Origin of the sequence: Pyxidicoccus fallax, assembly GCF_012933655.1 — a bacterium.
GTDB lineage: Bacteria > Myxococcota > Myxococcia > Myxococcales > Myxococcaceae > Myxococcus > Myxococcus fallax.
Genome location: NZ_JABBJJ010000070.1, coordinates 1 through 43,172, shown reverse-complemented (window position 1 = coordinate 43,172; position 43,172 = coordinate 1). Strand labels below are relative to the sequence as shown.

General features: G+C 70.4%; 33 protein-coding genes. 13 read left to right on the top strand and 20 right to left on the bottom strand.

Annotation, left to right across the window (positions count from 1 at the left end; translation table 11 throughout):
- Nucleotides 1-152: MYXO-CTERM sorting domain-containing protein (locus HG543_RS57015; protein ID WP_369334964.1), on the top strand; the 152-nt coding region annotated here is incomplete at its 5' end.
- A gap of 59 nt (nt 153-211) precedes the next feature.
- Here the strand turns inward: HG543_RS57015 and HG543_RS17025 are convergent.
- Nucleotides 212-1,381: a type 2 periplasmic-binding domain-containing protein gene (locus tag HG543_RS17025; RefSeq protein ID WP_169345839.1), complete on the bottom strand. Its 1,170-nt coding sequence runs from the start codon at nt 1,379-1,381 to the stop codon at nt 212-214.
- Nucleotides 1,382-1,482: 101 nt separating this feature from the next.
- A complete protein-coding gene (locus HG543_RS17020; protein ID WP_169345838.1) occupies nt 1,483-2,829 on the bottom strand; it encodes a di-heme oxidoreductase family protein in 1,347 nt (448 codons plus the stop codon).
- Nucleotides 2,830-3,023: 194 nt separating this feature from the next.
- Between HG543_RS17020 and HG543_RS17015 the strand changes: the two genes are divergently transcribed.
- The gene (locus HG543_RS17015; RefSeq protein WP_169345837.1) at nt 3,024-3,539 is read left to right on the top strand and encodes a hypothetical protein; all 516 of its coding nucleotides are present in this window, start codon (nt 3,024-3,026) and stop codon (nt 3,537-3,539) included.
- Between the two features lie 3 nt (nt 3,540-3,542).
- Here HG543_RS17015 and HG543_RS17010 read toward each other — a convergent pair whose 3' ends face one another.
- The 3 genes from HG543_RS17010 to HG543_RS17000 are packed head-to-tail and all read right to left on the bottom strand — an operon-like array spanning nt 3,543 to nt 7,679.
- Complete coding sequence (locus tag HG543_RS17010) at nt 3,543-4,316, bottom strand: NTP transferase domain-containing protein (RefSeq protein WP_169345836.1); 774 nt, start codon at nt 4,314-4,316, stop codon at nt 3,543-3,545.
- Entirely contained in the window at nt 4,313-4,939 is a 627-nt protein-coding gene (locus HG543_RS17005; RefSeq protein WP_169345835.1) for a gamma-glutamyl-gamma-aminobutyrate hydrolase family protein, read from the bottom strand. Before HG543_RS17005 ends, HG543_RS17010 begins: the two co-directional genes overlap by 4 nt.
- Nucleotides 4,932-7,679, bottom strand: coding sequence for a PEP-utilizing enzyme (locus HG543_RS17000; protein WP_169345834.1), 2,748 nt, complete (start codon nt 7,677-7,679; stop codon nt 4,932-4,934). The genes HG543_RS17005 and HG543_RS17000 overlap by 8 nt, the downstream gene beginning before the upstream one ends.
- A gap of 86 nt (nt 7,680-7,765) precedes the next feature.
- On the opposite strand from HG543_RS17000, the gene HG543_RS16995 reads away from it, so the two are divergent.
- Nucleotides 7,766-8,554, top strand: coding sequence for a hypothetical protein (locus HG543_RS16995; protein WP_169345833.1), 789 nt, complete (start codon nt 7,766-7,768; stop codon nt 8,552-8,554).
- A 5-nt stretch (nt 8,555-8,559) separates the two neighbouring features.
- On the opposite strand, the gene HG543_RS16990 is transcribed toward HG543_RS16995, so the two are convergent.
- From HG543_RS16990 to HG543_RS16960, 7 genes are all read right to left on the bottom strand, one after another.
- Entirely contained in the window at nt 8,560-9,549 is a 990-nt protein-coding gene (locus HG543_RS16990) for a nucleoside-diphosphate kinase (protein ID WP_169345832.1), read from the bottom strand.
- A complete protein-coding gene (locus HG543_RS16985; RefSeq protein WP_169345831.1) occupies nt 9,546-11,117 on the bottom strand; it encodes an alpha-amylase family glycosyl hydrolase in 1,572 nt (523 codons plus the stop codon). The genes HG543_RS16990 and HG543_RS16985 overlap by 4 nt, the downstream gene beginning before the upstream one ends.
- Before the next feature lie 119 nt (nt 11,118-11,236).
- Nucleotides 11,237-12,148: a nucleotidyltransferase domain-containing protein gene (locus HG543_RS16980; protein ID WP_169345830.1), complete on the bottom strand. Its 912-nt coding sequence runs from the start codon at nt 12,146-12,148 to the stop codon at nt 11,237-11,239.
- Nucleotides 12,145-13,395 (bottom strand): aminotransferase class I/II-fold pyridoxal phosphate-dependent enzyme, encoded by a 1,251-nt coding sequence (locus HG543_RS16975; RefSeq protein ID WP_169345829.1) that lies wholly within the window; start codon nt 13,393-13,395, stop codon nt 12,145-12,147. Before HG543_RS16975 ends, HG543_RS16980 begins: the two co-directional genes overlap by 4 nt.
- A complete protein-coding gene (locus HG543_RS16970; RefSeq protein ID WP_169345828.1) occupies nt 13,382-14,191 on the bottom strand; it encodes an ABC transporter permease in 810 nt (269 codons plus the stop codon). The genes HG543_RS16975 and HG543_RS16970 overlap by 14 nt, the downstream gene beginning before the upstream one ends.
- Nucleotides 14,188-15,045 (bottom strand): ATP-binding cassette domain-containing protein, encoded by an 858-nt coding sequence (locus HG543_RS16965; RefSeq protein WP_169345827.1) that lies wholly within the window; start codon nt 15,043-15,045, stop codon nt 14,188-14,190. Before HG543_RS16965 ends, HG543_RS16970 begins: the two co-directional genes overlap by 4 nt.
- A gap of 354 nt (nt 15,046-15,399) precedes the next feature.
- Complete coding sequence (locus tag HG543_RS16960) at nt 15,400-17,316, bottom strand: tetratricopeptide repeat protein (RefSeq protein ID WP_169345826.1); 1,917 nt, start codon at nt 17,314-17,316, stop codon at nt 15,400-15,402.
- Nucleotides 17,317-17,479: 163 nt separating this feature from the next.
- Between HG543_RS16960 and HG543_RS57010 the strand changes: the two genes are divergently transcribed.
- Together HG543_RS57010 and HG543_RS16950 are read left to right on the top strand one after the other, a co-directional pair.
- On the top strand, nt 17,480-17,971 hold the full coding sequence (locus HG543_RS57010; protein WP_369334963.1) for a GFA family protein: 492 nt from the start codon (nt 17,480-17,482) through the stop codon (nt 17,969-17,971).
- A gap of 500 nt (nt 17,972-18,471) precedes the next feature.
- The gene (locus tag HG543_RS16950) at nt 18,472-18,723 is read left to right on the top strand and encodes a hypothetical protein (protein ID WP_169345824.1); all 252 of its coding nucleotides are present in this window, start codon (nt 18,472-18,474) and stop codon (nt 18,721-18,723) included.
- 55 nt (nt 18,724-18,778) lie between these two features.
- Here HG543_RS16950 and HG543_RS16945 read toward each other — a convergent pair whose 3' ends face one another.
- Nucleotides 18,779-19,954, bottom strand: coding sequence for an acyltransferase family protein (locus HG543_RS16945; protein WP_169345823.1), 1,176 nt, complete (start codon nt 19,952-19,954; stop codon nt 18,779-18,781).
- Nucleotides 19,955-20,144: 190 nt separating this feature from the next.
- Here HG543_RS16945 and HG543_RS16940 point away from each other — a divergent pair, with 190 nt between their 5' ends.
- Entirely contained in the window at nt 20,145-21,080 is a 936-nt protein-coding gene (locus HG543_RS16940; protein WP_169345822.1) for a hypothetical protein, read from the top strand.
- Nucleotides 21,081-21,094: 14 nt separating this feature from the next.
- Here the strand turns inward: HG543_RS16940 and HG543_RS16935 are convergent, their stop codons facing one another.
- Nucleotides 21,095-22,246, bottom strand: coding sequence for a tetratricopeptide repeat protein (locus tag HG543_RS16935; RefSeq protein ID WP_169345821.1), 1,152 nt, complete (start codon nt 22,244-22,246; stop codon nt 21,095-21,097).
- A 348-nt stretch (nt 22,247-22,594) separates the two neighbouring features.
- On the opposite strand from HG543_RS16935, the gene HG543_RS16930 reads away from it, so the two are divergent.
- The 5 genes from HG543_RS16930 to qhpG are packed head-to-tail and all read left to right on the top strand — an operon-like array spanning nt 22,595 to nt 29,204.
- The gene (locus tag HG543_RS16930; RefSeq protein ID WP_169345820.1) at nt 22,595-24,049 is read left to right on the top strand and encodes a ferritin-like domain-containing protein; all 1,455 of its coding nucleotides are present in this window, start codon (nt 22,595-22,597) and stop codon (nt 24,047-24,049) included.
- 34 nt (nt 24,050-24,083) lie between these two features.
- The gene (locus HG543_RS16925) at nt 24,084-25,487 is read left to right on the top strand and encodes a hypothetical protein (protein WP_169345819.1); all 1,404 of its coding nucleotides are present in this window, start codon (nt 24,084-24,086) and stop codon (nt 25,485-25,487) included.
- Nucleotides 25,484-26,350 (top strand): hypothetical protein, encoded by an 867-nt coding sequence (locus HG543_RS16920; protein ID WP_169345818.1) that lies wholly within the window; start codon nt 25,484-25,486, stop codon nt 26,348-26,350. Before HG543_RS16925 ends, HG543_RS16920 begins: the two co-directional genes overlap by 4 nt.
- Nucleotides 26,347-27,705 carry a radical SAM/SPASM domain-containing protein gene (locus HG543_RS16915; RefSeq protein ID WP_211193980.1) on the top strand — a complete coding sequence of 453 codons (1,359 nt, stop codon included), beginning with the start codon at nt 26,347-26,349 and terminating at the stop codon, nt 27,703-27,705. The genes HG543_RS16920 and HG543_RS16915 overlap by 4 nt, the downstream gene beginning before the upstream one ends.
- The gene (qhpG, locus tag HG543_RS16910; protein ID WP_169345817.1) at nt 27,702-29,204 is read left to right on the top strand and encodes a flavin-dependent monooxygenase QhpG; all 1,503 of its coding nucleotides are present in this window, start codon (nt 27,702-27,704) and stop codon (nt 29,202-29,204) included. The genes HG543_RS16915 and qhpG overlap by 4 nt, the downstream gene beginning before the upstream one ends.
- A 13-nt stretch (nt 29,205-29,217) precedes the next feature.
- On the opposite strand, the gene HG543_RS16905 is transcribed toward qhpG, so the two are convergent.
- Nucleotides 29,218-29,805: a cyclic nucleotide-binding domain-containing protein gene (locus HG543_RS16905; protein ID WP_169345816.1), complete on the bottom strand. Its 588-nt coding sequence runs from the start codon at nt 29,803-29,805 to the stop codon at nt 29,218-29,220.
- A gap of 66 nt (nt 29,806-29,871) precedes the next feature.
- Here HG543_RS16905 and HG543_RS16900 point away from each other — a divergent pair, with 66 nt between their 5' ends.
- Nucleotides 29,872-31,188 (top strand): sterol desaturase family protein, encoded by a 1,317-nt coding sequence (locus HG543_RS16900; protein ID WP_246357088.1) that lies wholly within the window; start codon nt 29,872-29,874, stop codon nt 31,186-31,188.
- On the opposite strand, the gene HG543_RS16895 is transcribed toward HG543_RS16900, so the two are convergent.
- Genes HG543_RS16895 through HG543_RS16880 form a run of 4 tightly spaced genes read right to left on the bottom strand, consistent with a single transcriptional unit; the run spans nt 31,083 to nt 40,958 of the window.
- On the bottom strand, nt 31,083-32,612 hold the full coding sequence (locus tag HG543_RS16895) for a cytochrome c/ABC transporter substrate-binding protein (protein WP_169345815.1): 1,530 nt from the start codon (nt 32,610-32,612) through the stop codon (nt 31,083-31,085). The two genes, HG543_RS16900 and HG543_RS16895, sit on opposite strands and share 106 nt — an antisense overlap.
- Nucleotides 32,609-33,766 (bottom strand): SCO family protein, encoded by a 1,158-nt coding sequence (locus tag HG543_RS16890; RefSeq protein ID WP_169345814.1) that lies wholly within the window; start codon nt 33,764-33,766, stop codon nt 32,609-32,611. The genes HG543_RS16895 and HG543_RS16890 overlap by 4 nt, the downstream gene beginning before the upstream one ends.
- A complete protein-coding gene (locus tag HG543_RS16885) occupies nt 33,763-35,706 on the bottom strand; it encodes a YncE family protein (RefSeq protein ID WP_169345813.1) in 1,944 nt (647 codons plus the stop codon). Before HG543_RS16885 ends, HG543_RS16890 begins: the two co-directional genes overlap by 4 nt.
- On the bottom strand, nt 35,703-40,958 hold the full coding sequence (locus HG543_RS16880; RefSeq protein WP_169345812.1) for a cupredoxin domain-containing protein: 5,256 nt from the start codon (nt 40,956-40,958) through the stop codon (nt 35,703-35,705). The genes HG543_RS16885 and HG543_RS16880 overlap by 4 nt, the downstream gene beginning before the upstream one ends.
- A 292-nt stretch (nt 40,959-41,250) precedes the next feature.
- Here HG543_RS16880 and HG543_RS16875 point away from each other — a divergent pair, with 292 nt between their 5' ends.
- A complete protein-coding gene (locus HG543_RS16875; RefSeq protein ID WP_169345811.1) occupies nt 41,251-41,886 on the top strand; it encodes an HD domain-containing protein in 636 nt (211 codons plus the stop codon).
- Here HG543_RS16875 and HG543_RS16870 read toward each other — a convergent pair.
- Nucleotides 41,820-42,815 carry a GlxA family transcriptional regulator gene (locus HG543_RS16870; protein WP_169345810.1) on the bottom strand — a complete coding sequence of 332 codons (996 nt, stop codon included), beginning with the start codon at nt 42,813-42,815 and terminating at the stop codon, nt 41,820-41,822. The two genes, HG543_RS16875 and HG543_RS16870, sit on opposite strands and share 67 nt — an antisense overlap.
- Nucleotides 42,816-43,172: the final 357 nt, after the last annotated feature.

Sequence of the window (43,172 nt, the reverse complement as noted above, 5' to 3'; positions counted from 1 at the left end):
CCCCCGAACCCGACGAGCCCGAATCCTCCTCGGGATGCGGATGCGGGACAGCGAGTGGCGCGGACGCGGTGCTGCCCTGGCTCCTGCTCGCCCTGCTCGGCCTGTCCGCGTTCCCCGGCGCGCGTCGCCGCCGGGGTCCGGGAGTCCACTGAGGGGCGCCAGCAGGACGGACCTCCGCCCCGCTTGAATCGAGGCGGAGGTCCGATGCGAACTACTGCGCCTGGGTGTACGTCGGAGCGAGCGCACCCGTCAGGGCCGCGTCGCGAAGCCCGGGCACCAGGCCCTCCGTCGCGCCGAAGGCCTGCCCGTGCGCGGGCAGGAGGCTCGTCCCGTCGATGCTCTGGAGCTGGAAGTCCGGGTTGGCCAGCTCGTACGCGAAGTCGAGCGAGGCGCTCCGGTTCTGCGTCGTGGACAGCACGAACGCGCCATCCACGATGACCTGCGGACGGTGGTCCTCCAGGGTGGCGACCTCCAGTCCGGGCACCTCATCCATCAGCGAGGCGAGCTGGGACGAGGGAACGACGAAGAGGTCCGCCTCATACGCGGGAATGGGGTCGGGAGAGGAGCCCATCACCTCGTTCACCCAGCCGGGCACCTTGATGCGGCGCGGAGGCGTGCCGCACCACTCACCGTCGTAGTCCCACAGATAGCCGGCCTGATTCATGGAGAGAATCTCCTGCGCCGTGGAGATGTTGGTGGGAATCTCCAGGCCGTACATGTCCAGGCGGTAGCGGTCGAAGCCCACCGAGAGGTACTCCCACCACCAGGGAATGCCAATCGGGAAGGGCCACCGGTACCCGGGGTGCCACATGGAGAAGCTCGCCTGAATCATGTCGAGCCGCGCGCCGCCGCTGTCCGCCACGTAGTCGCAATACTGCGGGCGGGCGATGCCCGACTGCTGGCACTCGCCGCAGTCGTCCATCAGGCAGCGCGCGGGCGACATCTCCAGCTCGGGAATCATCGTCGCCTCGAAGCTGCCCTCGTAGTCCCCGTAGAAGCCGTTGGAGGCGTAGGCGCACCAGCGCGGCGGGTTCGCCGACTCGCACTCGGGACACTCGCCCGGCAGGCAGTAGGCGTTGATGAGCCCGTCCTCCAGCAGCTCGGGAACCATGGTGTGGTTGCCCAGCAGCACGTCCGGGAGCGCGCCGGACTGACGTGCCACCTGCAGCGCCTGGTAGAGCTCCTGCTGGGACGAGAACTGGGAGACCACCACCTCGTTGCCGCTGTTGCCCTGGTACGCGTCCACCGCCTCCACGAAGGCCTGCTCGGCCGGGCCGCCGAGCGAATGCCAGACATGGACTTCCCCGACGTCCTGCGCGGTGGCCACCGTGCTTGTGAAGCACGCCGCCACCGTCATCCACTTCAGGATGTTCGTTCTCATGGACTCCTCTGCGTTTGGGGTGTGAGGCGCGACAAACACTAGCAGCCCAGGCCGACGCAAAGAAACACGAGCCATGTATCTCAAATATTCCGCCGAGCGCGTCAGAGCGACCTGAGGAACGCGAGCATCGCCTCACGGTCCTCCAAGGGCAGGCGGACGTAACGCTCGCGTGCCGGCGCGGCCTCGCCGCCGTGCCACAGCACCGCCTCTTCGAGATTGCGTGCCCGGCCGTCGTGCAGATAGCGCGTGTGGCCGTTCACCACCTCCACCAGCCCGATTCCCCACAGCGGAGGTGTGCGCCACTCACTCCCGCTGGCGAGCCCATCCGGGCGGCCGTCCGCGAGCCCTTCGCCCATGTCGTGCAGCAGCAGGTCCGTGTACGGGTAGAGCTTCTGCCGCGACAGCTCCGGGAGGTCGGGCACGTCTCCGGTCTCCAGCGGACCGGAGACGTGGCATCCGCCGCACCCGATGGCGCGGAAGACCGCCTTGCCCCGTAGCACCTGGGGCGCGTCCCAGTCCCTCCGCTTCGGCACGGCGAGGAGCCGCGTGTAGAACACCAGCGCATCCAACTCCTGCCCCCCCAGCTCGGGTTCCCCGGGCCCGTCCCGCAGCAGGCTCGTGGTCAGCCCCATGTCAGCGAAGAGCGCATGCGTCACCTGCTGCTGCACCGAGGGCTGGTTGGCCTTCCACCCGAAGCGGCCCAGCTTCGGACGCCGCTCCACGTCGTCCTCGACGTAGTTGGGGCGCCCCGAGATTCCGTCCCCGTTCGCGTCCTCTGGGTCGGCCAGGGCCAGGAGGGTCTCCTCCGGTATCGCCTCCAGCAGTCCCAGCCCGAAGACCGCGGGAGACACCCTCGGAGAGAAACGCGCGCCCTGCCCCAGTGGCCCCCGTGACAACTCCTCGAACGTGTAGCGCGGCCGCAGCAGGGAGAACGGCGCGCCATCCGCGAACTCGCCCGGCACCTCGTCGTAGGCCACCACGGCCTGGCCCTCCGCCTGCGTCCCCTCCACGCCTCGCGGGTCGAGCTGCACGCCGTACAGCGGATGAGCCCCCTGCCCCTCCGGACCGCTCAGCTGGAAGACCAGCGAGGACGGAGGCTGTCCGCGCCCATCCCTGTCGTGACACGTCGTGCACGAGGCGGCGCTGAAGAGCGGCCCCACCCGGACGGGCGCGAACTTCGGGTCGAGCCAGTCACGGTCGAACACGCCCTTGCCCTTGTGGAAGTACGGCCAGCGCGCCCGGTACATGTTCGCGGGCGAGCGCCCGAACGACGTCCTTCCCGAGGCCGGCACCGTCGTGGCTCCGCCCTGGAGTTCCTCTCCCGGCTCCGCCGCGACGGGGAGGTCGCCCAGCACGAGCTCATTCGAGCGCCAGCCAGGGACGGCCCACGCCGCCGTCAGCAGCAGGCCTCCCACGGGAATGCCCAGAAGGAATTTCCGCGCTCGCATCGCCGCGTCTCCAGCTGCTGGGGTTCAGCCAAACATACCGCACCCCACTGCCATCTTCGAAGGTGGGCCGACGTGGTCCGTCGTCCTCGGTGTGCGCGTGCGCCCCTCCCGTGGAGGAGTTGTCTCCCCGTGGCGCCGCCATGTAGAACCGCGCACTCAACCGCGTAACACAGACACACGAGCGAAGGGCACGCATGGCAACCCTGAAACAGCTGGCGTTCCGGATGGCGAGGACTCCCGCCTCGGGTTCCCTGGTGCGCTTCGGCTTCGCGCATGCGGACCGGCTCCTGCCGCTCACCGCCGTGGAGCGCGGAGGGCTCGCCACCATCTATCGCCACCCGCGCCCGTGCTACGGCACCTTCCACCACATCGCCGTTCCGCTGCGCGGTGTCCCGGACATCTTCGCGCTCGCGCATCCGCGCCATGCCGAGCTGCGTGACAGCCTCTTCGCGCTCATCGCCAGCGCGCGGCAGCGGACGCCCTCCGCGGTGCTCGTCAACGCGGGGCCCCGGCAGGACGTCGGGCAGGTGCACTTCCACCTCACGGATGGCGCGCCCTACCCCGAAGCCGTGCGCTCCGAGCGCCTCACCTGGCCGGGCTGGGACGAGGCCCTCCGCGCGCTGACCTCCGTCCCAGACATCCAGGAGCGCTACCGCTCCGGCTTCTCACTGCTGCAGGACGCGGCGGGGCCCCAGGTGCGCCTCATCTGAGGTTCAGCGGGCGGCCGCCGTGGGAGCCCAGAAGTGCGCCAGCGCGCCCGAGGCGTGTGCCTCGGTGTACCGGCGCAGGTCCTCTCCGTTGTCCACCTCGAGCCAGCCGGACGAGATGGGCACGGCGTGAATGGCCACTCCGTCGGAGATGAGGTCCTGCAGGAAGGCCGTCATCGAGGTGTTCCAGTACCGGGGGTCCTCCGCCACGCGGCGGTCGAAGCGCTCGTAGAGCGCGTGCAGGACACCGGGCCCGAAGCGCAGCAGCCCGATGTACTGCCCCTGCACCTCCGCCACCGAGCGCACCCGCGAGCCGATGTCGACGATGCGCTCCCCGTCGAGGCGCAGCGACTCGCAGTCCGTCGTGGGGTCCTCCATCCGGAGCTCCCAGAGGCGGCGCCACTGCCGGTCGATGGCGACGTCGATGTCGCGGGACGCGGCCAGCATCGCGCCGAGCACCTCACGCGAGAAGACGATGTCTCCGTAGGCGACGAGGACTGGCTCGGTCCGTGGCACCACGGGCAGGCTGAAGCGCAGCGTGGAGACCATGTTGCCGGTGGTGTACGCGGGGTTCACCACGACGCGCACGTCGCGCCCGGTGCGTATCTGGTCGGGGTACGCGCCGGCCATCACCGTCACGTCGACGCCGAAGTGCTTGTACACGGCGAGCTGATGGTCGAGCAGCGGTGCTCCCGCCAGCTCGACGAGACACTTCGGCCGGTTCGCCGCCAACGGTCCCATGCGGGTTCCAAGCCCCGCGGCCAGGATGATTGCTCTCACGGGTAACGCGCCTCCAGGTATTCGAGTACTGCGGGAAGGTGTCGGGGCTCGCGCTCGGGGTGCCAGAGGATGCCGAGCGACGGCCGGTCCGCGCTCGCGAAGGCCTCCACCCCGCCGTCCTCCGAGCGCGCGAGGACGTCCCATCCCCGAGGGACGGAGCCTTCCTCGATGCCCCAGTGGTGGAAGCTCGCGACTTCCGCCGGGCCTCGCCAGCCGTCGACGAGCGGGCCTACCAGCCCGTGGCGCACGCGCACGTGGGACTCGACGCGCACGAGCCGCATCCCCGCGGCGAGCGCGAGCATCTGCGCGCCCCGGCACACGCCGAGCAGCGGCGTCCCCGTCCGGGCGGCGAGTGACATCAAAACGGACTCCGTCTCGTCCCGCATGGGGACGCGGTCCTCCCCCGTGCCCGGCGCGTCGTTGCCGCCAGTGAGGATGACGAGCCGCGGGCGGAGCGCCTCGAACTGCGCCGCCGCCGCGCCGGGCACGTTCACCGCGGGGAACGGCACCCAGCCCGATTCCCAGAGACACGCGGCCCAGGACGCCTCGAGCGCATCGCGAACCTCCGGACGGCCCGGGACGCGGTCGCTGCGCTGGGTGACGAGGACGATGCGCTCACTCATGGACGAGCCTGCGCCCCCCGCAGTCCAGGGTCATCGTCCGGCCACTCGCGAGCCGCCGGAGCTGCTCACGACCCACGCCGATGGCCGCGGGAATCCGCATCTCCGTGCACCGCACGGCCATGTGCGAGTTGGCGCCACCGTACGCCGTGACGATGCCGGCGACGCCAAGCGCGAGCAGGCTGTCGTAGCCGGGGTCCGCGCGCTCCAGCAGCACGATGATGCCGCGCACGCGCTCCGGGTCCGGCAGCCCGTCCGCCACGAGCACGGGTGCGCGCACGCACTCCCGGGTGACGAAGAGGGGCTGCTCGTCGCAGCTCACGTGGACGAGCAGGTGGGACGTGCGGCCGACCACGTCGGGCAGCTCGATGAGGTCGATGGCGGCGGCCTGCTCGCGGGCCTCGTCGATGGCGGCGCGGCACCGGCTCCGCGCCGCGTCCGCTGGCAGCGCCATGGCGGCCTCCACCTGTTCCAGCGAGAGATACGCGAGCGCGTCCCGGCCGAGCCCCAGCAACTCACCCCACGTGGCGATGTGCTCCAGCACGCCGCTGAGCGTGCGGGTGAAGACGTGCTTGCCGTACTCACGGCCCGCGATGGCCGCTTCGAGGTGTCCGAGGAACGCCTCGCTCGACATCTCCAGGCCGGCCTCGCGCAGGCCCGCGCCGATGCGCTCGTGGAGGCTCCGCGACAGCGGCTCCTCGTGCCGGGGGAGCGCCTCGCCGCCGGAGATGAGCGGACCGAAGTAGCGCTCGGGGTCCGTGGCGTAGCGCGGCACGCGGATGTCGTAGGTGCCCGGGCGAAGGTGTCCGTACTCCGCGACGAGCACGTCGAGGCCCAGCTCGCCCCGCTTCACGCGGAGCGCGTCCGCCTGGAGCTGCCCGGCCACGGTCCGGATTCGCTGGAGCACCTCGCGCTGCTCCCCCGCGTCGAGGATGCCCTCGCGCACGAAGCTCTTGAGCATCGCTGTCACCACGAACGCCGTGCGCGCCAGGTGCGCGAACGGGAGCGTGCCGAGTTCCCGCAGGTGCGCGAGCACGGGACCGAGCCCGCCTCCGAAGCCTGGCCCGAACGGCGCGGCACGCAGCCGCTCGATGCGGCCCAGCTGCACCGGCAGGTCGCGCAGTCCTCCGAGCGTGATGTCCCGCAGCGCGGCGACCAGCGCGTCCAGCTCCGCTTCCTCCACCGCGGGGAGGTAGCGCCGCCGGAGCCGCTCGCGCAGTCCGAGGGTGGTGCACGTGTCTGCGATGTCGAACTCCACCTTGTCGTGCAGCCTCGGGTCCTCGGCGAGCCGGGCGAGCTGGAGGGACACGAGGGTGTCCGCCACGTGCGCGGGCGTGACGGCCGGGATGAAGGAGTTGAGGGAGGCCCGCACGTCGACGTAGGCGTGCCCGGCGAAGTCCCGCAGGAGGGGAACCCCGCGCAGGTCGCGGTACCCGTACTCGGCGCGCTGGGTGGCCCAGGTCTCGTCCGTGATGAGCCGCCCATAGAGAGAGCGGGCGAGCGGGAGCGGACGCCGGCCAATCATCTCGGCGGGGTTCCAGTCCGTCATCGTGCTGTAGACGGGCCCGTCACCGACGACGGGGCGCTCCGGCAGGATGAGCGCTTGGTGCGCCGTGCAGGCGTCCGTGAGGAGCCTCGCGCGGCGGACCTCGCGGTCCTCGCGGGGCACGGTGCCCTCGGCGATGGGACGCACCTGGAGGAGGTGGAAGTCCCCGCCCGCCATCGCGAACTCGATGTCCAGCGCGTCCACGCCGGTGAGTTCCACCAGCTCACGGCCCACGTCGACGACGCGGCGGAGCGAGCCCTGGAGCATCGCCGCGGGAGCACCGTGCTCCACGTACGCGGAGGAGTGGTTCTCCGAGGCCCCGGAGGTGATCTGGTCCGTGCGTCCGCTGTGACGGTCCGACGCCACCACCCAGTACGGGGCGAGCGTCTCCGGATGCCGCGTCATCAACACGCCGCTCTCCTCCACCGGATGGATGTAGTCCTGGAGGAAGACGTGCTCGGACTCCGCCCCCTGCTCGTACGAGCCGAACACGTCCGAGATGGCCCGGGCGAGCGCCTCGGTATCGCGCGCGTCCACGTCGAGGACGGAGAGGTAGCGCCCCGCGTTCGACGCGGTCCACGCGTCCTCCGCCGAGGCCGACGAGCGCACGACGACGCGCGCCGCCCCGAAGCGCTCCCGCACGCGGCGGAGCACGCCATCGGGGTCCAGGGCCCACTCCTCCCCCCACACGATGTGCGGCCGGGAGATGCGCCACGGCCCGCGAAGCTCGGAGAGGATGTCCAGCGTGCGTGCCTTGCCGCCGAGGACGAGCCGGCCCACGGGTGTGAGCGGCTCCTCCGCGGCCTCACCCGCGCGCAGCTCGACACGCACCACGTCCCTGCCCTGCCCCAGCCGGCGGGACACCTCGTCGAGGTCCCAGCCTTCGAGCTCGCCGCGCACCGCGTGGGTCCGGCCGAGGATGAAGCGGCACTCGTCGCGCCAGGTGGCGACGAGCGCGGAGGCGCCCTGGAGCAGCGCGTGGAGCACGCGTGGCCGCAGGAGCACCGTCCCCTTGAAGGCGAGCGTCAGCGGCTCTCCGCCGCTCAGCTCCGCGAGCGAGCCCAGGGCGCGCTCGGCCCAGGCGCGCATGGACGCGTGGGCCGGCCCGATGCCGCGCACCACGCAGTCGGCGCCGGCTTCGGAAGTCAGGGGAGGAACGAGGCGAAGCGTGGCGGAGTCGCGATTCCGGTGCGTCATGAGCAACCTCGCGCGCGCGGGCGCGGAGCCCGCGGTGGGAGCGGCGTCACATTGCGGCCACCGACCACGTGTGGTGGACTCGATGCATGAGGACTTTCGCCACGGATGAGCGGCTCGCGTATCGCCGCGCGGGCAACGAACTGCAGCCTCGCCCTTCCGAAGACCACGTCCTGTCCTACGAATACCGGCTGATGCAGCTGCCGCTGGTGCGGCCCGACCACCCGGACGTCGTGCCGTTCGACGTGAAGGCCGGCTACGACTGGCTGGGCACCTACCGCGCGCCCCGCTTCTCGCTGGTGGGCTTCGTGGACTTCGGCGCCTTCTCCGTCAGCCCCCAGTTCAATCGCTTCATGAACGCCGTCGCGACGACCGCCGCGGCACGGAAGATTGCCTGGGACATCGTCGACAAGCGCCGGTACCGGCACCACTACACCATCTGCGGTGGCCTCCATGACCGGATGCCCGAGAAGGACATCGTCCCCTTCGTGAAGCAGCGGCTCGAAGGCTTCCCCCGCTTCCGCATCCAGGTGAAGGGCGGCTGGTTCTGGGGAAAGAAGAACGGCCGGATGTACTTCCCCGTCTACCCCGAGCTGACGGACGGCCCGGAGCCGGTGGACCACCTCACCGCGGTCCAGGCGCGCCTGGGCCACGCGCTCCACCCGGGCTTCTACATCGGCTGTCTGCAGCTCACGGACCACCTGCGCTTCAACTCCGAGCTCGACGTGCACGAGGCGGACGAGCTCTTCGGTGTCCTCCGCGGCTTCCGGGACACGGTGCTCGTGGAGCTCGAGGTGAACGAGCTCGCCATCCTGCGGACGCACGACGACCTCATCCTCAAGAGTCGCGTCGTCGAGCGCGTACCGCTCGCGGGGTGAGGGGCTCATTCGAACTCCTGGAGCGCGCTGCGCAGCAGCACGCGCTCATAGGGGTTGCGCACCAGGGCGCCCACCGGCTGGATGAGCTGTGAGAGGTCCGTCTCGCGGTACAGCGCGGGCTGGTGGAGCAGCTCGAGCGCAGCCGCGGCGAGGCCCGGCTCCACGCGATAGTCGAACATCCCCGGCCGCCGGGGGTGCGTGAGTCCCGTGCGGACGACTTCCTTCACGAGCGCGGACTCATCGGCCACGACGCGCAGGTACAGCTCGCGGGACGCCGTGTGCTCGGAGCGCAGCTCCGCGAGCTGACGCGCGGCCTCGCGCCACGACTCGACCAGGCCTCCCGGGAAGGGAGCGATGAGTTCCACCTCTTCGGCGAGGCGCAGACGGAGGTGGACGAGGAACTCCACGGGCGAGGGCCGCCACGCCCGGCCCACCACGGCGGCCGGGAGCTGCTGCATGGGCGACGTGGCGCGTGAGGTGTGACGTCCAGGCTCCGCGAAGAGCACGCGAAGCTCGCGGGGGTCGAAGGCGGTGGCGGCCTCTTCGATGGTCGCGCGCGCGTCGTCCGACGAATGCATGAGGCTCAGCGCGCGCGTCGGGGCATTCAGCCGGCTGCGCAGGTGGTGCGGCGCGCGCTTGCGCGGGTCCGCGGAACCCTTGAGCGCCTTGAACGCCGCGGACGCCGAGCGTCCCGGGGTGTGCAGCAGCAGCGCGTGGGAGGCCTCGAGCAGGTAGACCTCGCTCGGGACGGCCCATGTCTTGTCGAGCGCGATGGGCCGGTTGGGGCTGTACACCGCCTCGATGCTGCTCTGCGTGTAGTGGACGAACCGCCGGTCCACCGTGCGGAAGCCCTCGCTCGCCAGGAAGGCGAGCGCCTCCTCGGCGAGCCCGAGCCCGATGGCGTACGGATCGAAGAAGGTGAAGACGAGTTCCTCGCTCGCCGGACGCGAGGCGAAGGTCTCGATGAGTTCGGCCACATTGGCGAGGTTCCTCATGTCATGCCTCCAGTGCCTGGACCCACGAGCCACACCGCCTCGGCCGGTGCGAGCGACACGTCTCCCCTGCCCTGACGGCCTCCGAGGAGGTCCCTCCACTCGCGCAGCGGTGACGGGATGGCCACGCGCTCGACGCCGAGGTTCACCAGCACGTGCAGGGGCTGGTCGCGGTGCCCGCGCGCGAGGTGGAGGACATGCGAGGCCACCATCCGCGCTTCGCAGCTCCCGTCCTCGCGCAGCGCGGGCGTCTCGTCGCGCAGGCGGATGAGGCCGAGGAGGGACTTCAGGATGCGCGCGTGCTCCGGCTGCTGGAGCAGCGCGCGGAGCGCTCCGTAGCGGTAGCGGTACCGGTTCGCGGCGCGGGGATTCGAGGGCTCGATGCACACCGCGTCCGGCAGCCCGAACAACGTGGGGAAGTAGAGCGACGGCGTGCCAGGGAGCGCGAAGAGCAGCGCGTGCGCGGCGAGGTAGCGCTCCACGTCGAGGCCCGCCTCGGTGGAGAAGATGCGGTTGAGGGAGCTGTTGAGCTCGTACGGTCGCGGCTCACCCCGCACGTCCGCGTGGGACACCCAGACCCCGCTCCGCTCCAGCCGCTCCAACACCCGCCGCGTGGTGCGCGCATCGAGCGGCGGGTCCATGGGGCGCAGGTGCACGCCGTCATGCGTTTGCAGGAAGGTGTACCCGTCATGGCGGTGCGCATCCGACGCGGACGCGTTCACCCACTCCACCAGCGGCCCGCCATCCCCGACGAGGGCCGCCGCGAACACGAGGAGCGGCACCGACAGGTGGTTGTCGTGCTGCGCCAGTTCCGCGCCCAGGTAGCACCGGTCACCGGAGCGGTGGTCGGTCTCCGCGAGGAGGCGCACCGAGGGGTCCACGAGGTCAGCCACCGCGCGCAGCGCACGCACGAGCACCCGGGCCTCCGGCTCGTGCGGCCCGCCGGGCACGCGCTTCCACACGTGGGGAATGGCATCCAGACGGACGACCCGAGCCCCCACCTCGACGAGCCGCAGCAGCGTCGCCGCCATGGCCGCGAAGACGGTCGGCGAGCCATGGTGGAGATCCACCTGCGCACGCCCGTACGTGCACCACGCCCACACCGGGTCGGCCGCGGTGTCGAAGCGCTGGAGGATGGCGGAGGTCCGCACCCGCGTGCCCCATTCGATGGCGCGCGGCGCGGAGAACAGGTGGAAGTCTCCCCGGTGCGCCGCCTCGCCGCGCAGCACGCTCTGGAACCACGGGTGCGCGGTGGACACGTGGTTCAGCACGAGGTCGAGCATCAGCCCGCCGCTCGCCTCCGCCAGACGCGAGAGGTCATCCCACGCACCGAAGCGCGGGTGCACAGCCTGGTGGTCCACCACCGCGAAGCCGTCATCCCCATCAGACACATAGGGCGGGAGCACGTGCAGGAGCGCCGAGCCCACGCCGCCCACCTCTTCCTGGAGGAAGCGGCGCAGCGTCGCGAGCGGAGCCGCGTCATCGTCGAGCACGTGGTCCGGGTACACGGAGATGACCGCGGGCCGCGCGGCGCGCCCGGAACGGGAGGCCACGCGAACGCCGTCCGCCATCGCCGCCACTCCCCGGGCGAGCGCGTCCGCACGCTCGCCGCCATGCAAAAGGGCAAGCGCATCCCCTAGCCGCGCCATCGCGGAGGCGCGGGTGGGTTCAGCTGTGGTCTGTGAGGAGGTCATCCCTGGTGCTCGAGCACGTAGTCGATCTTGCTCTGGAGGAACGCCACGGCACTCGCGAGCTCCGGCTCGCTCGACAGCCGCGCGGCGATGCGCTTGTGGAGCGCCTCGATGCGTGCGAGGCAGTCACCGAGCGCGCCCACCGCGCAGTCCGAGAGGATGGAGAGCCCCTCCTCCAGCAGGCCGCGGTCCACCTCGCTCGCGGAGGCCATGGCCTTGCGCGACTCGACGACGAGCCACTTGCGCGAGGCGCTGGTCACCCCGAGCGCCGCGAGGATGGAGACGAGCGCCTCCTCCACGGCGATGCGCGCCACATGCCGGGCGGACTCGTCACTGAAGGCGCGGTGGCTGATGGCGTCCTCCAGGTACTCGTGGATCTCCATGAAGTGGCGCACGGCGAGGTAGGTGGGCAGCAGGTCGACGAGGAACTCGTCCCGCCAGTTCGCGACGACGCGCGGGTTGAGCAGCGGCACGCCGGTGCGCAGGCGGTGGAGGAAGCGCAGCTCCGGGCCGTCGATGAGGGGGATGAACTTCAGCTCGGACGGTTTGTAGAGCGCCGGCGCGATGGCGGTCATCCACGTCATGATTTCGGAGACGCGGGCGCGCTCGGCGAGCTCGATGTTGACCTCGATGCCGTCGCAGTACTGGAGCGCCTCGCTGAAGCGGCTGTTCTTGAAGCGCACGCCGTCGCGGCTCGTGATGAGCGCCGTGCGCTGCGGCACGAGCACCATCAGGTCGACATCCGAGCTGGGAGTGCCGTTTCCGGCCGCGAGCGAGCCCGTGAGCAGGACGCCGCACGCGGCGGGGTCGCTGACGAGCTCCGAGAGGATGCGCTCGAGGTCCACGCCGTGGGCGCGGAGCGTCTCGGCGGTGAGCGGTTGACCGCTGGCGAGCTGATGCGTGCGCTTCATGATGCCACCTTCCCCCGTCCCTCCTGGGACAGCTGCAAGTCCGTGAAGACGTCCGCGCACGCATCGGCGATGGTGCGCACCATCTGTTCCTCGTGGGTCCGCATCACGCTCATGCGGAGCAGACCGCGCCCCGGCGGCACGGCCGGGGAGATGACCGGGTTCGTGTAGATGCCCCGGTTCCACAGCAGGCGCCACGCCTGGAGGGTGTCGAAGTCCGCGCCCACCTCCACGCTGACGATGGGGCCGTCCGAGGGAATGGGCTGGATGCCATGCCTCGCGAGCGCGTCGCGGAGCGACTGCACCCGCGCCTTCAGCTCGCGCACCAGGTGGGGTTCCGCCTGGAGGATGCGCAGGGAGGCGAGCGCCGCAGCCACGGAGGCCGGCGTGTTGGCGGCGGTGAAGAGGAAGGGACGCGTGTTGATGCGCAGGGCTTCGATCTGCTCCGCGTCCGCGATGATGGCGCCGCCGCAGGAGCCTAGGCTCTTGGAGAAAGTGATGGTGATGAAGTCCGCATCCTGGACGATGCCCTCGTCCTCCACGGTGCCGAGCCCGCGCTCACCCGCCGTGCCGAGCCCGTGGGCCTCGTCCACGACGAGCGCCAGCTTCGTGCTCCGGCACACGTCGAGGAAATTCCGGAGCGGCGCCCGGTCTCCGCGCATGGAGTAGACGCCCTCGACGACGCAGATGCCGGCGTGGGTGTCGCCCGCCGCCTGGGCGCGGAGGTCCTCGGGGTCGTTGTGGCCGAAGCGCTTCATGTGCGCGCGCGCCAGCGCGATGCCGTCGAGGACGGAGGCATGCATCTCGTCATCGACGTAGGCGCGGTCATGGCGACCGAGCAGCGAGCTCATGAGGCCGAGGTTCGCGGCGTAGCCGGTGGGGAACACCATGGCGCCGGTGCGGCCATAGAAGCGCCGCAGGGCCTCCTCGAGCTCCTCGTGGAGCGCGAGGTTGCCGTTCAACAGCCGCGAGCCCGTCACGCCCGCGCCCCAGCGCGCGGTGGCCTCCTGGGCGGCGGAGATGACGCGAGGGTCGTTCGCGAGCCCGAGGTAGTTGTTCGAGCCGAAGTTGAGGATCTCCCGCCCCTCCATGTGGGTGATGGGGCCGGTGGCGGACTCCACGCGGGTGAAGTACGGGAGGCGGCCGATGCGCCTGCCGAGGCGGGCCTGCGCCACGCGCGGGTCGTCGAGCAGCCGGCGGATGATGGGGGACCGCGAACGGTCCGGTGGGTCTCGGTCAAGTGGTGTCATGTTTTTGGTCCCGGAAGTCGAAGGCGAGGCTCGCGACGGCGGCGCAGACGGCGGTGAAGGCGAGGATGACGGCGGTGCTCTGGAGCACGACGCCCCAGCGGCCCTCGCCGAAGGTGACTTCGTGGAGCGCGCGCAGGGCCCAGTAGTGCGGCGTGGCGTAGCCGAGCGTGCGCGACCAGGCCGGCAGCGCGTCCGTCACGACGATGGCGCCGCCCACCGCGCTGAACGTCACGAGCACGAGATAGGAGAGGTTCGACAGCGTGGCCGTGCTGCGGGTGACGGCGAAGAGGAGGAACCCCAGCGCCGAGCCGCTGACCACGAGCGCCGCGCCGGTGAGGGCCACCTGCAGGAGGTTGCCGTGCAGCGGCAGGTCGAGGAACACCGCCGCGAAGCCCGTGAAGAGGAGCAGCTGCGCGAACGACATCGCGCACGCGGGCAGGACCTTGCCGATGGCGAAGGCGAGCTTCGAGGGGCGGATCAACGCCTGCCGGCCGCTCGTGTGGTACCAGAAGTCCCGGTAGAACGCGTGGCCCGAGTACGTCACCACCATGTAGCTGAACATCACCGCGAAGCCGATGGTGGCCCGGCCCATGGCGCCCGGAGCCGAGTCGAGCCCCGAGACGCCGGGGCCGAGGATGGCGGAGAGGACGGCGGGCAGGATGAAGATGAACACCATCGCCGTGCGCTCGCGCCAGAGGACGCGCCACTCGGTGAGCGCGTAGCACCCCACCTCGTTGACGAAGTGGGCGCCCGCGTTGGCGGAAGCCGTGCTGCCCGGAAGTGCGTGCGGACTCATCGCGCCTCGGTCTCCTCGGCGAAGGAGCTCAGCGACGGATCCCTGAGGAGGATGTCGCGGAGCCGATTGCCGGACAGGCGCAGCTCGGACAGGCGCACGTCGGGAGGGATTTCGCCGAGCTTCGCCCGGACCTCGTCCAGCGTGCCGGTGGCGAGCGTGAGTTCCCACGAGGCGCTCGTAGGGCTGTCACCGCGCAGGGAAAGGGTGCGGGCCCGGTTGGACAGGACGCTGCCCAGCTCCCCGAGGTCGCGCGTCGTCCCGTCGCGCAGCAGCACGAGCTCCGTCGACAGCTCCTCGATGTCCTCCGGGTAGTGCGCGGTGACGAGCACCGCGACCCCCTCCGCGCGCCAGCCGCGCACGAGCTTGACGACGAGCTGACGCGCCTCGAAGTCGAGCGCGACGGTGGGCTCGTCGAGCAACCGGATGGGTGGGCCGTGGACGAAGCTCGCCGCCAGGTGCACGAGGCGCCGCTGCCCACCCGACAGGTGGTGGACTCGCGTGCGGGCGATGGAACCCAGCGAGAACTCCTCGATGGCCCGTGCCACCGCGGCCCGCGCCTGCGAGCGCCCGAGCAGGAGCCGGGCGAGATGCCCGACGTTCTCCTCCACCGTCAGCATCGGGTAGAGCCCGATGGCCTGCGTCGCGTACCCGATGGCGCGGCGCTCGGGGAGCACCCCGGCGTCGAGCAGGAGCGAGCCCCGGGTGATGCCCCGCACCGTGCGGGTGAGGACTCCGAGCAGCGTCGTCTTCCCTGCCCCGTTGGCGCCGAGCAACCCCACGGAAGCCCCGGCCCGCAGGCGGATGGAGGCCTCCCGGAGCACGGGCGCGCCACCCGCGGCGTAGGAAAAAGACAACCCTTCTGCAGACAGCAAAACCGGTCCGCGCATGGAACCCAATCGTTGAAGGTCAAAGGCCTACATCACCGAGAAGTCGAAGCAATGCGGTGAAAACACGCGATACCAGCCAGGGCTGACATCCCGTCTTCTCGGGTGTGGCGCTGCAAGACCTGTTCCCAGGAGGACAGTCGCGCTTCCGGGGCGGAGCCGGCTCGGAGACGCCGCTTCCCGGCCTCACCTGTCCTGTGGAGTGAACAGGGACTGTCCTCTCGACAGGACAGGCGCCCTGTTCTGGACGGCGGCAGGGCGCACACCGCCCGCGGGAAGAGCGTGCGGACGTCCGAGAGCAGTCACGCCTGCTTCAGCAGCAGCTCAGTCGCCGTTCTTCGCCTTGAAGACGGCCATCCGCTCCAACAGTGCCCGCTCGGGCTCACGGCCAAGGGCCAGGATCTCCGAGAGCAGGTTCCGGAGGATGATGGTGGTGTGCTGGGTGAACGCCGGGGGCCTGGCCAGGAAGAACGGCCAGATGATGTCGAGCGCCTCCTGCGCCGCAGCCAACGCCTGCTCCCGCTGTCCCAGCTCGCGCCGCACAGTGGCCAGGTTGTTCAGGTACTGAGCCAGAACGGGCAAGCGCGCGTTGGGCGTGGCCCGCGCCAGTTCACGCTGGATGGCCACCGCCTCGGTCACGGAAGCGAGCGCCGCTTTCCCCTGCCCCATCGCGCTCTGCGCATTGCTCAGGTTGCTCAGGCACCGGGCCAGATCGGGTGAGCAGGAATCCGGACTCGTCTTCGCCAGCTTGCGCCAGAGGGCCAGCGCCTCGGTGGTCGAAGCCAGTGCCGCCTCCCACTGTCCCAGCTCGCCCTGCATCATGCCCAGGTTCATCAAGCTCACGGCCAGAGACGGGGAGAAGGCGTCTGGTTTCGCCTCCGCCAGCTTGCGCCAGAGGGCCACCGCCTCGGTTGTGGAAGCGAGTGCCTCGTCCAGCTGCCTCATCGAGCACTGCGCCGCGCCCAGGTCGAGCAGGTTCTGGGCCAGATAAGGGGAGAAGGTGTCCGGATTCGTCTTCGCCTGCTCGCGCGAGAGGGCCACCGCCTCGAACGCGGACGCGTGCGCCGCCTGCCATTGCCCAAGCTTGTTCTGCATCACGCTCAGGCAATTCAGGTACCGGACCAGCCCGAGCAGTCCCTCGTCGGGATGTGCCACCGCCAGCTTGCGCTGGATGGCCACGGCCTTGGCCAGGGACGCCAGTGCCTCCTCCGGCTGCCCCTGCTCGCGCTGTCGAAGGCCCAGCTCGTACAGGCTCGTGGCTTGCTGGGCGAGAGGCGCGTCCGGCATCGCCTCCGCCAGCTTGCGCCTGAGGGTCGATGCCTCGGCCATGGACGCGAGCGCCGCTCCCCGCTGCCCAAGCGCGCGCTGCAGTTCGGCCAGGATGTCCAGGCTCATGGACAGAGGAGAGGAGACGGCGTCCGGCATCGTCTCCGCCAGCTTGCGCCAGAGGACCACCGCCTCGGTCATGGACGCGAGCGCCGCCTCCAACTGCCCCAGCTCGCCCTGCCGCCGGCCCAGGCTGTACAGGCAGGTGGCGAAATCGGGTGAGAGCGCATCCGGCCTCGACTGCGCCAGTTGACGCTGGATGGCCACCGCCTCGGCCGCGGATGCGAGCGCCGCCTCCCGCTGCCCGAGCTCACTCTGCAGATTGCCCAGGTTGTTCAGAAGCAGGGCCAGCTCGGACAACCACAGGTCCGGCCTCGACTGGGCCAGCTGACGCTGGATGGCCACCGCCTCGGCCACGGAAGCGAGTGCCGCCTCCCGCTGCCCGAGCTCGCTCTGCCGATTGCCCAGGTTGTTCAGAAGCAGGACGAGATGGGGGCGGAACTCGTCGGGCCTCGTCTCCGCCAGCTTGCGCTGGATGAGCACTGCCTCGGTCAGTGACGCCACCGCCGCTTCCCGCTGCCCAAGCTGGCCCTGCATCTTGCTCAGGGTGTTCAGGTACCGGGCCAGCTCGGGGAGGAAGTCATCAGGTCTCACCTCTGACGGTGTACTCGTCCTGGCGAGGTTCCTCAGGTATCGGACCAGATGAGAGAGGGGCGTGTCCGGCGTTGCCTGCGCCAGCTTGCGCTGGATGGCCACCGCCTCGGCCGTGGACGCGAGCGCCGCTTCCCGGTGCCCGAGCCCGCTCTGCTGTTCGCCCAGTTGGTGGAGACTGCTGGCGAGCATGGGGAGGACCACCTCGGGCTGCGCCTCCATCCGCTTGCGATAGGACGCGACCGCCTCCAGAGCAGCGGCCAACGTCGCCTCCCGCTGCACAGGATTGCTTCGCCGAGCGTCCATGGTCCCGCGAGCGTGCCGGGGCACTACGCCCCCGTCAACGGCGGTGGGCAAGGCTCTGCGATAAGTGGGCGGAGGCGACCGGAGGCGTTGAGGTGGCCTGGTAGGTTGTGCTTGTGCCTGAATGGGCGTTCAGGCATGGTCCCCTGGCAGCGAAGGAAGCGTTCGAATCAGCCGCTGCGCATCGTCTACTGCCCGTCCACAAGTCGAGAGAAATATGATCAACGGAAGTTGTTGCTGCGGAGCGATCAAGTTCGAGCTGATAAATCCGCCAAGCATGATGGGCACCTGTCACTGCTCTCGCTGCAGGAAGGTTGGCGCCAGCACCCTTGTCTTCGTAAAGAAGGACGACTTCCGTTGGATTCAAGGACAAGAATTCGTTGCGCGCTATGAGCCAGAGGCTCCGTACAAACACAGTCGGACCTTCTGCAAGCAATGCGGCACCTCTTTGGGCGAGGCTGGGTCACAGCAGGACTCATTTCCAATATCGGCCAATTGCTTGGATGCCGATCCCCTCGTCCGCAACACGTTCCATGTGTTCGTGGCTAGCAAGCCCGCGTGGTACGAAATCTGCGATTCTGCAAAGCAGTTTCAGGAATATCCGCCTAACGGATGACCGCGCCTGCCTGCGCGGCATCCTCTTCGTGCTGAAGACGGACGTCGGCTCAGTGGCGCAACTGCGGGGCTCAGGGTATCCGCGCACGAGCCCCGTTTGACGGAGCTGAGCCGGCGCGCGCACGGTGGCGCGCATGGCAAACGCAGAGCCGTGGAAGAAACGGTCGCGGACTGGCGCGCCAGCGGGCTGAGTGCGGGCCGCCGAGCTCGACGCCGAGGTGGACAAGCTCACCGTGCCGGAGCCGCTCACGGCCCCGTCGGAAGAGCAGTCGTCACGGCCCCTCTTCCTCTACCCTTGCCGTTGACTATAAAGCTCGGTATAAGCAATGAATCAGGATTCTCGGCCTAGCGCTAGCAACAAGGAATCTCTGATGAAGCTGTACAAGGGTGCCTGAAAAGCCTCTTTATCATGTGGGCGCCTGGCTTTGCGTATCGCGTATCAAGGACCAGCTCGGGCCGAGAGTTCGAATGTCCGTTCGGACGGATCTCGGGAGAATGAACATGAAAAAGCAATCCATCGCCCTTGCGTCGACGCTTCTGCTGTCCATCTCCGGCTCAGCCCTGGCCGCCGTGGTGTACGTCACCGGCCAAGGGCAGAGCCATGACCCAGGCATCGCGCTAGAGGCTGCCCGCGCTGATGCCATCGCCGAGTGCACGGCGCAAGGCGGGACGCCTGTGGAAGAGGTGTACAACCACATGTCCCGGGCCTCCCTGTGGCTTGCGTCCTCGGTCTGGAAATGCGCAGTGCCCTGACGCGCGTGTGCGCGAAACACACGTAGCAGCGAGAGCGGAGGTCCAGCGTGGCCGCTCAGCCCGGCCGAGGGGCCACGTGGGCGATGGGCTCGCTCAGCAGCCTCGACTTCAGCCGGAGCCACGGCGCCTCGTAGAAGCGATACGAGAACATCGCCAGGGCGATGACGAGCGGTACGGACGCGACCAGCATCGCGAGCCACACGAGCGGCAGGCTCCCACTGGACAGATAGAGCGGTGCGGCGATGAAGCTGGCCAGCGTCCAAAGCACCGGCTGCTGCAGCAGGTAGATGCAGTAGCTGTACTTGCCGAGGAACGAGAGCGACACCTGCAACGGGGAGTGCGCGGAACCCGGCTGTGGCTCCGCGCGTCCCAGGACGAGCCCGACGAGCCCACCGAATGCCAGTGGCAGCGCTGTCGACCAGCTCAGCGCCGGGTGCGCAGCGAGCGAAGGTGTCACGGCGAGCACCACCGCGACGGCGAGACCCGCGACGGCGAACGCGGCACCGGCCTGCGTGGCGCGGCGTCGCGACGCGGCGCAGGCGAGCAGCGCGCCGTACATGATTCCATCGAGGTGCGAGAGCGTGAACGTGCGGACCACGGCTTCGCCGGCCCCCGAAAGCGCGAGGTGGAAGCGCAGGGCGATGCTGCCGAAGGCAATGAGCGCGGCGACGTACGGAATGGCGCGCCGGGGCACCAGCGCGATGACGACCGGCCACACCCAATAGAACTGCTCTTCAATCGCGAGAGACCACGTGTGGTCGAGGATGGGCGACTGCCAGGAGCCGCGCGCGAAGATGAGGTAGTTCGAGAGATACGTCAGGTACCACGGCATGTCCCCGAGCGGCGGGAGCTGCCAGAACGGCAGCGCGAAGCAGAGCACGAGGAACAGGTAGTACAGCGGGAAGATCCGGCACGCGCGCGAGATGAAGAAGGCGCGGTAGTAACCAGCGTTGCCCCGCGTATGGAACAGGATTCGGGTGATGAGGAACCCGGACAGCACAAAGAACAGGTCCACGCCCGACGCAAGCCACTCGGTGACCTCGACGGCGAGCGTCTGCGCGGGGGTGAAGTGGAAGCCGGGTATCCGAACGATGGCCGCCCAGAAGGGAAAGGCGAGCGCGTGGTGGATGAACACCGCGGCGATGGCCAGGCCACGGAGCGCGTCGAGCGCGGGGATGTAGCGGAGCCCGCCTTCTTCGACGGAAGCAGCCGCGGCGGCAGGGACGGACAAGTCGCTCTCCGGTTTCGAGATGAGACCGAGGATGCCACAAGACGCGACTGTCAGCAGTTGGGGTGAGACGCCCCAACGGCCTGTCACTTGAATTCCGTGTCTCAGGGTGGCACACGAGTGCGCCATCACCCGGGGCGGCGGCCGGTGCGTTCCATTCAGGCCTCCGTCCTCCCGACATGAGGCCGAGACGATGCGTCACAATTCGATGAAGGCGTTGCCGTGGCTGCTGCTGGTGCCCCTGCTGAGCGGTTGGATCACCCCGCCCACGCCGCCGGCCAGCGGAAACATCGCCGACACCACCGGGGCCTGGAGGAGCGTGAGCGTGGGCGGCTCGGTGCAGACGCAGTGCTACCTGCGGCCGGGCTACGAGGGCTTCAGGGTCCAGGTCCAGGCCGGCTCCCAGCTGCGGTTCGAGACGACGCACCTGGGCAGCTCCATGTACCTGGACACGGGGCTGTTCATCTACGGCCCGAAGGACGCCAATGGCAGCTATGGCTCCGTCGTGCGGGCCCACGATGACGACTCCGGCTACGGCGAGCTGAGCCGCATCGAGGCGACGACGTTCCCCCAGGGCGGCGAATACCTCGTGGTGGTGGGCTGGCACAACGCGGCGGACAAGCAGTACCGGCTCCAGGTGGACTGCGTGGGCGGGACGTGCCTGTCCCAGCAGCCGCAGGCGCCGGCCGCCTACACGCTCTCTCTGGTGGAGCAGAATGTCACCCCGTCGCTCCTGGCCACGCTGAACGCGGCCAATGAGGTGCGCGAGGACAGATTCTCCTATCTGCGCCGGTTCGACTTCCACTGGCCCTACTCCACCGAGGCCTCGCTGGACCGGGCGGCCGCCGCGGTCCTCGCGCAGGGGCTCTACGAGGGCTATCGCTCCGACTCCGCGCCGGTGGCGCTCACCTACGCGCAGTTCCTGTCGACCATGTATGGACAGTTCCAGCCGCTGCACGCGGCCATCCTGGCCACGTACGGTGACGGCTCGGAGAACGTGCAGGTGAAGCGCTATCACCGCGAGTTCTCGACGGGGCCGAACGGGGACAACTGGCGCTCCCTGAACGTCATCCTCTTCCCGCGCTCGCACAAGGTCATCGTCTACGAGCAGACGGCCCACGAGATCTGACGGCTCACCGCCGCTCAGCGCAGCGCGACGCCGTACTCGCGCCCGAGCTTCTCCACATCCTCGAGGATGACGCTCAACCCGCGCTCGGTGGTCAGCGCGTACGCGCGGCGCAGCACGGCCTCGACACGCTCCCTCTCGCCCCGCTGGGCATGTGCGCGAGCGGTGTCGAGCAGCAGGTCCACCGTGGTGAGCCAGTCCTGATGGGCCTCGGCGTTGGCCAGGGCCTGCTCCAGGTGCGGGAGCGCGGAGGCAGCGTCCTCGCGGCGCAGGTGGGCGCGGGCCAGGGCTCCGTGGGACTCGCGCAGCCCCGCCGGGTCTTTCGACTCCTGGGCGATGTGGAGCGCCCGCTGCACGGCGGCGAGCGCCTCATCGCTCCGGGGCTCGCGCAAGGAGAGCACATGGGCCACGGCGAGCAGCGAGACCACCTGCCCCGTGCGGAAGCCCACCTGCTCTCGCAGGCGCAGGCACTCCCGGTGCCGCGCGAGCGCGGTGTCCAGGTCTCCGCGCTGCTCGGCGAGGTCGGCCAGGTGCCGCAGGTTGTAGGCCTGGTAGAGGGCGTCGCCTGACTTCCGGGCGTCCGCCAGGGAGCGCTCGAAGAAGTCACGCGCCCCGTCGGCGTCCCCCTGGAACTGCCGCGTGAGGCCCAGGTGGAAGAGCGTCTCGGTGATGCCGCGCGCATCTCCCGCTCGCGAGGCCAGGGCATGGGCCTGCTGGAAGAGCGAGGTCACGGTCTCCCAATCGCCCTTCCCCGCGACCACCTTGTCCCAAAAGAGGTAATGGCCATGCGCATCGAGCGCGGCGGCCCGCGCGCTCGAATCTCCGGAAGCCTCCGCGAGCTGCCGTGCGCGCTGGAGGACGGCGAGCACCTCGGCATCCGGGATGCCCGGCCCGTGGCGCCGCTGTCGGGTGAGGACGCGGCCCAGCTCCGCATGGAGGCGGGCCTCACCCGCGGCGTCCTTCAGCAGCCGGGCCCGCTCCATCGCGAAGCGTCCCAGGCTCGCGCCTTCCAGGAAGCGGCTCTCCAGGTCATACGCCTGCATGACGGCCACGGCGGAAGCGGCGAACGGGGATGGCCGTGATGCGCCGCCCGTACGCCCCTGCTCCGCCCACCCGGCCGCGCAGGCGGTGACGAACCCCAGCAGTCCCACGAGCACCACCTTTCGCATGTCTTCCTCCCGGAGAGGCACGCCTGCCTCTCAAGCTCCGCGAGGCTAGGGAGGTACCGGGCAGGAAGGACGGCGATGGGACGAGACGCGGAAGGCCGGGACGAGCCGCCCGTCAGCCGGGACGAGACGCGAGCCCATCGACCGCGCGGAACGCGTGAGGAGTCACGGGACGACGCAGTCGGGCCGCGCAGGCAGGGGCCTGGCGTTGAGCCTCTCCAGTTGCGTCACGCCGCCGAAGTACTCGAAGGCCCTCTCGTGCTCGGCATGTACGTAGATGCCACGAATTGACTTATAGAATTCTGGGTGTTCTGGTTTCCGCCCGCTGCATCCACGATGTCGGGAGGGGACATGCGTTCACGGATGAGCAGGCATCTCGACTCGCTTCTGCGATTCGAGCCGGCGGCGGCGGAACTCCGCGCCCTGGCGCCGAAGGCCCGGGGCGTCAAGCCGCTGGTGAGGACCGAGCCGGTGCTTCCCCCGGAGTTCTCCTGGCATGACTACGCCGTCCTCCTGCTCCACATCGCCGCCGAGGTGGAGCACGCCCTGATGGCGCAGTACCTGTACGCCGCCTACTCGCTGGGCGGCCCGCAGGTGCCCGCGAAGCACCGCGAGCGGGTCCGTCACTGGCAGGAAGTGGTGCTGGGCATCGCCAAGGAGGAGATGGGGCACCTCATCACCGTGCAGAACGTGCTCACGCTCATCGGCGCGCCGCTGAACCTGGACCGAGAGGACTACCCCTGGGGCGCCCAGTTCTACCCTTTCGAGTTCACCCTGGAGCCCCTCACCAAGAACTCGCTGGCCCGCTACATCTACGCGGAGATGCCCGCCGGCTGGGACACCGACGAGGCGAAGGAAATCAAGAAGCGCGCGCTGCAGGGCTCCACCGGTCAGCAACCGCTGCACCGCGTGGGCGAGCTGTATGACCGCATGCAGAAGATTCTCGCCAACCCCGAGTACGTGAGGGACGCCGACTTCCAGCCGGCCACCACCACCTTCCAGGCCTCGTGGGACGAGTGGGGACGCGGCTACATGCGCGGCGCGCGCGGACAGGCCACCTCGCCCGAGCGCCAGCGCACGCCGGATGTCATCATCCGCCCCGTCAGCACCCGCGACGAGGCCGTGGAGGCGCTGGCCGCCGTCGGCAAGCAGGGCGAGGCCCGCTTCTACGACGAGGACGACAGCGAGCGCTCCCACTTCCGCCGCTTCCTCGACATCTACCGCGAGTACCCCGACGGCGAGTGGACGCCCACGCGCCCCGTGCCCCTCAACCCGAAGACGGTGATGGACCTGAACGCCAACCGCGTGGTGCGCACCGCGAAGGCCCGCGGCGCCGCTCCCGCGAGGGAGAGCACGGTCATCACCCACCCGGAGTCCGTCACGTGGGCCCACCTGTTCAACGTGCGCTACCGCATGCTGCTGGTGTACCTGTCCCACGCCTACCAGCTCGCCGGGGCCACGGGGCAGGGAGACGCGCTCACCCCGCGCGGCCTCATCATCAACCGCACGTTCGGGGAGATGTACAACGTGCGCGCCCTCTCCCACATCCTGGTGGACCTGCCGCTGGACGAATCCGGCTCCGGGGCGGTGGCGGGGCCGACCTTCGAGATGCCCTACACGCTGGACCTGCCCGACAAGGAGCCGGACCGGTGGCGGCTCCACCGCGACCTGCTGGAGACCGCCCAGCAGCTCGTCCGCACGCTGCGCGCGCGGAACCCGGACCGGCACGCCGACTACCTGCGCGCCCTGGAGGACCTGGACGGGGCGGCGCTGGAGAGCGTCCGCCAGATGATTCCGAAGCCCTGAGCCGCACCCGCCCCGCCTCACCGGAGGACCTGGCGTGACCATCAAGGAACTGCGAATCCTTCCCCCGCTGGCCATCGCGCGTCTCGGCGCGGCCCCGGAACCGCTGGACAACTACGAGCTGGAGGTGCCCGACGACGACCCGCTCGGCTTCAGGCGCCTCAGGCCCGCCCCCACCTTCCGCGTGGACCCGCAGACGGGCGCCATCTCCGAGGCCTTCCTCCCCTCGGAGATTGCCTTCAAGTCCCCCGACGGCCTCATCCGTCCGGTGGCGCCCTTCCTGGAGGTCTGGGCCGTCACCGACAAGGACAGCCTCGTCCCCCTCACCGTGGAGCTGCTCGCCCAGCACGGGCTGCGGCCCTCGGACGTGAAGTGGGAGGTGCGGGTCGGCAACATCAAGATGTACCGCCGCACCGGCAAGGAGAAGGACAAGGTCCTCGCCACCACGGGGCGCTTCTCGGACCATGACGTCCACCCGCTGGACGGCCAGTGCCGCAACTTCCGCGAGGGCAAGGTGCTGCCGCTGGGCTCGGTGCGGTACATCCGCCCCACGGAGGAGTTCCCGGAGATACGCCTGCGCTTCACGCCCGCGGCCGGCGAGGTGTACGGCGCCAGCACGGAGACGACCGGTGCCAACGGGAAGCCGATTCCCGACGACAACATCCCGCCCGAGAACGTCATCTACGACCCCGAGAAGGGCGACTGGCTGGGCTACCAGGAGAGCGCCGGCCCGGAGCTGACCATGCCCGCGCAGATCTACGCGGGCTACGCCGAGGGCGACTCCTGGGTGAGCCGCGGCTACATCGACGACGAGTGCGACGGCCTGGTCCACGTCCAGCTCCGGCTCAAGGGCGCCGCCGAGCCGCTGAAGGCCTTCGCCCGCATCGGCGCGGGGCCTCCGGCCTTTGCTCCGGACAGCTTCCCGGTGCGCACCGTGGCGGACGACCTGGACCAGGCGATGAACGGGCCGCGCGCGGCCGACCGCGACGCCACGCTGGAGGCGGCCGAGGACATCGTCCGCCGTGCCTTCGAGACCATCCGGCTGATGAACACCGCGGTGATGAATGGCAACACGGTGAATGGTCAGGTGGACGTGGCCAGCACCATGGTGCGCCAGGACACCGCCGACACCGGGCGCCTCTTCGAGCCCATCATGGCCCCGTCGCTGGTGGACAACCTCACCATCAAGGCCCTGCACCAGAACGTCTTCACCGCGCTGCGCGGCGGCGCGGCGCCCTGGTTCTCGGACGTGCTGCGGCGCCATGACGAGATTGGCGACCTGAGCAACAAGGGACGCAGGAAGATGCCGGCGCTGATGCGCGGCGCGGACGGACGCGCGCTGGCGCTCACCCGCCGGCAGGTGGACATCGTCCGCAAGGCCGCGCGCCGCGCGCTGTTCAAGCAGACCCCGCAGGACCGGGACGGAGGGGACACGGAATGAAGAAGCTCGACCCGAAGAACCTGTCCGCGCAGCTCCACTACCGCGCCGCCGGCAACCCGCCGGGCACCCTGCCCGCTTCCGCCATCTCCAACTGCTTCCCCGGGCTGGAGTTCGACTTCCGCAACGTGTGGCGCCGCATCTTCGTCGGCATCGAGCTGCACGAGGCGGACAACTACGTGATGAAGACGGACAAGGGCCTGGAGCACCTGCTCCACCACCGACTCCTGCGCGTGGACGGCCAGCCGCTCGTCGTTCCCGTCATGGGCCCCCAGCGTCCGGGCGCGGACCCCATCCAGCTCACCAACTCGGCCAACCCGGAGGGCGTCGCCTTCATGGAGTGGTCCAACGCCCTGGCGGACGTGCTGCACGGCAAGGCGGGCAAGAAGGTGCGCTGTGAGTTCACCCTGGGGGAGTCCGCGCTGCCGGCCGCCATTCCCAAGGACAAGAAGAAGCTCATCGCCGTGGACCTGGAGGTCCGGCACTTCTTCGCCCGGGGTGAGCTGGGGCAGCTCGCCGTCATCGCCGAGGAGCTGGCCCAGCCGGGCGAGCTGACGCAGGGGCTGTGCTCGCCGTGGCAGAACGACTACCGCGAGTGCGCCTGCTACTACTGGGCCGCCAGCCGGCCAGACTACGTCAGCGTGGAGCAGGGCCCGCAGGGTGTCAGCGTGGGCATCAACTGGATGCAGAAAGAGCGCGGCCCCGAAGCGCACCAGCAGTACATCCTCGACAACCGCGAGGACTCACGGCTGGTGTCCTACGACGACCTGTTCCAACAGTGGGAGCAGCTGCTGCACTTCCAGATTGAAGGGCGGGACCGCGACGTCGTCCCGCTTCCGGAAGAGGACGTGGAGCCCTCGAAGTGACGGCTCCAGACACGGCGCGGCGGCTCTTCGAGCTGTCCATGCCCCACGTGCCGGACCTGCACCTGTACTCGACGGAGGGCGGACAGCACCTGCTGGTGGTGAACGGCAGCCGCCTCTTCGACGTGGACGCCGAGGTGTCCGGAGCGCTGGACCGCGCGCGGCTCGCGAAGGACGCGGAGACGGTGCGGCGCCTGCTGGCGTCGCTGGGCGTCTCCGAGGCGCCATTCGTCGACGACCGGCCCGTGGAGGCTCCGCCCGTGCGGGCGCTGTCGCTGGCGGTGGCGCAGAAGTGCAACCTGGGCTGCACGTACTGCTACGCGCAGCAGGGAGATTTCGGCGGCCCGGCGCGCAACATGCCGCTGGAGACGGCGCTGGAGGCGGTGGACCTGCTCCTGCGCGACGCGGGCCGGGGCGAGCGGGTGAACCTCTCGTTCCTCGGCGGCGAGCCCCTCTTCAACCGCTCCGTCATCCGGGCCGCGACGGAGCGGGCCGCGGAGGGCGCACGGGCGAAGGGCGTCTCGCTGACGCTGTCGCTCACCACCAACGGCACGTTGCTGACGCCCGAGGACGCCGACTTCCTGGAGGCGCACGGCTTCGCGGTGACGGTGAGCCTGGACGGGCCGCGAGAGGTGCATGACCGGCTGCGCGCCTTCAAGGGCGGCCAGGGCAGCTTCGACAAGGTGATGGTGAACGTGAAGCCGCTGCTGGAGCGCCAGCGCGAGATGCAGGTCTCCGCGCGCGTCACCGTCACGCCGCGCAACCTGGAGCTGCGCCAGACGCTGGACACGTTCGTGGACCTGGGCTTCCACTCCGTCGGCTTCTCTCCCATGCTCGCCTCGCCCACCGGACGGGACGAGCTGGGGCATGACGCGCTGGAGCGGATGCTCGAGCAGATGGTGGACTGCGGTCGCGAGTTCGAGCGGCGGCTCGTCGCCGGGCGGCGCTACCCATTCTCCAACATGGTCAACGCCATGCGCGAGCTGCACAAGGGCACGCATCGCCCCTACCCGTGCGGCGCTGGCGCGGGCTACCTGGGCGTCTCCGCCAGCGGCGAGCTGGCCGCGTGCCACCGCTTCGTGGGGGACGAAGAAGGCGCCCTGGGCGACCTGACGACGGGCGTGGACCGCGAGCGCCAGGCGCGCTGGCTCACGGAGCGCCACGTGCACCGCCAGGAGCCGTGCCGCTCGTGCTGGGCGCGCTACCTGTGCTCCGGCGGCTGCCACCACGAGGTCATCCAGCGGGGGCGCCCCGCCTGCGACTACATCCGGGGCTGGCTGCACTACTGCCTGGAGGCGTACAGCCGGCTCTCGCGCGCCCGGCCCGACTACTTCGGCCTTCCCGCCGCGAACGGGTGAGCGCGTTGGAGGCACGGCTCGACACGGAGGTGTGCGTCGTCGGCGGGGGTCCGGCCGGGGCGGCGCTGGCGCTACGACTGGCGAGGCTGGGCCATGCGGTCTGCCTCGTGGAGCGGCAGGCCTTTCCCCGGCCTCACGTGGGCGAGTCCCTGGCGCCGGGGGTGTGGCCGCTGCTCGACATGCTCGGCGTCGCGGAGGAGGTGCGGCGAGCCGGCTTCCTTCCCGCACGCGAGGCGCGGGTGCGCTGGGAGGACCGCACCGGGCGGAGCGTGCGCGCGCGGGAGGCGGAGCCCGGACTGCTGGTGGACCGGGGGCGCTTCGATGCGCTGCTGCTGGGCGCGGCGCGCGCCTCGGGCGTGCGGGTGCTCCAGCCGGCCGCGGCACAGCGGCCCGAGCGCCAGGCGGGAGGATGGACGGTGCCCATCGTCCTGCCGGAGGGCCGGAGGCTCCAACTGACGGCGCGCTTCCTCGCCGACGCGAGCGGGCGCGGCGCGTGCCTGGGCGGCAGGAAGGAGCCCGCCTCCGCGCGGACACTGGCGCTGCATGGCTCCTGGCGGGGTGAGCGGCCCCACGGTCCGGAGACACGCGTGGAGGCGGGGCCGGACGCCTGGTACTGGGGAGCCCACCTGCCGGACGGGACCTTCAACGCCATGGCCTTCGTGGACCCGGGACTGCTGCGCGAGCGGGGCGTCACGCGGCGCACGCTGGAGTCCTTCTACCGGGAGCTGCTGGCCGACACGGAGCTGCTGGGGGCCTGGACGGCGCCACGGCTGGTGGGAGGCGTGCTGGCCAGCGACGCGACCTGCTACCGCGACGTGGTGCCCATCGAGCGTGACTGCATCAAGGTGGGCGAGGCGAGCTTCTCCATCGACCCGCTGTCCTCGTCGGGCGTGCAGAAGGCGCTGCAGACGGCGCTGAGCGGCGCGGTGGCCGTCCACACGCTGCTCGTCCGGCCGGACAACACGGACGCCGCGCTGCGCTTCTACACGGAGGACCAGCGCGACTCCGTGGCACGGCACGCGGCCTGGGCTTCGGGGTACTACGCGGAGCAACGTACGTACCGGGAGCGGCCCTTCTGGAAGCGCCGCGCGCAGGCGTCGTCAGCGCTTGCACCCCCGGAGGCACGTCCTCTCCTGGAGGGCGACGCCCTGCTCCACCGCCGCTGGCGGCTGGACCGCGAGGCGGCGCTGGTGGACACGCCGTGCATCGTCGGAGACGTCATCGAGCTGCGCCGGGCGCTGAGCCATCCCCGGCTCGCGAGGCCGGTGGCGTGGCTCGACGGCGTGGAGCTGGCGCCGCTCGTGGAGGGACTCCGCGACGGGCTGACGATGCCCCAGCTCGCGGGCACCTGGGCGCGCCAGGTCCCGTTCCGCCGCGGTGTCGCCATCCTGGGCTGGCTCTACCGCCAGGGGCTGCTCACGGAGGTTGACGCTCCTCCCTTCACGGGGGCGGAGCCGAAGGGGCATGAGCGCGGGGACGCGCTTCGCGGCAAGCGATGAGCCGCGTGCCCGCTCACTCCGGCCGCTTGCGGCGGCGCGACATGATGCGGCTCAGGGCCACCTCGGTGATGCCGAGGTAGGCCGCCACGTCGCGCTGGGGGACCCGTCCCTTCAGGTGCGGGTGCTCGTCCCAGAACTTCACCAGGCGCTCCTCCGCGGACAGGTCGAGGAACTCCTGCTCGCGGCGCTCCTTGAGGATGAAGTGGTGCTCCGCCACCCTGCGCGCCAGCCGCTCCCAGCACACGTGGCCGCTCTCCAGCGCCTGGAAGTCCCGGGTCTGGAACACCAGCACGCGGCTCGGCGCGAGCGCCTCGATGGTGGTCATCGACGGCAGGTGCTGGAGCATCTCCGCATAGGCGCCAATCAGCTCGCCCTCGGCACGGAACGCCTTGATGGACTCCTGTCCGCGCGCCGACACGCGCACGGCCCGGAAGACGCCCTGTAGCACCACGGCGAAGCGGTCCGCCGGGTCTCCCGGCCGGAGGAACAGCTCCCGCTTGTCGAGCGCCTGCTCCCTCGCCACCGCCTCGGCCTTCTCCCACTCCTCGGGAGGAAGGGGGGCCAGGGCGGCGAGGCGCTCGAAGAGCTTCGGGAATCTCACGCGGAAGGTCCCTCGGGTTGACCCAGGTTAAGGCGGCGGCCGCGCCGGACGCCATACACCGGAAGCATGACCATCAACGTCTATGCGGTGGCCACGCCCTTCGTCATCGTCCTGGCCCTGGCGGAGTTCGCGTACTGCGTGGTGAAGCGCAACGGCTACTACAGCTTCCAGGACTCCATCGCGAGCATGGGCACGGCGGTGATGAACCAGTGCGTCAACGTGGCGGTGGCGCTGCTGGTGCTGCCGCTCTTCACGCAACTGGGCCAGCTCGCGCCGTGGCGGCTCGACGTCTCGTCGCCGCTGTCGCTGGTGGCCCTCTTCCTGGGCGTCGACTTCCTCTTCTACTGGTTCCACCGCTTCGGCCACCGCACCAACATCGGCTGGGCGGCGCACTCGCCGCACCACTCCACCGAGGAGCTCAATTACGCGGTGGCCCTGCGCGCGAGCGTGACGCAGCGCCTCTTCTCGTTCCTCTTCTACTGGCCGCTGGTGATGGTGGGCTTCCCGCCGGAGGCGGTGCTGGCGATGGTGGCCTTCCACCTGGTGTTGCAGTTCATCCCCCACACCCGCGTCATCCCCAAGCTGCCCCGGTGGGTGGAGTCCTGGCTGAACACGCCCTCCCACCACCGCGTGCACCATGCGCGCAACGACGCCTACATCGACAAGAACTACGCGGGCTTCCTCATCATCTGGGACCGGATGTTCGGCACCTACGCCGAGGAGAAGGAGCCCTGCTCCTATGGCCTCACCACCCCGGCGAACACGTGGGACCCGACGGCCATCAACTTCCAGGCGTGGGCCCGGCTCGCCAGTGACGCGGTGGCGACGAGGAGCGGGTGGGACCGTCTGCGCATCTGGGTGATGCCCACCGGCTGGAGGCCCGCGGACCTGCCGCCGCGCTCGCTCGGCTCTTGGAAGCAGGACGGCGTGGAGGTGAAGTTCCGCTCCACGGAGCTGCCCGGCATCCGCGCCTACCTCGTCTTCCAGTTGTTCGCGTCCATGCCGTTCATGCTCCTCGTGAGTCACCATGCCTCGCCGCTGTCGGGCTGGCGGAAGGTGGCACTGAGCCTGCTGCTCTGGGCCATGGCGACCGCCTGGAGCGGGATGCTGGAGTCGAAGCGCTGGAGCGTGCCGCTGGAGCTGTCGCGGGTGCTCGCCATGGGCATGGCGGTGACGCTGTGGCTCGTCCAGGCCGGGGCGCCCCAGGCGTGGAGCGCGCTCAGCGCGGCCTGGCTGCTCGTCTCGCTGACCTGGCTGCTGGTGGCACGACAAGCCGTTCACTCCAGCCCGGCCCAGCCTTCCGAGGAGGCCAGCTGGTGCCGCACCGGGTCGACCTCCAGCACATACGCGCCGAGCGCGCCGACCCGTCGGCTCCGTCCATAGGTGAGTGGAGGCCCCAGTCCCGTCTCGAAGTCGCGCACCCCTTCGAGCGCCTCGACCATGCGCTCGCGGTTGGCGTCGCGGCCGGCGCGGATGAGTCCCTCCACCAGCAGCTTCCCCGTGGACACCGCCACGAGCTGCGCGGCGAGGTGCTCCCGTGGGAGGGAGCGCGATGCGGCGAGCTGGTGATACGCCTGGAGCGCTTCCGGGCGCACGTCCGTGGGCAGATGCCAGTGCGAGGTGAACAGCCGCCCCGCGAGGCTCGCGGGCGCGCGCAGGGAGGCCTCGGTGGGCCCTCCCGGCCACAGCACCAACGGTGCGTGGGCCAGGCGCCCCAAATCCTTCCAGAAGCCGGGCTCCACGACCCGCGGCCCGAGCACGAAGAGCACGTCCGCGCGCCCGAGCGCTGACGACTGTCCAAGGGCTTCGAGCTCCACCACCTCGCCCAGCCCGAGCTTCCGGCACCGCGCGGCAATCCGCCCGGCCGCCTCGCGCGCGGACGGTGCGTCCGGCCGGAGGATGGCCACCCGCCCTCCCGGGCGCCGCTTCGCCGCGACCGACACCAGCGCCTCGCCCTGCTCCGCGAGGCCGGCATACAGGTAGAAGGTCTGCCCTCCCGGGGCAGCGCCCGCCGCCGTCCCCATCGCGCCGAGCAGCGGGATCCGCCGCTGCTCCGCCAGCGCCGACAGCAGCGCCTCCTCTCCGGGCATGGCGCCCACCAGCACCAGCGGGCGCTCACCATCGAGAAACGCCTCCAACGTCTTCTCACGCTCGGGCCCCGGGGCCGGGAGCTTCACCGAGCGGAGCACCAGCCGCCGGCCATAGATGCCGCCTCGTGCATTGAGCTCGTCGAGGTACGCCGACAGCGCCGCGTGGACCGCCCTGCCCGCGTCCGCCTCCGGCCCCTCGCCGGCGAACACCGCGCCGAGCCGCACCTCGTCCTCGGACATGCCCGGGTCCTGCTCCTGGCCGAGCACCTTGAGGTAGGCCAGCAGGTCGTCCAGGTCCGCCCGGCTCAGCCGGAAGCGCGGCATGACGTCCAGCAGCCGCTGGTTGGCGGGGTCCACGCCCATTGTGATGGCCCTGCCCAGCGTGCGCTCCGTGTAGGGCGGGTGCCGCCGGCCACTCCCCTCCTGCACCACGTAGGGCCGCGTGAGCGCCTCCCAGCGGATGTTCGAGGGCTGCACTCCGCCCTCGGCCCGGCCGCGCCCATCCTTCCCATGGCAGGAGGCACAGGGCACCGCGGCCGCCGGCACCACGTTGCCCGCGCCCAGCTCCGCCTGGAGCTCCGCGCCCGAGGCGCTCACTCCGCGCAGGTACAGCTCCCGGCCACGCTCCGCCGACGGCTTGCTCACGTGCACGGGCGCCTGCTCCTCGCGGCAACCGGCCACGAGCCATAGCGCGAGCGCCACGTGCACGAGCCTCATGGCGTGTTTTCCGCCAGGGACACGCCCTGGTCGTTCATCACGCTGTCCACCACCGGGATGACCTCGTCCGCCTTGGCCAGACCGAAGGCCTTCTTCCACAGCCCGGTCCGGTCATTGCCGATGAGGAAGAGCGCCTTGTGCTGATTCGGGTCCTCCACCGCCTGACCGAGCTTCTGGAGCACCGCCTGCACGTGCTCCTTGTCCCCGGTGAGGAAGGACCAACCCGGTCGCGCCTTGAAGCGCTGGGCGTACTCCTTGAGCCGCTCCGGGGTGTCCCGCTCCGGGTCCACCGAGATGGAGAGCATCCGCACGTCCTTCCCCAGCCGGTCGCCCAGGTGCGCCTGGAGCCTGGTGAAGGTGCCCGCCATCACCGGGCACGAGCCGGTGCAGCGCGAGAAGAAGACGTTGATGATGACCGTCTTCCCCTGGATGAGGTCGCTGTAGAACCGCACCTTCCGGCCATCCTGGTCCACCAGCTCGGTGTCGCTGAAGTAGCGCCGGGCCGGAGACGTCACATCGGTGAAGACCGGGGACTTCGGCGGGGCGCTGGCCAGCGCGCGCTCGACGGCCTCCAGCAGCCGCTTGGGCGAGCCCAGGCCATGGGCACGCACCCACTCGCCGGTGGCGGTGTTTCCCACCAGCACGATGGGCGCGTGCTGCTCCTTCGCGGGCGTGTACACGGTCATCGCCTTGAGGAGCCGGTCCACGTCCTGCTTGGAGCCGGAGAGCAGCGTCCAGCCCGGCCCGGCACCGTAGCGCTTGCCCCACTCGGCCAGGCGCTCCGGCGTGTCGTGCTCCGGGTCGAGGCTCACGGACACCAGCTTCACGTCCCTGCCCGCGCGTGCTCCCAGCTGTTCCTGCAGCCGCGAGAACCCCATGCCCATCGGCGGGCAGATGGTGGTGCACCGGGTGAAGATGAAGTTCATCACCACCACCCCACCCTGCATCAGGTCGCGCTGCACGTGGACCGGCTCGCCACGCTGGTCCACGAGGACGAGGTCCTCCGGGAGGGAGAGCCGGCCGAGCGGCGCGTCCTGGCTCTCCGGCGGAGGAGGCGGCGCGGCGGGGGCTTCATCGCGGGTACAGGCTCCCGTCCCCAACCCCAACAACGTCCCCAGGGTGACGAGGACCAGCCACTGCACTCGGGCGCTCACGGCGTGCCTCCTTCGGCGATGAGGGTGAGGTCCTGGGCGGCGTCCAGCTTCATCCCGAGCGAGGGAGCCTCGAGGGCGAGGAAGTACACGCCGGGCCTCGGCGGGACGAGGTCCACGCCGTAGGTGCCATCCGCCTCGGGCCGGGCCACCTTCCGGGTGTGCCAGTTGCCCGCCGCTTGATAGGCGAGGACGGTGACCTCCCCCACCTCCGCGCGCGGGGCCTGCGTGGCCTTGTCCTTCAGCCGGAAGCGCAGCCGCGCCGTCTGGCCCGCCTGGACCGTGTCTGGCAGGAGCGGCTCGACGGCCACCCCCTCCCGCTCCTCCTTCGCCAGGGCCGGGTTGTCCGCCACGTGGAGCGGGAAGCAGTGAATCACCCGTGGCGAGTCGATGAGCACCGCCACGTCGTGCACCCCCGGCCCGCGCAGCCGCGCCGTCGTCTCGTACACGCCCGCCGAGCGCTCGCGCAGGCTGCGGTCGAGCACGCGCACCGCCCGGGGCTCCCGGTCGTACGCGCTGAAGCTGCCCATGGGGGCCGCCATGCCCTCCTTGTAGTAGTAGATGACCTTGTCCGCGGCGTTGGCCACCAGCACCGCCGCGGCGCCCGGCGCGGGAACGATGGCGGGAGCCAGCGCCGCGGCGCCCGGCGCGAGCTGTCCTCCCGGGAAGTCCACCACCGCGATGGGCCGGCCCTCCGTTCCCACCTGGTCCAGCGGAATCATCAGCACCGTCTCGTGGCCCCGGTGGCGTACGTAGGCCAGGCCCTCGGTGAAGGAAATCTCGTCCGGCCCGCGCTCCAGCCTCCCGCTCTGGATGATGCGGTTGGTGGCCGAGTCGATGATTTGAACCGTGTCCCGCTCCGGGTTGAGCACGAAGCCGTAGCGTCCCGTCTTCTCGAAGGCGAGCTGCCCCAGCCCCTCCTCCGCGGTGATGCGCGCGAGCACCTGCGGCCGCTCGGCGTCCACCACGGCGATGGTGCCGTCCGCGTGCGCCACGTAGGCGGCGCGCGCTCCACGGGAGAAGGCCACGGAGCCCGGCGCGCGGCCGGTGGACAGCTCCTTCACCACCTTCAGCGTCCGCACATCCACCACCGAGACGGTGCCCGGCTCGCGGTTCGTGATGAAGGCGAAGCGGCTGTCGTCGCTGAACGCAATCTGGTGCGCGCCCGCGCCCATGCGCAGACGGGCCACCACCGAGAGGCTGGCCACCGAGACGACCGTGACGGAAGGCTCGTCCGCGGTCCCCTCCCCCAGCACCCAGAGGTAGCCCTCGTCCGGCTGGAGCGCGAGCCGCGACGGACGCGGGGCCAGCTCCAGCTCGCTCGACACGCGGTGCGTGACGGGGTCCACCACGGCCACGCGGTCCGAGTCCGGCATGGAGACGAACAGCTTCGAGTCATCCCCGGTGAGCACCCAATCCGCCCCGGGACTGCGGAGGGAGACCAGGCCGAGCAGCCGGCTGCCGCCGAAGCCGAAGCGCGGGTCCACGACGGAGAGGGTGGCGTCCTTGTTGAGCACCAGCACCTGGTAGAGGTTGAGGTCCTGGGCCCCCGCGCCGAGCAGCCCCCCGGAGAGGAAGGACGACACCTTCTCCGGGCAGGCCTTGCCATCGGTGCGCTCGCCGGGCCTGCGCGCATCCACCCAGGCCGCCGGGTAGACGCGCGGGTACGGCGCGCCCGTCGCTGCGTCCGTCACCTTCACGCGGAAGGACACCTCCTCACCGGCGAGGGGCGGCTGCCCACGCCGGGAGGGCTCCACCGGCTCCACCGTGAGCTCCACCGCGACGCCCGCGTGCACGGCGCGCAGCGATGAAGCAGTGGCCGGAGGAGTGGACCGCGACAAGCCGAGCCAGGCCCCGGCCCCCGCGAGCAGGAGGAAGCCGAGGAGCACCCACCCGCCCCCGGACTTCAGGAGCGGGTGGAACGCGGAGGTGCGACGCATCATCGGGTCTCGCTATCCGCGCGAGGAGGCAGCGCGTGGCGGGGAGTGGGGGCGAGCTGCTGCTGGCGCAGGAACGGCGCGGTGGGGCCGGCACCGTGGGGGGCCGCCGTGAGGGCGGCCGAGACCGGCTTCACCTGCGGCGAGACACAGGCCTCGGAGACCTGCGCCGTCCACTCTCCCACGCCACCGGAGTCGGACTGGGCGCACAGCTCGGTGGGGAACTTGCCGGGCACGGCCCACTGGCCGCCCTTGCCCACCCGGATCGAAGCCAGCGCGGTGCCGACACAGCCCGAGCCGTCCTTGCGCGCGACGCCACTGAAGAGCTTCACGGTCCTCGCGTAGCGCCCCGTGACGGGGCTCACCGTGTTCGCCCCGCGCACCGAGCCGTCCTGCGCCCGGGTGAACGTGACCGAGTCCCGGCCCTGCGGGCTCACCCGGAAGATGCCCCACGAACCGTTCAGCATGCCGGTGCTGATGAACGAGCGGTACAGGTAGTCCCGGCTGACCGCGAACGGACCTCCCGCGCTCGCCAGGACGATGTTGAAGTGGTCCGTCGCGCCGAACCCCACGCGGGCGCTCATCCACGGAGACCTCGGGTTGGAGCCCATCTCCGTCGAGTCCTTCGTGAACGGCGACTCCTGCCAGCTGTGGCCCTCGATGGTGAAGACCGAGCCATCGATGAAGTGGTCTCCGGCGTGCAGCAACCGGAAGCGCACCGGCTGCCCCGCGGCCGCGGTGAAGACCGGCGTGTTCGGCGCGCCCGATGCCGAGGCCGTCGAGCCCTGCTGGAGCCGGTCCGAGGTCGCGCACGACAGGTCCACGGCCGGGTACGCCGCGGACTCCTGGAGGCCGTAGCGGTACGCCATCGGCTCGGTGCGGTAGTTGACCGCCTGGAAACCACCGGTCGGCGGGGTCTGCAACCCCAGGTTCAGGCTCTCCTGGCTGACGAGGACGAACTCGCGGAAGGCCGCGCCCGAGGACGGCCGGACGGTGGCCGAGGCATGCGTCAGCTCGTCCTCGACCCACGTCGAACCGGCCGGCTCGACGATGAGCGCGCCCACCAGGCCGTACGCGTGCTGCTGCAGCGGGTCCGACGGGTACAGGTTCACCGCGCCGAACTCGATGGGCCGGCCGACGACGTTGTTCCCCTCGCGCCGCACCTCGCCCGCGTACCACTCGTAGGTGCGACTCTCGCCCGGCGCCACGCTGCTCACCCCGTTGCGCCCCACGTTGACGCCATTGGCGGCCCTCACGTCGAACGAGAGCAGCTGCGGGTGCAGGCCCACGTGCGTGGAGGTCTGGAGCGTGATGTCGCCAAACGCGGCCGGCGCCTGGCTCTTCGCCGTGAAGACACTGGCGCGGGTGTCCAGCTTGTTGGTGAGCTGCACCGTGATGCAGTCACCAGCCCGGGCGCGGAGGACGAGCGGCTCGACGGGCGCGGAGTCCCTGAGCTTCCCGGTGGCCGGGTCGATGTCGTCGTCGCGCACGTACAGCAGCGCCTGGGTGTCCGAGAGCGTCACGCCGTTGCGGCTGTAGTAGACGACCCCCTTTTCCGGCTGGGCCGGGAGGACCTGCGCGGCGGTGTAGGCACTGACCTTGAGCACCGGCGGCCTGGGGGCGCCTGGCGGACACACGCTGGTGGCCGGCCCTTCCGTGGGGGCTGGGTTGCTGGGCAGCACCAGCAGATGGGCCTGCCTCTTGGCGTAGGCGCGAAGGATGCCCCAGTTGCCGTTATCCAGGCCGGCGACAGTGGCGCTCGGGTTGTACAGGTAATCCGCGTCACCGCCCGTGCGCGGCAGGGTGAAGAGCATCTCGTAGTGCTCGGAGATGCCGAGCGGCTGACTGGCGCGATAGCCGGAGTTGCGGTCCGAGGGCTCGAAGAGCCAGCGCACGCCGTGCATGTTGAAGTTGTGGATGGAGTCCTGCCCGCCCGCCATGACGCGCACCTGCACCGGGTCCCCCTGGTACGCGCGCAGCAGCGGCGTGTACGGGTCCGTGTCACCCATGCCCGGGACCACGGGGTTGGGCTGCCGGTTGAGGGCCGGGTCCGCGCGCTGGAGGGAGAGGAACACGTTGGAGAGGTCCGACGGATCCGGCGTCCCCGAGGGAACGCTCTCGATGTTCGCGGACGCCGTGGCCGGGCTGACCTTGCCCACGCGGAAGGGCAGCGGCTCGCTGCGGTAGTTGACGGAGAACGTGCCGGCGTTCACCTGGGAGATGAGGCTCGGGCACGGCGCGGTCGGCGAGGTTCCATCCGGGCGCGTGGCGCATGCCGGCGGGCTGACAGCCAGCGCCGGGTTGGCCAGGCCCATCTTGCCCGCCGCCTGCTTCTTGCCGAACACGTCCGGCTTGTAGGCGAGCTGCATGTCCTGGAACTCGAGCGCGAACTCGCGGTAGCTGTCCGCGACGTTGGGCGTGAGGATGTCCGCCTGGAAGCTGGTGGGACCGCCGTCGTCGCGGGTGCCCATCAGCAGGCCCGTCACCGGGTCGCGCCACTTCGAGCCCGCCGGCTCCACCAGGAGCCCCGCGTAGAGGCCCGCCTGCTGGTGGGTGGACGGCCCGAAGTGGTCATGCGTGAAGACGGTGCGCAGGGTGCGGTCCTTGCCCTGGTTGTCGAGGAGGGGGTCCGCGGCCCAGCGCTGGATGGTGGTCTGCGCGCCGAGGAACTTCTTGCCCGCCTGCGGCCCGAAGACCGCGGGCGCGGGCACCGGGGTGAGCAGCCGCTTCCTGCCGCCGGAGTCGAGGCCGCCCGTGGCGTTGATGGCCTTGATGCGCGCCCGCACCTCGTCCGGGCTGAAGGTACCATCCTCGTAGTTCCACCCGTTGGCGGCGCCGTCCGAGGCGGTGACGTCGAACTTCACCAGGTGGATGTGCTGGCCGAGGATGTCCACCGGCGTGCGCACCTGGAAGTCATCGAGCTGGTAGTAGTCGGGCACCAGGTTGGTGTGCCAGTACTCGATGCACTCCCCCGAGTTGGCGCGGAAGAAGAGCGGCTCGGGCTGGCGGGTGCCGTTGAAGGTGGGCTGCACGTCCTCCCACAGCGCGAGCATGCGCTGCTGCGGAAAGTGCCAGCCCTTCTTGTTCAGGGTGACGTCCATCTCGATGTTGGCCGCCCGGTAGCGCCGCTCGTTCGTGGTGCCCGCGCAGGGGTCCGCGTACGGCGCGCCCGGCTTGGGGGGCAGCGCGTTGGTGAGGAACTGCGCGGGCGAGCCATCCGGCTTGAAGGAGGCGTGGTTCGTGGCGTGGAAGGCCATGGCCACCTTCTCCGCGGCGGTGCCCTCCTCCGGGAGCTCCACGGCCTTGAGCGTGGTGCTGTCCTTGCTGAAGTCGAGCCGGGTCTGCACGCTCTTCGCGGTGCCGCCCGTGACGAGATGCCGCGGCAGGCCGCCATTCTGCGGCTTGCCGTTGAGCACCGCGAAGTCCATGGGCGGGTGCGGCGGGCGATGACCGGCCGCGCCGGGCACGTAGAAGGGGAAGCCGGGGTTGCCCCGGGTGGCATCCACCACCACCTGGCCCTGCTCCAGCCGCACCGGGGCGGGCATGGGCGCCATGGCCAGCGTGGGCAGCGGCACCACCGCCGGAATGGGGGTGCCGCGCTGAATCTCCCCGTCGGGCAGCGCGCGGGCGGTGGCCACCGGGTAGCCCGCCTTGTCCAGCTCGGTGCCCGGCTCGAAGACGTCGTGGGCGCGCCAGAGCGACCACATGCCGGCCGCGAAGTGCGGGTAGAAGTGGCAGTGGAAGATGGAGTCGCCGACGGTCCGGTTCTTGTTGCCGGTGCCGTTGTAGACCATGTCCAGCGTGTAGCCGACGCCCGGACCGATGGCCTGGCTGTCCAGGTACTGGCTCTGGTCGCTGTCCGGCGCGTGCAGCCACTGCTGCGCGTGCAGGTGGTGGATGTGGTGGATGGACGAGCCGCCGTGGATGACGCGGAAGCGGACGTGGTCGCTCAGATAGCTGTGGTAGACGTTCGTCGGGTCATCGGAGAACACCGCCCGGGTGGCCTTCTGGCCCTTCTGGTTGGCCGGCACGTCCACCACCATGGCCGGGTCGCCGTTGGCCCAGGAGCTCAGGAAGAACTCCTCGAACTTGCACTCCGGGCAGTTGGCCGCCGGCCCCACGCCGATGCGATTGGCCCAGATTTCCGCGCCGATGCCGCCGGTGCCGTAGTTGATGCCGAAGTTGTCCCCTCCGATGGACAGCGTGTTCGCCAGGTCCTGCGCGTCCGGCGTCTGCTGCTTGGACGCGTCGAACGCGTCGAACGCCTGCGTCGCGTTGAACATCTCGTGGTAGATGAGCGTGAACTCGCGGAACGGCTGCTCGCGGTCCGGCAGCGCCGGGTTGAGCGGGTACTTCACCGCGAGGCGCCCCGCCCCCGGTCCGGTGATGACGGCGGTGAGGTCGCTGTGGACGATCTCATTCCGGGCATCCAGCATCCGCAGCACCGGCGTGCCCTCCGGAACCACCCCGCCCTCCTGTGGCCGCTGATAGCCCTTGGGGAACACCGCGCCGTAGTCGAGCACCGGCTGGCCGGTGGGCGTCGCGCGCCGGGTGGCGAGCTTCAGCTCCTCGGCGGAGACCTGGCTGCGGTACCACTCGGAGCCTCGGGGCTCCACGTTCACCGCGCCGAACAGGCCCGCGGAGAGCTGGCCGCCCGTCAGGAAGGAGGATTTGTTGCCAGGCAGGCCGAAGTCGAAGTTCGCGCCCGTGCTGTGGAGGAGGAACGTCCCCTCCGCCTCCGCATAGAAGGTGTACACCGCCGAGTAGCGCCGGCCGTCCGGCTGGAGCTTCGGTGCCCCGGGAGGAATCAGGGTGCTGGTGTTGGCCCCCACGAAGGAGCCATCCACGGTGACCGGCGGCAGCCCGATCGCCGTGACGCCCGCGTTCAGCGTGTACGTCTGGGTGGCCGCCTGCGGCTTCGCCGGGCTGAGCAGGTTGGTGAACTCGACGCGGAGGCAGTCACCCACGTTGGCCCGGAGCACCAGCGGGCGCGGGCGCTTGCCGGGGCGCAGCGCCACCTTGCCCGGCAGCAGCTCGGTGCCCTCGGTGGGCACCACGTCCCGCTGGAGGGCGAACACCATGCCCCCCGGAACACGCGCGCCCAGGCGGTTGAGGAAGAGCGGCTGGTCCAACGCCACCACGCTGGCGGTCACCGTCCGCTCACATCTCGGTGCCGCCTGGGCGGTATCGGGCTCCAGCAACGCCACGAACGTCAGGACAGCGAGCACACGGCTCCACAGCCTCTTCGATTCACTCATGGGCCCCCCCGGGTTCATGGCGAGTGAGGCCGATAGCCTAACAAATTGACAGTCGTTTTGTCATTCAATCCACCACTCTCAGTGAACACTTACATTGCAAGGAATTCCCCCTCCTTACCGCGGCGCGCAGGATGTGGGCTCATGCGTGTCTCCCTGAAGGATGAGACACTCGCCCCGCGGTCGCGGGTCGGAAACGCCTCGCCAGATGGCTGGAATCGATGCCGGTTCGTCCGTCCCGGTGCGCGGCCGGGCGGCAGCATGGGGGGCGTTCCTCTCACGGAAGGAAAAACCCATGCACAAGGAAGTCGCGGGTGTCCGCATCCCCGACAGCAAGCTCGCGCGTGAGGCGACGGAGCTGGTGCGAGACGTCTCCAGCCCGCTCGTCTACCACCATGCGCTGCGCTCCTATGTCTTCGCGGAGCTCATCGGTCGCGCCCGAGGGCTCGCGTATGACTCGGAAGTGCTGTACCTGGGCACGGTGCTGCACGACCTCGGCCTCACCGAGCGCTTCGCGGGGGCCCTGCGCTTCGAGGTGGACGGTGCCAATGCCGCACGGGACTTCCTCGTACAGCGCGGCGCCCCGGGGCAGACGGTCTCCCGGGTGTGGGATGCCGTCGCGCTCCACACCTCGGTGGGCATCGCGGAGCACAAGGAGCCCGAGGTCGCGCTGACGCACCTGGGCATCAGCGTCGACGTGGTGGGCATGGGCGCCGAGCTCGTCGGGCGCGAGCGCCTCGAGGGCGTCGTCGCGGCCTTCCCGCGCCTGGACTTCAAGCGGGACTTCGTTGAGGTGCTCCGCGGCGTCATCCAGCGAAAGCCCCACACCACCTTCGGCAACTTCCTCTCGGACGTCGGCCGGCGTCACCTCCCCGGCTTCCGCCCCCTGGACTTCTGCGAAGCGCTCGAAGGGGCGCCCTTCACGGAGTGACGGTACTCCGCGGGCCCGATGCCGTGCTGCCGGAGGAAGGCACGGCGCAGGCCGTTCGTGTTGCCGAACCCCACCCGGTCCGCCACGGTCTGGATGGGGAGCTCCGTGCTCTCGAGGAGCCGCCGCGCGGCCTCGACACGGACGGCCTCGACGAACCCGGCGGGAGTTGCCCCGGTCTCCCGCCGGAACACCCGGGCGAAGTTGCGCGGGCTCATGTGGACGCGCCTCGCGAGCCGCTCCACCGAGTGGTCCTCGCGCGGATGGTCGATGACCCACTGCTGCAGCCCCTGGATGGCCGGCACGTCGGAGAATTGGGCCGCCAGCTGGTGGCTGAACTGCGACTGGCCGCCAGGACGCTTGAGGAAGACCACCAGCTCCCGCGCGACGGACAGCGCGAGCTTGCGGCCGAAGTCCTCCTCGACGAGTGCGAGGGCCAGGTCGATGCCCGAGCTGACGCCCGCCGAGGTGTACGTCGAACCATCCCGGACGAAGAGGCTGTCATGCTCGACGGTGACACGCGGGTAGGCGTGGGCCAGCGCCCGCGTGAAGCGCCAGTGGGTGGTGGCCCGCTTGCCGTCGAGCAGACCGGCCGCACCGAGCACGAAGGCCCCCGTACAGATGGAGCCATGGCGCCTGCAGCGAGGGGCCTCCCGGCGGGTCCACTCGAGCACCTCGGCGTCCTTGATGACCGGAGGGATGCCGGGACTGCCGGCGATGAGCAGGGTGTCCATCCTCCCGAGGTCCTCCGAAATGACACCCGCGGGCTGCAGCGCCATGCTCGAAAAGGTCGGGATGGGCCCAGGCTTCGTGCCCAGGAGCACGAGCTCATAACCACCCCCGGTGAGTCGGGCCGCGGCGGCGAAGACCTCCGCCGGGCCGGTGACATCGAGGGCCACGACTCCGGGATAGGCGAGAATGGCGACGCGCATGACCCTCCGCACTGCTCTCCCCACCCCGCTCCTGTAAAGCCCTACCAGGGCAATGCCATTGCTCCCGTCATCACAGTACGAGAATCCGGTATTGTGTGGCGCACGGGCTCCAGGATGTGGGGGTGGCTCCACATCTCTTCAGGGCTCAGGGCCCGTGTCATCGGCCCTGCTCCGAGGAGAGCCCGCGCGAGCGCTCCATGGCATGTGACTTGCCTTGGGTCCGCTGATGCCCCACGGAAATCCCCCCCCTCCATGGCTGGCGGCGGCGCGATGCGCGCACTCCCTGCTGTGGGTCCTTCCCCTGCTGTTCTGGCTGGGCTGCTCCACCGGTAGCATCACGGCCCCCAACCCCAATCC

Excerpts from the sequence above, each read along its gene's own strand:
- HG543_RS16985 (WP_169345831.1), bottom strand. The coding sequence starts at position 11,117 with ATGGCGGACGGCGTTCGCGTGGCCTCCCGTTCCGGGCGCGCCGCGCGG.
- HG543_RS16940 (WP_169345822.1), top strand. The coding sequence starts at position 20,145 with ATGCGTCACAATTCGATGAAGGCGTTGCCGTGGCTGCTGCTGGTGCCC.
- HG543_RS17005 (WP_169345835.1), bottom strand. The coding sequence starts at position 4,939 with ATGAGTGAGCGCATCGTCCTCGTCACCCAGCGCAGCGACCGCGTCCCG.
- HG543_RS17025 (WP_169345839.1), bottom strand. The coding sequence starts at position 1,381 with ATGAGAACGAACATCCTGAAGTGGATGACGGTGGCGGCGTGCTTCACA.
- HG543_RS16930 (WP_169345820.1), top strand. The coding sequence starts at position 22,595 with ATGCGTTCACGGATGAGCAGGCATCTCGACTCGCTTCTGCGATTCGAG.
- HG543_RS16975 (WP_169345829.1), bottom strand. The coding sequence starts at position 13,395 with ATGACACCACTTGACCGAGACCCACCGGACCGTTCGCGGTCCCCCATC.
- HG543_RS16990 (WP_169345832.1), bottom strand. The coding sequence starts at position 9,549 with ATGAGGAACCTCGCCAATGTGGCCGAACTCATCGAGACCTTCGCCTCG.
- HG543_RS17015 (WP_169345837.1), top strand. The coding sequence starts at position 3,024 with ATGGCAACCCTGAAACAGCTGGCGTTCCGGATGGCGAGGACTCCCGCC.
- HG543_RS16885 (WP_169345813.1), bottom strand. The coding sequence starts at position 35,706 with ATGATGCGTCGCACCTCCGCGTTCCACCCGCTCCTGAAGTCCGGGGGC.
- HG543_RS16970 (WP_169345828.1), bottom strand. The coding sequence starts at position 14,191 with ATGAGTCCGCACGCACTTCCGGGCAGCACGGCTTCCGCCAACGCGGGC.
- HG543_RS16920 (WP_169345818.1), top strand. The coding sequence starts at position 25,484 with ATGAAGAAGCTCGACCCGAAGAACCTGTCCGCGCAGCTCCACTACCGC.
- HG543_RS16895 (WP_169345815.1), bottom strand. The coding sequence starts at position 32,612 with ATGAGGCTCGTGCACGTGGCGCTCGCGCTATGGCTCGTGGCCGGTTGC.
- HG543_RS57010 (WP_369334963.1), top strand. The coding sequence starts at position 17,480 with ATGGGCGTTCAGGCATGGTCCCCTGGCAGCGAAGGAAGCGTTCGAATC.
- HG543_RS16870 (WP_169345810.1), bottom strand. The coding sequence starts at position 42,815 with ATGCGCGTCGCCATTCTCGCCTATCCCGGAGTCGTGGCCCTCGATGTC.
- HG543_RS16900 (WP_246357088.1), top strand. The coding sequence starts at position 29,872 with ATGACCATCAACGTCTATGCGGTGGCCACGCCCTTCGTCATCGTCCTG.
- HG543_RS16995 (WP_169345833.1), top strand. The coding sequence starts at position 7,766 with ATGAGGACTTTCGCCACGGATGAGCGGCTCGCGTATCGCCGCGCGGGC.
- HG543_RS16950 (WP_169345824.1), top strand. The coding sequence starts at position 18,472 with ATGAAAAAGCAATCCATCGCCCTTGCGTCGACGCTTCTGCTGTCCATC.
- HG543_RS16880 (WP_169345812.1), bottom strand. The coding sequence starts at position 40,958 with ATGAGTGAATCGAAGAGGCTGTGGAGCCGTGTGCTCGCTGTCCTGACG.
- HG543_RS16875 (WP_169345811.1), top strand. The coding sequence starts at position 41,251 with ATGCACAAGGAAGTCGCGGGTGTCCGCATCCCCGACAGCAAGCTCGCG.
- HG543_RS17020 (WP_169345838.1), bottom strand. The coding sequence starts at position 2,829 with ATGCGAGCGCGGAAATTCCTTCTGGGCATTCCCGTGGGAGGCCTGCTG.
- HG543_RS16980 (WP_169345830.1), bottom strand. The coding sequence starts at position 12,148 with ATGAAGCGCACGCATCAGCTCGCCAGCGGTCAACCGCTCACCGCCGAG.
- HG543_RS17000 (WP_169345834.1), bottom strand. The coding sequence starts at position 7,679 with ATGACGCACCGGAATCGCGACTCCGCCACGCTTCGCCTCGTTCCTCCC.
- HG543_RS16935 (WP_169345821.1), bottom strand. The coding sequence starts at position 22,246 with ATGCGAAAGGTGGTGCTCGTGGGACTGCTGGGGTTCGTCACCGCCTGC.